General features: G+C 66.8%; 58 protein-coding genes (2 of these 58 cut by a window edge). 20 read left to right on the top strand and 38 right to left on the bottom strand.

All coding sequences use genetic code 11. The annotated features are described in order from the left end of the window. The 4 genes in view from AC1ZV1_RS01340 to AC1ZV1_RS01325 are tightly spaced (at most 46 nt apart) and all read left to right on the top strand, a layout consistent with a single transcriptional unit that may run on beyond the window. Nucleotides 1–1387, top strand: the 3' portion of a protein-coding gene (locus AC1ZV1_RS01340) for a TonB-dependent receptor family protein (RefSeq protein ID WP_484295196.1). 905 nt of this gene lie to the left of the window's left edge; the window shows 1387 of its 2292 coding nt (coding positions 906–2292); its start codon lies beyond the left edge, outside the window; it ends in the stop codon at nt 1385–1387. 46 nt (nt 1388–1433) lie between these two features. Further along, nucleotides 1434–3029, top strand: a complete 1596-nt coding sequence (locus AC1ZV1_RS01335) for a GMC family oxidoreductase (RefSeq protein WP_484295195.1) — start codon at nt 1434–1436, stop codon at nt 3027–3029. Nucleotides 3030–3039: 10 nt separating this feature from the next. After that, nucleotides 3040–4449 carry an aldehyde dehydrogenase family protein gene (locus AC1ZV1_RS01330; protein ID WP_484295194.1) on the top strand — a complete coding sequence of 470 codons (1410 nt, stop codon included), beginning with the start codon at nt 3040–3042 and terminating at the stop codon, nt 4447–4449. A 32-nt stretch (nt 4450–4481) separates the two neighbouring features. Next, nucleotides 4482–5681: an MFS transporter gene (locus AC1ZV1_RS01325; RefSeq protein WP_484295193.1), complete on the top strand. Its 1200-nt coding sequence runs from the start codon at nt 4482–4484 to the stop codon at nt 5679–5681. Nucleotides 5682–5775: 94 nt separating this feature from the next. Here AC1ZV1_RS01325 and AC1ZV1_RS01320 read toward each other — a convergent pair whose 3' ends face one another. Further along, nucleotides 5776–6507 (bottom strand): class II aldolase/adducin family protein, encoded by a 732-nt coding sequence (locus AC1ZV1_RS01320; RefSeq protein ID WP_484295192.1) that lies wholly within the window; start codon nt 6505–6507, stop codon nt 5776–5778. A 339-nt stretch (nt 6508–6846) separates the two neighbouring features. On the opposite strand from AC1ZV1_RS01320, the gene AC1ZV1_RS01315 reads away from it, so the two are divergent. The 7 genes from AC1ZV1_RS01315 to AC1ZV1_RS01285 all read left to right on the top strand — a co-directional run bounded on the left by AC1ZV1_RS01315 (nt 6847) and on the right by AC1ZV1_RS01285 (nt 13769). Next, complete coding sequence (locus AC1ZV1_RS01315; protein WP_484295191.1) at nt 6847–8001, top strand: LLM class flavin-dependent oxidoreductase; 1155 nt, start codon at nt 6847–6849, stop codon at nt 7999–8001. A gap of 17 nt (nt 8002–8018) precedes the next feature. Continuing rightward, nucleotides 8019–9074 (top strand): ABC transporter substrate-binding protein, encoded by a 1056-nt coding sequence (locus AC1ZV1_RS01310; RefSeq protein WP_448678671.1) that lies wholly within the window; start codon nt 8019–8021, stop codon nt 9072–9074. Between the two features lie 84 nt (nt 9075–9158). Continuing rightward, entirely contained in the window at nt 9159–10214 is a 1056-nt protein-coding gene (locus AC1ZV1_RS01305) for an ABC transporter substrate-binding protein (RefSeq protein WP_484295190.1), read from the top strand. Further along, on the top strand, nt 10201–11412 hold the full coding sequence (locus AC1ZV1_RS01300; RefSeq protein WP_484295189.1) for an MFS transporter: 1212 nt from the start codon (nt 10201–10203) through the stop codon (nt 11410–11412). The genes AC1ZV1_RS01305 and AC1ZV1_RS01300 overlap by 14 nt, the downstream gene beginning before the upstream one ends. Before the next feature lie 3 nt (nt 11413–11415). Continuing rightward, nucleotides 11416–12174 carry an ABC transporter permease gene (locus AC1ZV1_RS01295; protein ID WP_484295188.1) on the top strand — a complete coding sequence of 253 codons (759 nt, stop codon included), beginning with the start codon at nt 11416–11418 and terminating at the stop codon, nt 12172–12174. Continuing rightward, nucleotides 12171–12932 carry an ABC transporter permease gene (locus AC1ZV1_RS01290; RefSeq protein WP_484295187.1) on the top strand — a complete coding sequence of 254 codons (762 nt, stop codon included), beginning with the start codon at nt 12171–12173 and terminating at the stop codon, nt 12930–12932. Before AC1ZV1_RS01295 ends, AC1ZV1_RS01290 begins: the two co-directional genes overlap by 4 nt. Before the next feature lie 42 nt (nt 12933–12974). Next, complete coding sequence (locus AC1ZV1_RS01285) at nt 12975–13769, top strand: ABC transporter ATP-binding protein (protein ID WP_484297684.1); 795 nt, start codon at nt 12975–12977, stop codon at nt 13767–13769. Nucleotides 13770–14050: 281 nt separating this feature from the next. On the opposite strand, the gene AC1ZV1_RS01280 is transcribed toward AC1ZV1_RS01285, so the two are convergent. Further along, entirely contained in the window at nt 14051–15688 is a 1638-nt protein-coding gene (locus tag AC1ZV1_RS01280) for a SulP family inorganic anion transporter (RefSeq protein WP_484295186.1), read from the bottom strand. A 472-nt stretch (nt 15689–16160) separates the two neighbouring features. Here AC1ZV1_RS01280 and AC1ZV1_RS01275 point away from each other — a divergent pair, with 472 nt between their 5' ends. Next, nucleotides 16161–16532, top strand: coding sequence for an SMR family transporter (locus tag AC1ZV1_RS01275; protein ID WP_484295185.1), 372 nt, complete (start codon nt 16161–16163; stop codon nt 16530–16532). After that, a complete protein-coding gene (gene mdtI / locus AC1ZV1_RS01270; RefSeq protein WP_024766311.1) occupies nt 16526–16855 on the top strand; it encodes a multidrug/spermidine efflux SMR transporter subunit MdtI in 330 nt (109 codons plus the stop codon). Before AC1ZV1_RS01275 ends, mdtI begins: the two co-directional genes overlap by 7 nt. A 132-nt stretch (nt 16856–16987) precedes the next feature. Here mdtI and AC1ZV1_RS01265 read toward each other — a convergent pair whose 3' ends face one another. The 12 genes from AC1ZV1_RS01265 to flgB all read right to left on the bottom strand — a co-directional run bounded on the left by AC1ZV1_RS01265 (nt 16988) and on the right by flgB (nt 27545). Next, nucleotides 16988–18034 (bottom strand): hypothetical protein, encoded by a 1047-nt coding sequence (locus AC1ZV1_RS01265; protein WP_484295184.1) that lies wholly within the window; start codon nt 18032–18034, stop codon nt 16988–16990. Nucleotides 18035–18176: 142 nt separating this feature from the next. Continuing rightward, nucleotides 18177–19091, bottom strand: a complete 915-nt coding sequence (gene flgL, locus AC1ZV1_RS01260) for a flagellar hook-associated protein FlgL (RefSeq protein WP_484295183.1) — start codon at nt 19089–19091, stop codon at nt 18177–18179. A gap of 21 nt (nt 19092–19112) precedes the next feature. Continuing rightward, entirely contained in the window at nt 19113–20480 is a 1368-nt protein-coding gene (gene flgK, locus AC1ZV1_RS01255) for a flagellar hook-associated protein FlgK (protein ID WP_484295182.1), read from the bottom strand. Further along, the gene (locus AC1ZV1_RS01250; RefSeq protein ID WP_484295181.1) at nt 20477–21517 is read right to left on the bottom strand and encodes a transglycosylase SLT domain-containing protein; all 1041 of its coding nucleotides are present in this window, start codon (nt 21515–21517) and stop codon (nt 20477–20479) included. The genes flgK and AC1ZV1_RS01250 overlap by 4 nt, the downstream gene beginning before the upstream one ends. Next, the gene (locus AC1ZV1_RS01245; protein WP_484295180.1) at nt 21517–22620 is read right to left on the bottom strand and encodes a flagellar basal body P-ring protein FlgI; all 1104 of its coding nucleotides are present in this window, start codon (nt 22618–22620) and stop codon (nt 21517–21519) included. Before AC1ZV1_RS01245 ends, AC1ZV1_RS01250 begins: the two co-directional genes overlap by 1 nt. A gap of 15 nt (nt 22621–22635) precedes the next feature. Next, nucleotides 22636–23298, bottom strand: coding sequence for a flagellar basal body L-ring protein FlgH (flgH, locus tag AC1ZV1_RS01240; RefSeq protein ID WP_484297683.1), 663 nt, complete (start codon nt 23296–23298; stop codon nt 22636–22638). A gap of 2 nt (nt 23299–23300) precedes the next feature. Then, nucleotides 23301–24086: a flagellar basal-body rod protein FlgG gene (flgG, locus tag AC1ZV1_RS01235; protein WP_484295179.1), complete on the bottom strand. Its 786-nt coding sequence runs from the start codon at nt 24084–24086 to the stop codon at nt 23301–23303. 27 nt (nt 24087–24113) lie between these two features. Further along, nucleotides 24114–24842: a flagellar basal body rod protein FlgF gene (locus tag AC1ZV1_RS01230; protein WP_484295178.1), complete on the bottom strand. Its 729-nt coding sequence runs from the start codon at nt 24840–24842 to the stop codon at nt 24114–24116. A 9-nt stretch (nt 24843–24851) separates the two neighbouring features. Further along, nucleotides 24852–26039 carry a flagellar hook protein FlgE gene (flgE, locus tag AC1ZV1_RS01225; RefSeq protein WP_484295177.1) on the bottom strand — a complete coding sequence of 396 codons (1188 nt, stop codon included), beginning with the start codon at nt 26037–26039 and terminating at the stop codon, nt 24852–24854. Between the two features lie 36 nt (nt 26040–26075). Then, nucleotides 26076–26747 carry a flagellar hook capping FlgD N-terminal domain-containing protein gene (locus AC1ZV1_RS01220; protein ID WP_484295176.1) on the bottom strand — a complete coding sequence of 224 codons (672 nt, stop codon included), beginning with the start codon at nt 26745–26747 and terminating at the stop codon, nt 26076–26078. Continuing rightward, nucleotides 26747–27175, bottom strand: a complete 429-nt coding sequence (gene flgC, locus AC1ZV1_RS01215; protein ID WP_045213291.1) for a flagellar basal body rod protein FlgC — start codon at nt 27173–27175, stop codon at nt 26747–26749. Before flgC ends, AC1ZV1_RS01220 begins: the two co-directional genes overlap by 1 nt. A 4-nt stretch (nt 27176–27179) precedes the next feature. Then, the gene (gene flgB, locus AC1ZV1_RS01210) at nt 27180–27545 is read right to left on the bottom strand and encodes a flagellar basal body rod protein FlgB (protein ID WP_484295175.1); all 366 of its coding nucleotides are present in this window, start codon (nt 27543–27545) and stop codon (nt 27180–27182) included. An 86-nt stretch (nt 27546–27631) separates the two neighbouring features. On the opposite strand from flgB, the gene flgA reads away from it, so the two are divergent. Continuing rightward, the gene (gene flgA / locus AC1ZV1_RS01205; RefSeq protein ID WP_484295174.1) at nt 27632–28429 is read left to right on the top strand and encodes a flagellar basal body P-ring formation chaperone FlgA; all 798 of its coding nucleotides are present in this window, start codon (nt 27632–27634) and stop codon (nt 28427–28429) included. A 90-nt stretch (nt 28430–28519) separates the two neighbouring features. On the opposite strand, the gene AC1ZV1_RS01200 is transcribed toward flgA, so the two are convergent. From AC1ZV1_RS01200 to AC1ZV1_RS01170, 7 genes are all read right to left on the bottom strand, one after another. After that, entirely contained in the window at nt 28520–29545 is a 1026-nt protein-coding gene (locus AC1ZV1_RS01200; RefSeq protein WP_484295173.1) for an ATP-grasp domain-containing protein, read from the bottom strand. A 224-nt stretch (nt 29546–29769) separates the two neighbouring features. Continuing rightward, entirely contained in the window at nt 29770–30699 is a 930-nt protein-coding gene (locus tag AC1ZV1_RS01195; protein WP_484295172.1) for a phosphatidate cytidylyltransferase, read from the bottom strand. A 1-nt stretch (nt 30700) separates the two neighbouring features. Continuing rightward, nucleotides 30701–31330, bottom strand: coding sequence for a lysophospholipid acyltransferase family protein (locus AC1ZV1_RS01190; protein WP_484295171.1), 630 nt, complete (start codon nt 31328–31330; stop codon nt 30701–30703). Between the two features lie 14 nt (nt 31331–31344). Further along, nucleotides 31345–31791, bottom strand: coding sequence for a hypothetical protein (locus tag AC1ZV1_RS01185; RefSeq protein ID WP_484295170.1), 447 nt, complete (start codon nt 31789–31791; stop codon nt 31345–31347). Further along, nucleotides 31781–33121 (bottom strand): phosphatase PAP2/dual specificity phosphatase family protein, encoded by a 1341-nt coding sequence (locus AC1ZV1_RS01180; protein ID WP_484297682.1) that lies wholly within the window; start codon nt 33119–33121, stop codon nt 31781–31783. Before AC1ZV1_RS01180 ends, AC1ZV1_RS01185 begins: the two co-directional genes overlap by 11 nt. A gap of 8 nt (nt 33122–33129) precedes the next feature. Further along, complete coding sequence (locus AC1ZV1_RS01175; RefSeq protein ID WP_484295169.1) at nt 33130–34884, bottom strand: bifunctional alpha/beta hydrolase/class I SAM-dependent methyltransferase; 1755 nt, start codon at nt 34882–34884, stop codon at nt 33130–33132. A 64-nt stretch (nt 34885–34948) separates the two neighbouring features. Beyond that, the gene (locus AC1ZV1_RS01170) at nt 34949–35566 is read right to left on the bottom strand and encodes a CDP-alcohol phosphatidyltransferase family protein (RefSeq protein WP_484295168.1); all 618 of its coding nucleotides are present in this window, start codon (nt 35564–35566) and stop codon (nt 34949–34951) included. 305 nt (nt 35567–35871) lie between these two features. Here AC1ZV1_RS01170 and lafA point away from each other — a divergent pair, with 305 nt between their 5' ends. From lafA to AC1ZV1_RS01155, 3 genes are all read left to right on the top strand, one after another. Beyond that, a complete protein-coding gene (gene lafA / locus AC1ZV1_RS01165) occupies nt 35872–36711 on the top strand; it encodes a lateral flagellin LafA (RefSeq protein ID WP_484295167.1) in 840 nt (279 codons plus the stop codon). A 290-nt stretch (nt 36712–37001) separates the two neighbouring features. Further along, nucleotides 37002–37841 carry a winged helix-turn-helix domain-containing protein gene (locus AC1ZV1_RS01160; RefSeq protein ID WP_484295166.1) on the top strand — a complete coding sequence of 280 codons (840 nt, stop codon included), beginning with the start codon at nt 37002–37004 and terminating at the stop codon, nt 37839–37841. Beyond that, entirely contained in the window at nt 37829–38317 is a 489-nt protein-coding gene (locus AC1ZV1_RS01155; RefSeq protein ID WP_484295165.1) for a hypothetical protein, read from the top strand. The genes AC1ZV1_RS01160 and AC1ZV1_RS01155 overlap by 13 nt, the downstream gene beginning before the upstream one ends. 5 nt (nt 38318–38322) lie before the next feature. On the opposite strand, the gene AC1ZV1_RS01150 is transcribed toward AC1ZV1_RS01155, so the two are convergent. The 17 genes from AC1ZV1_RS01150 to AC1ZV1_RS01070 form a co-directional block, all read right to left on the bottom strand. After that, nucleotides 38323–39363 (bottom strand): OmpA family protein, encoded by a 1041-nt coding sequence (locus tag AC1ZV1_RS01150; protein WP_484295164.1) that lies wholly within the window; start codon nt 39361–39363, stop codon nt 38323–38325. Then, nucleotides 39360–40232 carry a flagellar motor stator protein MotA gene (gene motA / locus AC1ZV1_RS01145; RefSeq protein WP_484295163.1) on the bottom strand — a complete coding sequence of 291 codons (873 nt, stop codon included), beginning with the start codon at nt 40230–40232 and terminating at the stop codon, nt 39360–39362. The genes AC1ZV1_RS01150 and motA overlap by 4 nt, the downstream gene beginning before the upstream one ends. A gap of 13 nt (nt 40233–40245) precedes the next feature. Continuing rightward, nucleotides 40246–41007, bottom strand: coding sequence for a FliA/WhiG family RNA polymerase sigma factor (locus AC1ZV1_RS01140; RefSeq protein WP_484295162.1), 762 nt, complete (start codon nt 41005–41007; stop codon nt 40246–40248). 6 nt (nt 41008–41013) lie between these two features. Beyond that, nucleotides 41014–41493: a flagellar basal body-associated FliL family protein gene (locus AC1ZV1_RS01135; RefSeq protein ID WP_484295161.1), complete on the bottom strand. Its 480-nt coding sequence runs from the start codon at nt 41491–41493 to the stop codon at nt 41014–41016. Between the two features lie 44 nt (nt 41494–41537). Next, nucleotides 41538–42704 (bottom strand): flagellar hook-length control protein FliK, encoded by a 1167-nt coding sequence (locus tag AC1ZV1_RS01130; protein ID WP_484295160.1) that lies wholly within the window; start codon nt 42702–42704, stop codon nt 41538–41540. 3 nt (nt 42705–42707) lie between these two features. Continuing rightward, a complete protein-coding gene (locus AC1ZV1_RS01125) occupies nt 42708–43025 on the bottom strand; it encodes a hypothetical protein (RefSeq protein WP_484295159.1) in 318 nt (105 codons plus the stop codon). Further along, on the bottom strand, nt 43009–43407 hold the full coding sequence (gene fliS, locus AC1ZV1_RS01120; protein ID WP_484295158.1) for a flagellar export chaperone FliS: 399 nt from the start codon (nt 43405–43407) through the stop codon (nt 43009–43011). The genes AC1ZV1_RS01125 and fliS overlap by 17 nt, the downstream gene beginning before the upstream one ends. After that, nucleotides 43404–44753, bottom strand: a complete 1350-nt coding sequence (gene fliD, locus AC1ZV1_RS01115) for a flagellar filament capping protein FliD (protein ID WP_484295157.1) — start codon at nt 44751–44753, stop codon at nt 43404–43406. Before fliD ends, fliS begins: the two co-directional genes overlap by 4 nt. Nucleotides 44754–45070: 317 nt before the next feature. Then, nucleotides 45071–45511: a flagellar export chaperone FlgN gene (gene flgN, locus AC1ZV1_RS01110; protein ID WP_484295156.1), complete on the bottom strand. Its 441-nt coding sequence runs from the start codon at nt 45509–45511 to the stop codon at nt 45071–45073. Beyond that, nucleotides 45508–45792, bottom strand: a complete 285-nt coding sequence (gene flgM, locus AC1ZV1_RS01105; RefSeq protein WP_484295155.1) for a flagellar biosynthesis anti-sigma factor FlgM — start codon at nt 45790–45792, stop codon at nt 45508–45510. Before flgM ends, flgN begins: the two co-directional genes overlap by 4 nt. A gap of 72 nt (nt 45793–45864) precedes the next feature. Next, the gene (locus tag AC1ZV1_RS01100; protein ID WP_484295154.1) at nt 45865–46287 is read right to left on the bottom strand and encodes a flagellar FliJ family protein; all 423 of its coding nucleotides are present in this window, start codon (nt 46285–46287) and stop codon (nt 45865–45867) included. Then, nucleotides 46287–47618 carry a flagellar protein export ATPase FliI gene (gene fliI / locus AC1ZV1_RS01095; RefSeq protein WP_484295153.1) on the bottom strand — a complete coding sequence of 444 codons (1332 nt, stop codon included), beginning with the start codon at nt 47616–47618 and terminating at the stop codon, nt 46287–46289. Before fliI ends, AC1ZV1_RS01100 begins: the two co-directional genes overlap by 1 nt. Before the next feature lies 1 nt (nt 47619). Beyond that, nucleotides 47620–48318, bottom strand: a complete 699-nt coding sequence (fliH, locus tag AC1ZV1_RS01090; protein WP_484295152.1) for a flagellar assembly protein FliH — start codon at nt 48316–48318, stop codon at nt 47620–47622. A gap of 6 nt (nt 48319–48324) precedes the next feature. Then, nucleotides 48325–49365 carry a FliG C-terminal domain-containing protein gene (locus AC1ZV1_RS01085; RefSeq protein ID WP_484295151.1) on the bottom strand — a complete coding sequence of 347 codons (1041 nt, stop codon included), beginning with the start codon at nt 49363–49365 and terminating at the stop codon, nt 48325–48327. Next, complete coding sequence (gene fliF / locus AC1ZV1_RS01080; protein ID WP_484295150.1) at nt 49343–51052, bottom strand: flagellar basal-body MS-ring/collar protein FliF; 1710 nt, start codon at nt 51050–51052, stop codon at nt 49343–49345. The genes AC1ZV1_RS01085 and fliF overlap by 23 nt, the downstream gene beginning before the upstream one ends. A 9-nt stretch (nt 51053–51061) precedes the next feature. Beyond that, a complete protein-coding gene (gene fliE, locus AC1ZV1_RS01075; protein WP_484295149.1) occupies nt 51062–51397 on the bottom strand; it encodes a flagellar hook-basal body complex protein FliE in 336 nt (111 codons plus the stop codon). 23 nt (nt 51398–51420) lie between these two features. Then, a complete protein-coding gene (locus AC1ZV1_RS01070) occupies nt 51421–52800 on the bottom strand; it encodes a sigma 54-interacting transcriptional regulator (RefSeq protein WP_484297681.1) in 1380 nt (459 codons plus the stop codon). A gap of 474 nt (nt 52801–53274) precedes the next feature. On the opposite strand from AC1ZV1_RS01070, the gene AC1ZV1_RS01065 reads away from it, so the two are divergent. The 3 genes in view from AC1ZV1_RS01065 to fliP are tightly spaced (each overlapping or abutting the next) and all read left to right on the top strand, a layout consistent with a single transcriptional unit that may run on beyond the window. Continuing rightward, entirely contained in the window at nt 53275–54114 is an 840-nt protein-coding gene (locus AC1ZV1_RS01065) for a FliM/FliN family flagellar motor switch protein (RefSeq protein WP_484295148.1), read from the top strand. Then, nucleotides 54111–54482 (top strand): FliM/FliN family flagellar motor switch protein, encoded by a 372-nt coding sequence (locus AC1ZV1_RS01060; protein ID WP_484295147.1) that lies wholly within the window; start codon nt 54111–54113, stop codon nt 54480–54482. Before AC1ZV1_RS01065 ends, AC1ZV1_RS01060 begins: the two co-directional genes overlap by 4 nt. Beyond that, nucleotides 54482–54860, top strand: the start of a protein-coding gene (gene fliP / locus AC1ZV1_RS01055; protein WP_484295146.1) for a flagellar type III secretion system pore protein FliP. 389 nt of this gene lie beyond the right edge of the window; only the first 379 of its 768 coding nucleotides appear in the window; the start codon lies at nt 54482–54484; its stop codon lies beyond the right edge, outside the window. The genes AC1ZV1_RS01060 and fliP overlap by 1 nt, the downstream gene beginning before the upstream one ends.

Here is a 54860-nt window from a genome sequence, read left to right as displayed (position 1 = left end):
TGGCCCGAGCGCGGCGGCTTCGCGCGCCGACTTCAAGATCCAGACCTACGCGCTCAACGGGCTGTTCAACCTCTCCGACAGGGTCCAGCTGAAGGTCGATCCGTACTTCGTCCGCGTCACCGATGGCACCGCCGCGGTCGCCGTGGTGCCGGTCAACGAGAACAAGGTCAACGCGGACCTCAATGGCGACGGCGACACCATCGACCCGCTGGTGACCGGTGCGCTGAGCGTCTACCCGACGCAGTACCGCATCGGCTCGACCAACACGCTGGACGTCCTGGTCAACGACGATCACACCCTGCAACTGGGCCTGTGGACCGACTACACCCACGCACGCAATCAGTTCCCGGTCGTCGAGATCAAGGGCAACGGCAAACCCGCCGGCATCGACGGCAGCCACAAACTGCGCGACGGCAATGGCAACGCCATCTACTTCACCGACCAGCGCAACGAGATCACCACCCAGAAGCTCTGGCTGCAGGACACCTGGGACATCACCTCGCAGCTCGTCCTCACTGGCGGCCTGGCCTGGCAGCACACACAGAACAAGGGTGACGACCGCCTCACCGGCTACACCGGCAGCGCCGACTACTACCGTTTCCTGCCCAGCCTGAGCCTGAGCTACCAGCTCGATCCGCAACAGCAGCTCTACTACAACACCACCTCGAACATGCGCACCCCGGCGGTGGCCTCGGTCTACGGCCAGGCGGACGGCGGCGACAAGCAGAAGCCGGAAGTCACCTGGAACCAGGAGATCGGCTGGCGCTACAGCACCGATGACGTGCTGCTCAGCGCCGCGCTGTTCTACGACAAGTTCAAGGATCGCCAGGCAGCCTTCGAGGAAGTCTCCGGCGTCACTTCCTACTTCAATGCCGGCGACGTCACCACCAAGGGTCTGGAGCTGTCGCTCAACGGGCTGCTGCCGTCGAACTTCAACTACTTCGCCTCCTGGACCTACCTGCGCTCCACCCAGGACGACGACTACAGCGCCGGTGGCGCCAGCCTGGACACCAAGGGCAACCAGCTCTACGACACCCCGCGCAACCTGTTCAGCGCCGGCATCGGCTACGACAACCAGACCTTCTACGCCAACTTCCTCGGCCGCCACACCGGCAGCTTCTACGGCGACCTGGCCAACAACGAGAAGATCGGCGGCTACACCGTGTTCGACGCCAACCTGGGCTACCGCCTCAAGGACCTGGGCAGCGCGCTGAAGGAAACCACCCTGACGCTCAACCTCAACAACGTCTTCGACAAGCACTACCTGTCGGGCGTGAACTCGGGGACGGTCTCCGCCGACCCGGCCGATGGCGATTTCTACGGCGCGCCCAAGTACTTCAAGGGCGCCCCCCGCGCCCTGGTCGCCGGCATCTCCGTCGGTTTCTGATCACCCAGCGTGAGCCCGGCGCGGGAGCGTCGGGCCGGGAGGCACCATGACCACACCTCGCTACGACCACATCATCGTCGGCGGCGGCAGCGCCGGCAGCGTGCTCGCCAGCCGGCTGTCCGCCGAACCGCAACGCCGCGTCCTGCTCATCGAAGCCGGCCCGGATACCCCACCGCACGCCACACCGGCGGAAATCCTCGACGGCCACAATCCCTTCCGCCTGCGCCTGGAACTGCGCGACCGCTACTTCTGGCCGGACCTGAGCGTGCGCCACGGCGCGCAGCCCGAAGGTGTCGAGCGCCCCGAGCGCTACCTCGAACAGGCCCGTGTGCTCGGCGGCGGCTCCAGCGTCAACGTGCTGGTAGCCAACCGCGGGCTGCCGCGCGACTACGACCAGTGGGCGGCACGGGGAGCAGAAGGCTGGGGCTGGGACGACGTGCTGCCCTACTTCCGCAAGCTCGAGCGCGACACCGACTACGCCGGCCCGCTGCATGGCCACGACGGGCCGATCCCGATCAGCCGCATCTCCAGCCGCGACTGGACGCCCTTCACCCGCTCCGTGGTCTCGGCGCTGGATGCCGAAGGCCTGCGCGACATCGGCGACCAGAACGGCGTGTTCGAGGACGGCTACTTCGCCCCGGCCGTGAACCTGGAGCACGGCCAGCGCGTCTCCGCTGCCCGTGGCTACCTCGACGAACAGGTGCGCGCGCGTCCCAACCTGACACTGTGGACGGACAGCCAGGTGCTCGGCCTGCAGCGCGACGGCCAGCGCATCACCGGCGTCGACCTGCTGCGCAACGGCGCACGAATTTCCGTCCAGGCCGACGAAGTCATCCTCGCCGCCGGCGCCCTGCACTCCCCGGCTATCCTGCTGCGCAGCGGCATCGGACCGGCGAGCCAATTGCAGGACCTGGGCATCGAGGTGATCGCCGACCGTCCCGGTGTCGGCGGCAACCTGTGGGAACACAGCTCGCTGGGCACCTTCGCCACGCTGAGCGACCCGGCCCGATCCGACGCGATACTGGCGCGCCCCGGCACCTCGCACCAGTTGGGCATCCGCGTGTCGTCGAGCGTCGATCCGGAGACCCCATCGGACCTCTACCTGGCGGTCGGCGCGGACGCCGAGCGCGGTGTCGCCCACGCGCTGTTCTGGATCAACAAGCCCAGTTCCAGCGGCCGCCTGACCCTGCGCGACCGCGACCCGGCGAGCCCGCCCCAGGTCGACTTCAACCTGCTCTCCGACCCGCGCGACCTGCAACGCGCCCGCGTCGCACTGCGCACCATCCAGAGGCTGTTCAAGCACCCGGTGCTGGCGCGCTACGACCTCCAGCTGGCACTCACGCCCTTCGCTGTCACGCAGCCGGGTGGTCCGTCACTGGACGCGCTGCTCAATGACGACACCGCGCTGGAAGCCTATCTGCGCCAGAACATCGGCGGTGTGTGGCACCCCAGTGGCACCTGCCGCATCGGCGCTGCCGACGATCCGCACGCAGTGGTCGACAGCGCCGGCCGTGTCTACGGCGTCGGGGGCCTGCGGGTCGTCGACGCCTCGATCATCCCGGTGATCCCCACCGCCAACACCAACCTGCCGACCCTGATGCTCGCCGAGAAGATCGCCGACGCCATCCTGGCCGGCGCCTGAGGAGACCGCCATGTCCCGTCATGAACTGCTGATCGATGGCCGCCCACAGGCCGCCACGCACTACGACAAGGTCATCGACCCGGCCAACGAAGAGCTGGTCGGCGAGGCAGCCCGCGCCACCCCGGACCAGGTCGACCAGGCGGTGGAGGCTGCGCGCCGCGCCTTCCCGGCCTGGGCTGCTGATCTCGACGCCCGCCGCCAGCGCCTCGCCCGCGCAGCCGAGCGGGTGCGCGAGAACGCTCAGGCGCTGGCCGAACTCATCACCCGCGAACAGGGCCGTCCGTTGCGCTCGACCCTGGAAGAAGTGGCCGGCGTCGCCGCCACCTTCGAGCATCACGCCCACCTCGACCTGCCCGCGGACACCTCGCTGCGCGACGACGGCGAGCGCCTGGTGCGCATCACCCGCAAGCCCCTCGGCGTGGTTGCCGCGATCACGCCATGGAACGTCCCGCTGATCCTGCTGGTGCTGAAGATCGCGCCCGCCCTGCACGCCGGTAACACCGTGGTGGCCAAGCCCTCGGAACACACACCGCTGTCCACCCTGCTGCTGGCGCACCTGCTGGCCGACGTCTTCCCGGCCGGCGTGCTGAACGTGGTCGCCGGCGCCGGTGGGGTCGGCGAACACCTCGTGCGTCATCCCGGCGTGCGCCACGTGACCTTCACCGGCAGCGTCGCCACCGGCAAACGTCTGTACGCCCGTGCTGCGGACGACCTCAAGCGCCTGACCCTGGAGCTGGGCGGCAACGACGCGGCGCTGGTGCTGGACGACGCCGACCTCGACGCCATCGTCGAACCACTGTTCTGGGGCGCCTTCTGGAACAGTGGCCAGGTGTGCTTCGCCATCAAGCGTCTTTACGTGCATGAAAGCCGGTTCGAGCCGCTGCTCGCCGCCCTCGCGGAACGCGCGCAGCGCACCCGCCTCGGCCATGGCCTGGATCCACAGACCGAGCTCGGTCCGCTGACCAATGCGCAGCAACTGGAGCGGGTCATCGCCCTGGTGGAAGACGCCAAGGCGCACGGCGCGCGCCTCCACAGCGGTGGCGCACCAGCGGATGGCCCCGGCTACTTCTACCCGCCGACCCTGGTCAGCGGCATCGACGCAGGTGTCGCGCTGGTGGACGAGGAACAGTTCGGCCCGGTACTGCCGGTCATCCCGTTCCGCGACGTGGACGACGCCATCGCCCAGGCCAACGCCAGCTCGTACGGCCTCGGTGCCTCGGTCTGGACGCGCGACCTCGCACGCGGTGAAGCGATCGCCGCGCGGCTGGAGGCGGGGCTCGCCTGGGTCAACCAGCACGGTCATATCCAGCCCGGCGCACCCAAGGGCGGGCACAAGTGGAGCGGTCTCGGCTACGAGGGCGGCCAGCGCGGCTATGACGCCTTCAGCGAGCTCCAGGTCCTGAACATTTCGCGGCGCTGAGGCGCCGCTTCTCCCTTCAAGAGGAATTCCCGATGCGTGCCGGAAGCTGGCCCTCGATACTGCTCACCCTGGCCTTCGCCGTGATCATCGCGGCGTGCCACGGCAAGACCATCCTGCTGGTCGCCGACGTCGCCAACGCCTTCTCGGTCAGCCCCTCGCGGGCCAGCTGGGTGGTGTCGGCGGTGGCGGTGGTCGCCGCCCTCGCCTCGCCCCTGGTCACCTGGGTCGTGGCGCGGGTCGGTGAACGCCGCGCCATTGTCTTCGGCCTGTTGCTGGCGGCGGCGTGCAGCTACCTGGCCAGCCGCAGCGGCGATTTCACCACCCTCATCGCCCTGCGCGTGGTCGAAGGCGCCGGCTACATCAGCGTGGTGCTTGCCGCGCTGGCGCTGCTGGTGCACACCACCGAAGGCCGTCGACGCACCACGGCGCTGGCGTTCTGGTCGGTCGCCTCGCCGCTGGGCGGCGCCATCGCGATCTTCGCCGTGGCGCCCTACGTCGGCGGCCAGCACGGCGAATGGCGCACCGCGTTCAGCGGCCACGCGCTGGTCCTGTTGCTGCTCCTGCTGGCCACCCCGCTGCTGCCGGCGGCCAACCTCGCCAGCCGCAGCGAACGCCACTCCCTGCGCCAGACCCTGCGGCTCTACGCCGAACCCTCGGTGCTGCGCCTGGCGCTGGCCGTCGGCGCGCCGCTGACCGTCGCCCTGGGCCTGGTGACCATCACCCCGGACTACTTCATCCACAGCCTGGGCGTCGCACCCTCGACCATCGGCGTGATCTCCACCGTCGGCATCCTCTCCAGCGTGCTGGCCGGGCTGCTCGCCGGCTTCGTGCTCAACCTGCGTGTCCTGGGCCCGCTGGCGGTGGTCGGCGGTGCGCTGATCGGCGTGGTGCTGGAAGTCGTGGTGTTCATCCCCGGGATCGCACCGACCACGGCCATCGTGGCGAAGATCGTCCAGGGCTTCTTCGGCAGCTTCGTGGTCGCCTGGGTGTTCACCAGCATCCCGCGCATGAGCCGTGGCGGCGACGTGATGGGCGCCGGCGGCGTGGCCGAACAGGCGCTGTACCTGTCGATGTTCCTCGGCCCTGTGCTGCTGTTCCCGCTGTTCAGCCTGCCCTCGCGCCTGCCGTTCTTCGCCGTGCTGATCGTTGCCAGCCTGCTGCCGCTGTTCCTGCTGCCCCTGGGGCTGCGCTGGCGCGCGTCGACAGCGCAGGCAACGGTGGGCCAGGCCTGACCATGCTCCTGCGGGCCACGCCCGCGATCCACGGACAATGTCCGCGCCCACAAAAAAGCCCTCGCAAGAGGGCTTTTTCATGCCGGGCAGCAAGTCAGGCAGCGGCCTCCAGCAGCTTCTGGCCCTGCTCCCAGAGGCCGGTCATCTTCCACTGCTGCTCCAGCACGCCGGGGCCGAACTCCTGGGAGCCACCGAGGCTTTCGGCGAGGCCCTGGAAGTAGGCGCCTTCCTCGATCAGCAGGATCAACTTCGACGCCTTGATCAGGTCGTCGCCCCAGAAGGTCGCGCCGCCGTTGGCTTCGAGGATCGCCGGGGTGTGCGGGTTCTCGGCGAGCTTGTCGAGGATGAACAGCGGCTCGGGCTGGCGGCGGTCGATGTAGATCGGCAGCTCACGGGCCAGGGTCACGCGCTGCGAGGCAGCGTAGCGGATTGGCAGCACGCGGTGCGCACTGGCCCAGCCACCGAGGTAGGCGGTGTGCACATGGATCACCACGTTCACTTCCGGGCGCGCCTGGAAGATCGCCGCGTAGCGCTTGCCGTTGCCGCCCGCGCCACGGCCGCTGAGCGGAGTCGCACCCGCAATGGATTCGTCGAGGATCACCTCGCCCTCATAGGTGGAGATCACCGCGCGGATGTCCTGGTCGTCAGCCCAGGGGCTGGGCGCGTGGACGGCGATCACCTTGTCGCTGTCCGGTACGCGCACGTATGCCTGGTAGGTATTGGTCGCGGTGAGGGTACGGCTGTCCTTGAGCACACGGAAAGCCTTGGCGAAGTCGCGTCGGACCTGTTCGAGCTGGCTGGCGAGTTGCGGGTCGAGGGTGGACATGGAATGCCTCCTGGCAGTCGGGGATGGATGAACCGCGTGGCGGTGTTCCAGTGACTGAGCAGGACTTGTGCCACTCAAAAATATTCAACCAAATCAGCAAATTACGAATCACAAACGCAAGCATGAAGCCTGCAACGGCGCGAACACCGCCGAAATTGCTGCCCGCCCAGCATCCCTTGCTGCCGCACTGCTGCTGTACAGACAAACGCCCTGCTGCCAGAGCAGCACGCCAGTCTGAAAGCCGCGCCCCGCCTGGCCTGCGGTCTTTGGGCACAGCCCTTGCTGAAGACCTTGCACGAGCAGCATGACGCTGCCCCCGCAACGCAAAGGAGCAAGGCCATGAGCACCGAATTCTTCTGGCGACTGCCGCTGGGCAGCGACGGTCCCTATCTCGCCTCGGACAAGAACAATCGAGGCAGCCATATAGAGCGCCCCGGCAACATCGCCCCGGGCCGACTGCCCAACGGCGAGCCGGACGGCTTCACCTACATCGACTACATCGCCCAGGTCGCCAAGGCCGCCGAGATCGCCGGCTTCGAGGGCGCGCTGCTGCCCACCGGGCCGGAGCCGTGGATCGCCGCGGCCGCGCTGGCCCGCGAGACCCGCCGGATCAAGTTCCTCATCGCCTTCCAGGCCGCGTGGACCTTGCCGGCCTACGCTGCGCAGCAGGCGGCGATCCTCCAGCACCTGTCCCGCGACCGCCTGGAGTGGAACATCATCACCGGCGGCAACCCCGCCAGCCAGCGCGCCAACGGCGACTTCCTCGAACACGACAAGCGCTACCAGCGCACCGGCGAGTTCCTCGACATCATCGACGGCCTGTGGAAGAACGAGCAGTTCTCCTACCAGGGCGAGGTCTACCAACTGGAGAACGGGTCGCTGCCGATCGCGCTGCGCAACGTGCGCAAACCCGGCGTGTACTTCTCCGGCTTCTCCGACCCGGCGCTGGACGTCGCGGCGAAACACGCCGACGTCTACCTGAACTGGGCCGAGCCGATCGACAAGCTCAAGCCGCACCTGGAACGCGTGCGCGAGTTGGCCGACAAGCAGGGCCGCGAGATCCGCTTCGGCATCCGCATCGACCTGTTCGCCCGCGAGACCGAAGAGGCCGCCTGGAGCGAACTGCGCCGCCAGTACGAACGCATCGACGCGCGCACCAGCGCCTTCATCAAGAACTTCGCCACCGGCTCGGATTCCGTCGGCGCCGCGCGGCAGACCGCCTACCACCAGAACGTCGAGCGCTTCGACGACCTGATCCTCGGCCCCAACCTCTGGGCCGGCTTCGGCAAGGCCAAGCCAGGACCGACCATCGGCCTGGTGGGCAGCCACGAGAACGTCGCCGAACGCCTCGCCGAATACCGCGACGCCGGCTTCTCCACCTTCATCCTCGCCGGCAACCCGCACCTGGAAGAAGCCCTGCGCATCGGCCAGGAAGTCCTGCCGCTGGTGCAGGGCAAACGCGCCGACGTCCACGAACTCAAGGCCCGCGCCTGAGCCACAAGGAGCTGAACATGTCCCGTCCCCTCGATACCCTCTGGTACACCCGCTGCCCGGTGCCCACCGGGCTCGGCATCGCCGTGCAGAAAGGCTGGCTGGAAGAATCCCTCGCCGAGCAGGGCACGCAGATCAAGTCGCTGCGCGAGTCCGCCGACCAGGCGGTGCGCGAGTCGCACTTCGACCACACCCTGCAGAACTCGGTGCGCCACGGCGGCAACATCCCGGCCATCTGGGCGCGCGCCAGCGGCCGCGAAACCCGCGTGATCGGCTTGTCCTGGGCCGATGAGGCGCAGCTGATCCTGACCACCGAGCAGAGCGGCATCCGCACCGTGCGCGACCTCAAGGGCCGGCGTTTCGGCCTGCCGGACTGGAGCGGCGCGCAGATCGACTTCACCCGCGCCCAGGCCATCCGCGGCCTGGAAAACGCCCTGCGCCTGGAAGGCCTGGAAGTGCGCGACCTGGAACTGGTGGATTTCGGCCTGAAGGGCACCTTCAGCGATGAAGCGCCGGGCAATATCGTCGGCATCACCGGCCACGGCGGCAGCCGCCGTCGTAGCCAGAACCCGGAGCTGGTCGGCCTGCTGCGCGGCGAAGTGGACGCGATCTTCCTCAAGGGCGCCCACGCCGTGCAGCTGGCGCAGCAGTTCGGCCTGCACACGGTGATCGACACCGGCGCGCATCCTGAGCCGCTGATCCGCTCCAACAACGGCACCCCACGCACCCTGAGCGTCGACCTCAACCTGCTGGAGCAGCACCCCGACGCCGCCACCGCGATCCTCGCCTCGGTGCTGCGCGCCGAGGACTGGGCGCACCAGCACCCCGACGACACCCGCCGCTACCTGGCACGGGAAACCAACAGCAGCGAGTTCTGGGTCGCCACCGCCTATGGCGAGGATGCCCACCTGCGCCTGCGCACCAACCTCGACGAAGGCTCGATCCTGGCCCTGCAGGACTTCACCGACTTCCTGCAGCGCTGGAACTTCATTCCGGCACGTTTCGATGTGCGCGAGTGGATCGACCCGCGCCCGCTGGAAGCCCTGCGCAGCCGCCTGACACAGAAGACCGGCTGATCAACGTCACGAGGGCGATTCCCTCTGTTTCCGACCTGGGCCCCCGCGCGACGGCGCGGGGGCTTTCATCCCTGACGGACCCCCATGAGCACACCGCTGGAAACCCTCTGGTACACCCACAGCCCCGTTCCCACGGGCCTCGGCATCGCCGTCGAATCCGGGCGCCTGGCCCAGGCCTTCCGCCCGTTCGGCACCCGCATCCAGTCGCTGCGCGAGTCGTCCGAACGCGAGGTGCGCGAGGCGCACTTCGACCATCACCTGCCCTACTCCGTCCGCCACGGCGGCAACATCCCGGCCATCTGGGCCCACGCCAGCGGCGCGCGCACGCGGGTGGTCGGGCTGTCGTGGAGCGACGAGGTGCAGCTCATCGTCAGCGCGCCGGACAGCGGCGTGCGCAGCATCCGCGACCTGCGCCACCGGCGCTTCGGCCTGCCGAAGTGGGCCAACGTGCAGATCGACTTCACCCGCGCCCAGTCCCTGCGCGGCCTGGAAAACGCCCTGCGCCTGGAAGGCCTGGAGGTGCGCGATGTCGAGCTGGTGGACTACCCCTATGGCGGCACCTTCAGCGACGACCCGGTACGCCACGTGTTCGGCGCCCAGGTGGCGCTCAAGGGCAACCGCGTGGTGCAGCGCAACAACGAGCTGATCGGCCTGCTGCGCGGCGACATCGACGCGATCTTCCTCAAGGGCGCCCACGGCCTGCAGCTGGCCCATGAGTTCGGCCTGCACGTGGTCATGGACGTCGGTTCGCACCCCGAGCCGCTGGTGCGCGCGAACATCGGCACGCCGCGCACCCTGACGGTCGACCAGCAACTGCTGGACGAGCATTTCGAGGCTGCCGTGCTGGTGCTCGACACCGTGCTGCGCGCCGAGCAATGGGCCTGGGCGCATCCCGAAGAGACACGGCGCTTCCTCGCCCGCGAGCTGAACACCAGCGAGTTCTGGGTCGCCAGCGCCTATGGCGAGGATGCCCACCTGCGCCTGCAGACCAACCTGGCGGAGCGCTCGGTCAACGCCCTGCGCGACCTCACTGCCTTCCTCCAGCGCTGGGACTTCATCGCCCGCGATTTCTCCGTGGACGACTGGATCGACCCGCGTCCGCTGGACGCCCTGCTGGGGAAGATCGATGTCGCCATCTAGCCCGGCGCGGCCCGGCGCCTTCCTGTTCAACTTCATGCTGCTGGCGGCGTTCAGCGGCGCCACCATCGGCATGGCGAAGATCGTCACCACGCTCTATGCCATCAGTATCGGCGCCAACGCCATGCAGATCGGCATCATCTCGGCCATGGAGGCCCTGGGCATGGTGATCCTCACCCTGCCCGCCGGCTTCGTCATCGCCCGCTTCGGCGCGCGCCGGGTGTACTTCCTCGCCAGCCTCGGGCCTATGCTGCTGAACCTGGCCATCCCGCTGTTCGGCGGCTGGCTGTGGCTGGCCTTCGCCCGGCTGCTGATCGGCCTGTGCATCCCCTTCCGCATCGTTGCCATGAACAGCGCCTTCCTGCGCCAACTCAAACGCATCGGCAACGACAAGGCCGGCTGGTATCGCGGCTCGCTGACCTTAGGGATGGGCCTGCTCGGGCCGCTGCTGGGCAACTGGCTGAGCGGCGCGACGAGCTTCACCTGGGGGTTTGCCGCCATCGGCCTGTGCTTCGGCCTGATGGCCTTCTACAGCCTCGGTTTCTGGGAAGGCGAAGCGCCCAGCGAGGACGTACCGGTCGCCGCCGCCACCGGCGGGCTGCTGCAACAGGTCGGCGCCATGCTGGCCAACGTGGAGATCGCCGAGAGCTGCCTGGTCGAACTGCTCAGCGCCGCCACCAGCGCGCTGTTCGGCACCTTCATCCTGCTGCTGGCGATGGACGTCGCCGGGCTGTCGCAGGGCCAGGCGGTGAGCCTGGTGATGATCCAGGGCCTGGCCTCGGTGCTCGGCCTGTTCGGCTTCGGCTACCTGATCGAACGCAGCGGCCGGCGCCTGGCCTACATCGGCAGCCTCACGGCGGCGCTGGCCGCCCTGCTGCTGCTCGGCGTCGCCCGCGACTACTGGCTGCTGGCCCTGGGCGGCGTGCTGCTCAGCGCGGCGGCGGCGCTCATTCACCTGGTGAACATGGCCCAGCTGGGCGAGCACGCCATGGACAAGAGCAAGATTTCCGGACTGTTCAACCTCGCCTCCATGTCCGGCAGCTTTTCCGGCGCGCTGCTGGGCGGGGCGATCAGCCACTTCGTCGGGCTGGGCAACCTGTTCCTCTGCTGGATTCCCCTGGTGCTGCTGGCCGCGCTGTTCTGCTGGCACCGCAAGCTGCGCCGTCAGAGCGCCGGGCCGCTGCTCGGCCAGGAGGGCTGACGCATGATCCGCACACTGGACCGCCTGAGCTGGTTCGCCTCGCCCCTGCTCCTGCTGCTGGCCTGGTTCGTCGCCGCCCGTGCCGGCTGGTTCCCGCCGCAACTGCTGGTGCCGCCGGCGGAAGTCTGGGCCAGCTTCCAGGACCTCCTGGCCAGCGGCGAGCTGCGCGAGCACGTGGTCAACAGTCTGTCGCGCCTGGCCATCGGTTTCACCATCGGTGCGCTGGGCGGCCTGATCTTCGGCACCGCCATGGCCCTGTCGAAGACGGTGGAAGCCTACTGCTCGCCGCTGTTCCACACCCTGCGCCAGGTGCCGTCCATCGCGCTGATCCCGATGTTCATTCTGTTCTTCGGCGTGGAGGAAACCTTCAAGGTGCTGATCGTCACCAAGGCCGCCTTCTTCCCCGTGGCGCTGGCGGCGAGCGAGGGTGTGAAGGGCATTCCGCGCGGCTACTTCGAGGTCGCCAGCGTGTACCGCCTGCCGCTCTGGAGCCTGCTGCGCGACGTTGCCTTTCCCGCCGCCGCCCCGCCCATCGTCACCGGCCTGCGCATCAGCCTGAGCCGCGCCTGGATGGTGCTGGTGGCCGCCGAACTGCTCGCCGCCGACAGCGGCCTGGGGCAGATGATCGAACTGAGCCGGCAGATGCTGCGCATCGACATCGTGATGGTTGGCGTGGTGGTCACCGGGGCCATCGGCTTCATCCTCGATTTCGCCTTCCGCCTGCTGGAGAAGCGCCTGCTGCGCTGGAGACCGACACCATGATCCACGCTCTCAAGCGTCTTCGCGGACTGCTGCTGCCGGCGCTGCTGATCGCCGCCTGGCACTGGCAGTCGCAACAGGGCGCCAGCGCCGCGTATGCCTTCGTGCCGCTGGAGCGTATCGGCGCCGGCTTCGTCGAGCTGATCCGCACCGGCGAGCTGTGGCTGAGCGTCGCTGCCAGCCTGCAACGCACCTGCCTCGGCCTGCTGCTGGGCGTACTCGCCGGTTTTGCGCTGGGCGCCGGCATGGCGCTGTCACGGCCGCTGGAGCGGCTGTTCGCGCCGCTCTACCACACGATCCGCCAGGTACCGATCCTCGGCCTGATCCCGCTGATCGCCCTGTGGTTCGGCAGCGGCGAGCCGTCCAAGGTGCTGATCGTCAGCCTCGCCGCCTTCTACCCGATGACGCTGAACGCCTTCGAGGGCTTCCGTGATGTGGAGAAGCGCTACCGCGAGGTTGGCCGCCTGTATGCCTTCGGCCCCTGGCAACAGTTCCGCGAAGTACTGCTGCCCGGCGCGCTGCCCAGCCTGAGCAACGGCGTGCTGCACGCGCTGGCCTTCGCCTGGGTCAGCTCGGTGGGCTGCGAGCTGTTCCTTTCCACCGGCATGGGCCTGGGCAACCTGATGATGAACGCCGAGACCGGCTCGCGCATGGAGATCGTGGTGATCGGCGTGCTCAGCATCGGCCTGCTCGGCTACGCCATGAACCAGCTGTTCGCCCGCGCCGCGCGCCACCTGCTGCGCTGGCGCAACCTGCGCTAGCGCTTTTTCGAATTCGGCCTATCTGCCATGAGTGCCCAGACCATGAACGCGATCCTCGATCCCGCCCTCCTCCCGGCCCAGCAGGCGCAACCCGGCGCGCTGGCCATCCAGGGCCTGAGCAAGGCCTACTCCATCGACGGCCGCAGCCTGCCGGTGCTGGAGAACATCGACCTGGCGGTGCGCCCCGGCGAGTTCGTCAGCATCGTCGGCGCCAGCGGCTGCGGCAAATCCTCGCTGTTGCGGCTGATCGTCGGCCTGGAGAACGACTACACCGGGCGCATCCTGCTCGACGGCGAGACCGTGGCCGGCACCAGCCTGGAGCGCGGCATCGTGTTCCAGGACCACCGCCTGTTCCCCTGGAAGACCGTGCAGGAAAACGTCGCCCTGGCGTTGAAGAACCAGAAACTCAGCCGCGCCGAGAAGCGCGAACGGGTCGCCGATCATCTGGAACTGGTGGGCCTGACCGGCTTCGAGCAGGCCTACCCGCACCAGCTCTCCGGCGGCATGGCACAGCGCGCCGCCATCGCCCGCGCGTTGATCACCCGGCCCAAGGTACTGCTGCTGGACGAACCGTTCGGCGCCCTCGACGCGCTCACCCGCGTGCGCCTGCAACACGAGCTGCAGCGCATCTGGGTGCAGCAGCGCAGCACCATGATCATGGTCACCCACGACGTGGAAGAGGCGCTGTACCTGGGCGACCGGGTGATCGTCATGGACGCGCGGCCGGGGCGGATTCGCCACGAGGTGCGCGTGGACCTGCCGCATCCGCGGGAGCGTGGGCATGCGCTGCTCGCCAAGCTCAAGGAAGAACTGCTGGCGGAGCTGATGCAGGGTTGATGCGCCCTACGGAGCTGAGCTTTGGGTAGGAGCGAACTTCGTCCGCGATTGGCTGGCGGCGTGTTGCGAAGCTATCGCGGACGGAGTCCGCTTCTACGTCATCTATTAGTCCGCAGCGGGCGTTTGCCCTCTCCCTGACCCTGGCTGCGCGCCCCGCTCCGAAAGGAGAGGGGACACGGTCGGTGCAGGTTGAAACTGCATCGTCAGCCGGCACGAACAGCTCCCTCTCCCTTCAGGGAGAGGGCTGGGGAGAGGGTGCTCGCACACGCACCCAAGCTCGATCAGGAAGCGACACTCGCACTCAACGCCGAGGGGAAATCCGCGTGATACCCCGCCCCAATCTCCCCCAGCACCCCTGCCTTGCGCAGCTTGCCGAGCACCCGTGCATTGGCCTCGCACAAGCGCACTTCGATGCCGCGTCGCTGCAGTTGCTCGATCACTTCCTGCAGCGTCTGCAGCCCGGTGATGTCCATGAACGGCACGTGGCGCAGGCGGATGATCAGTACCTTCGGGTCGGTGTGGGTCTTGGCCAGGGCGCGCTCGAAGGTTTCCGCCGCACCGAAGAACAGCGGCCCCTCGATGCTGTAGACCAGCACACCGGGCGGTAGCTCGCCGAGGCCGCGGCCGCGCAGTTCCACGTCCAGTTCCGGGCCATCGTCGGCGTGCACTTCCACCGAGGACGCCATGCGCCGCAGGAAGTGCAGCATGGCGAGGATCACGCCGATGTTCACCGCGATCACCAGGTCGCTGAACACGGTGAGCAGGAAGGTCACCAGCAGGATGGCCACATCGGCGCGCGGCGCGCGCTTGAGCATGAACAGGAAGTGCCGCGCCTCGCTCATGTTCCAGGCGACCACGAAGAGGATCGCCGCCAGCGCGCAGAGCGGGATGTTCGAGGCCAGCGGCGCGAGGAACAGCAGGATCAGTACCAGGGTCGCCGCGTGGGTGATGCCGGCCAGCGGGCTGTTGCCGCCGTTGCGGATGTTGGTCGCGGTGCGCGCGATGGCCCCGGTGGCGGCAATGCCACCGAACAGCGGGGTGACCAGGTTGGCGATGCCCTGGCCGATCAGCTCCTGGTTGGAGTCGTGGCGGGTGCCGGCCATGCCGTCGGCAACCACCGCCGAGAGCAGCGATTCGATGGCGCCGAGCATGGCGATGGCGAAGGCCGGGCCGATCAGTTCCAGCACCCGCGGCAAGGTCACTTCCGGCAGGCTGAAGCTGGGCAGGCCCTGGGGAATGCCGCCGAAGGCACTGCCGATGGTGGCCACGCCGTCGAAATGGAACAGCGACTGGATGGCCGTCACCACCACCATCGCCACCAGCGGACCGGGCACCCGGCGCAGCGCAGCGATGCGTGGCGTGAACAGCACCAGCACGAGGCTCAGCAACGCCAGCAACGTCGTCGCCAGGTGCAGTTGCGGCAGCGCCTGGATCAGGTGCCAGAGTTTCTGGTGGAAGTGCTCGCCCGTCACGGCCGGCAGGCCGAAGAAGTCCTTCCACTGGCCAACCCAGATGATCACGCCGATCCCGGCGGTAAAGCCGACGATCACCGGCGCGGGGATGAAGCGGATGATGCTGCCCAGGCGGCTGACGCCCAGCAGCACGAGGATCGCACCGGCCATCAGCGTGGCGATCTGCAGGCCGTCCACGCCGTACTTGGCGGTAACCCCGGCGAGGATGACGATGAAAGCGCCGGTGGGCCCGGCGATCTGCACGCGGCTGCCGCCCAACAGCGAGACCAGCGCACCGGCGAAGATCGCCGTGTAGATGCCCTGCTCCGGCTTCACCCCACTGGCGATGGCGAAAGCCATGGCCAGCGGCAGGGCGACCACCCCGACGATGACCCCGGCCACCAGGTTGCGCGTCCAGTGTTCGCGGCCGAACAGTCCGGCCTTCCAGGCTTCTCGCAGGGCGATCATCGCAGTCTCCGACGGGATATCGATGCTGGATGCTAACAGGCCGAAGCGGAAAACGGGCTGGCGCAGATCATACCTGTGGCGTGCTGTCGCAGGGCGAACACACTGAACAGAATATTGCACAGAGCTGATGACACGCAGGGTCCGACAAGATTCACAGGCGCCTGTTCATGGGCATTCATGACTCAAATCAACGGGACCGATTTGCCAGCGAAGCGGAAAATTGGCACAATGTGTTCATTATGTTGAACATCAAGGCTCTACCTCTCCCCACTTCCCGCCTGGTGTCGCGCGAGCGTCACTGGACCGGCGACCTCTAGCTCCTCCCTTCGGCCGTCACCTGCTGGTGGCGCCAGGCGCGGCGAACGCTCAACGCTGATTGCCGCCCGAGTCGGCGCCGCCGAACCCGAACCGAAACCGCCGCAAGGATGCTCTTAGCGAGACTGCGCGCGGCTGCCCGTGGGAGGGCTTTACCATGCGTTCCTGGATCTATCTGCTAGCTGCCATCGGCTTCGAAGTCGTTGGCACCACCTCGATGAAATTCACCCATGCGCTGTTCCCGATCGCCGGGCTGCTGCTGATGTACGTGATGATCGGCCTGTCGTATTACTTCCTGTCGCTGGCCATCAAACGCGTGCCGGTCGGCGTGGCCTACGCCCTGTGGGAAGGCATCGGCATCGTGCTGATCACCCTGGTCAGCGCCTTCTTCCTCGGCGAGCACCTGAGCCTGGACAAGGCCCTGGGCCTGGCCGTGATGATCGCCGGCATCCTGCTGGTGAAATCCGGTACCCGCACCGGCCAGCGTGAAGACAGCCGCGCTCTGAATGGGGAGGCCGTGACATGCTGAACCATGACCTGATTCCGATGGCCTGGCTGGGCCTGGCCATCGTCCTGGAAGTGATCGCCAACCTGCTGCTCAAGTACTCCGACGGCTTCCGCAAGCGCCTGATCGGCGCGGCCTCGATCCTCTGCGTGCTGGGTGCGTTCACCGCGCTGGCGCAAGCGGTACGCGGCATCGAACTGTCGGTGGCCTACGCCATCTGGGGCGGCTTCGGCATCCTCGCCACCGTCGCCATGGGCTGGGCCCTGTTCGGCCAGCGCCTGGTGTGGCGCGGCTGGGTCGGCCTGGCGATGCTGGTGCTGGGCATGGGCCTGTTGAAGCTGGCGTGATCGGCGAAGGAAACGACAAAGGCGGAGCTGGGCTCCGCCTTTTTTATTGCCTGCAATCAGATGCCATGCCCGCGATCGGCGTCCGCAGGACGCCCTTCGATCTGGCGGTAGGGCAGCAAGACTGCGGACGCCTCAGGCCAGCAGACTGACGACCGCGAAGCGACTCAGGTTGGCCTGGGCCACCACCGTCTGCGCCGCCGCGCTGTAGTGCGTGGCGCTGCGCCCCATGCGGTCGAGCATGGACGCGGCGAAGGTATGTGCCCACTCGCGCTCGTCTTCGCTGGCGTGGCGGTCGAGGAAGTCGCGGATATCGTCCTGGCGATGGCGCAGTTGGTCGCGCAGCCCGCCGATGCGGTCCAGCGCCGAGACCACCGAGTCCAGCAACTGGCGCTGCTCGCGAAAGGCGTCGGTCGTGATCTCGGTGGGGAACGCCAGCAGACCGTCTTCCTGGCTGTTCAGCCGGGTGTTCCTGCCCTTGGCGAACAGCTTGCCCTCGCCCTGCACCGCCAGCTGGCCCTTGAGCTGCTGCCAGTCGGCCTCGGGAGCGGAAAACTTCAGCGCACCGTCGCTATCGAGCTCGGCGCGGATGCCGGCCTGGCCGAGTGTCGCGTTGAACCGGCGCAGCACCTGCTCGGTACTCATGCCATCGTCCAGCACGACCGCCGCCGGCTCGGCGAGCAGGCGACCCGCGCTGAACAGCAGGGTTTCCTTGCCCGAGCGCTGGATCGCGTCCACCGACTCCAGGCCTTCCAGGCTGAAGCGGCTGCGCACCGGCTCGTTCAGGCGAAGGCGGAAGTTGGCGTCGAGGCTGCCATCCGAGCGCTGGGCGCGCTGCTCCAGCAGTTCGTTGACCTGCCGGGTGGCCTGGCGCACGCCTTCACGGTCCTGGGACTGCGGCACGCTAAGCTCGCGGCTGAGGTTGAGCTTGAGGCCGCCAAGGCGGTCCTGCAGGTCGCCCAGGTAGCTGTCGGCCGACTGCATGGACGACAACTGCTGGTTCAGCTGCAGGTTGAAGCTGCCGCTCTTCTGCGCGCCACGCGCCATCTGCGCAGCGTTCTCGCCCTTCTCCTCGCCCTTGCGCAGGGCATTCTGCCGCTCGCCGGCGGCCGGCAGGATGACATCGCGGCGGGCGCTGGGATCGAAGACGGCAGCGGCCGGCAGTTGCTTGATGACCTTCATGGTGACCTCTGCACCGGCTGTGCTTGCGCCCGGCACGTGGGGCCGGGCGGAAGCGGGATAAAAAGTAGGGGAACCGGGCGGTGCACCGCCGATTGGCGTCCAGACCTCCTTGCGGTGCGGCCCGGCGCCCCTACGAAGAAACTTACAGGCGGCTGAACAGCGACAGGTCGTTGAGCTTCAGGTAGGTCTTCTGCGTGGCCTGCAGCGCCAGCTGGTAGGTGTTCAGGTCGATGCTCGCACCGGCGTAGTCCAGTTGCGACAGCTCGCCGTTGATCTTCTGGTTCACCAGCGAGACTTCCTCGTTGCTCGAGTTGAGCATGGTCAGGGTGTTCTGCCGGCCGCCCAGCTCGGTGATCGCGCCGAGCACGCCGTCGTGGCCGCTATCGAGGCTGTCGATGGTCGCGGCGATCTGCGCCTGCACCGCCGGGTCGGTGGTATCCAGGGCCGGGTCCTTGAGCATCTTCACGGTGGCGTGAAGCTGGTTGAGAAAGTCCATGCCGGTGCCGAACACACCGATGGCAGTGACGTTCTCCTCGACCTGCACACCATTGGCCACGGCGGCCTGGCGCGATTTGTCATTACCGGTGGAGACGTAGGTATCGGTCAGCGGCTCGTAGGTCACCGCGGCGGTGTCGCTCAGGGTGCCGGAGAACAGGTAACGGCCCTCCTCGTCCCGCACGTTGACGAAGCTGACGATGGTCTTCTCGATGCTCTCCAGCTCGCCGGCCATGGCGTTGAGGTCCTTGGGCGTGTTCGAACCGTTGGCCGCCCAGAGCAGCAGGTCGCGCACGTTGAGCATCGAATCCGAGGTGGCCTGCAGGTTGGCCTCCTGGGTGGAGAGGTTGCCCGAGACGTTGCTGATGTTGGTGCGGTACTGCGCCAGGCTCGCCTCCTCGCGCTGGATGCGCAGCATGCGCACGCTGGCGATGGGGTCGTCGGACGGCTGGAGGATGCGCTTGCCGGTGGACATCTGCTGCATCAACTTGCCCAGGGAGGCCGAGTTGCTGTTCATCGAGCCGCTCATCAGCGCGGTGATCTGTGCGTTGGTAATGCGCATGCTGCTTTCCTTGCGTGGCCCTTAGAAGGCCGCGAGCATCGAGTCGAACAGCTCCTTGGCGGTGCTGATGACTTTCATGTTGGCCTGGTAGGCCTGCTGGTAGGTGATCAGGTTGACCGCCTCTTCATCCAGGCTCACCGCGCTGACGCTGTCGCGCTGGGCCTGCGCCTGGGTGGCCACGGTGGTGGCGGTCTTCTGGTCGGCCTGGTTCTGCCGGCTGGCGCTGGCGACCTTGCCGAGCAGGCCGGCAAAGGCATCGTTGAGGGTCACCTGGCTACCGCCAACCGTGATGCTCTGGCCCTTGAGGTCCAGCAGCTCCAGCAGGTTCCTGTTGTTGCCGCTCTCGCCAGCGGTATCCGACAGGGCCAGCTCCTCGGGCTTGAGATCGTTCAGCGTGAGCATCGCCGTGGTGCTGCCGGCGTTATAGGTCAGCAGCGCCTGGCCGGCGTTGCCCTTGAGGTCGAAGCCGTTGGCCAGGGTATCGTTGACCATCTGCGCGAACTGCCCGGCCATTTCGTGCAGCGCGGTCTGGTTCGGCCGCAGGGTGTCGTATTCGGTGTCGTACAGCGCGCCGAGGGAACCGCCCATGCCGTCCTGGGACAGCGGGAAGCTGGTGCCGGCGAAGGTCAGGGCGATTTCCTGCTCGCCGCTGGCGCTACGGCTGATCGCCAGTTGGCCGGCGGAGTTGCCCGCCACCAGCGGCTGGCCGTTGGCCAGGGAAACCGTGAGGGAGCCATCGGCGACTTCGTTGACACGAATCGAGGCGTACTTGGACAGGTCCTGCACCAGGCTTTCGCGGTGGTCGCGCAGCGCGGTGGTGTCGCCACCGGAGGAACCGACTTCGACGATCTGCTTGTTCAGCGCGGCAAGGTTGGCGGTCAGGCCATTGATCTCGCCGACCATGGAGCCGCGCTGTTCCTGCAGGGCGCGCAGCTGGCTGTCGATATTGCCGGACAGGCCGTTGAAGCGCTGGGCGAGGTTCTTGGTCTCGTTGATGATCTGCTGGCGCAGCGCAACGGAGCCCGGCGTGGCGGTGGCTTCGCTGAGCGCGGCGAAGAAGTTGTCCAGGCCGACGCTGATGCTCGATCCGTCACCGCTCATCAGGCCTTCCAGCGCAGAGAGGTACTGCTGGCCACTGTCGTAGTAGCTCTGCTCGGTGGTGGCGCGCCACAGTTGCTGGTTCTGGAAGTCGTTGGCCATCCGGCGGATGCTGGTCACCACCACGCCGCCGCCGACGTTCAGGCCACCTTCACCGGCCAGCGAGGCGAGCACCGGGCTCAGCCGGCTGAAACCGGGGGTATTGGCGTTGGCGACGTTCTGGCCGGAGGTGGCCAGGGCGATCTGCGCCGCGCGCAGGCCGCTGTAGCCGATCTGGCTCAACATACTCAAGAGGCACTCTCCTTCGACTCTGGGCGGATCGGCTGGGCGAACGCCGCCGAGGCCGGTCGGGAAACAAATTCAGGCTGCTGTCCCTGATAGGCGACGGAATCGGCGTGGCGCTTAAATCCGTCCTGTGGCGCGTGCTTCAGGCCGCTCTCCGGCGACAGGCCGCTACCGGGGATACGCGCCGGCGCCTGGGCCTCACGCACGCGGCGCAGCACGCCGAGGGTGTAGTCGCGGGTTTCGTCGTAGGGAATGCTGCGTACCCAGTCGGCCATGCCGATCTTCCCCGTGCGCGGGTCGCCATTGTTCTTCAGCCACTCGTCCACCTTGCCCGGGCCGGCGTTGTAGGCCGCCAGGGCGAGCACGTGCTGGCCGTCGTAGCGGTCGAGCATCTTGCCCAGGTAGGCGCTGCCCAGCGCCTTGTTGTACGCGGGGTCACTGGTCAGGCGCTGCTCGTCGTAGGGCAGGCCAAGTTCGCCGGCGACTTCGCGGGCGGTGTCGGGCATCAGCTGCATCAGGCCGCGCGCGCCCTTGGGCGAGACGGCAGACGCATCACCGCCGGACTCCTGGCCAATCACGCTGTCCACAAGGGTACGGAAGCCCGCCGTGCCCTGCTGCCAGGCGTGGGCGAGGCGGTCGACGCCGCGCTGCCAGGTGTCCACCAGCGGGTTGCGGCTGGAGACCGAGGGGCGACGCAGTGCTTCGCCGCCATCGGAGAGTGCCGCCGGCTCGGCAGTATCGGTCGAGTCACCGGCGAGCTGGCGCACCAGCAGGTCGGCGATGCCGGTCTGCTTGCGCGACGCCAGGTGCTCGGCCAGCGCTTCGTCGTAGAAGTCGCGCATGGTGTCGAGATCGCGGCTGCGCATCGGGCTGCCGGCGGACAGCACGTCGCCGGCCTTGCGCATCTGCTTGAGGATCTGTTGCAGGAACATCGCCTCGAACTGTTCGGAGGCGACCTGCAGTTGCTCGCGGCGAACCTGCTCGGGCGATTCCCCGGGCTGGCCGGTGGGCACGATGGGGCGATTGAGGGACGTGATGCTCATCAGATGACGACCAGCTCTGCGTTCAGCGCGCCGGCCTGCTCCAGCGCCTGGAGGATGCTCATCACGTCGTCCGGCGTGGCGCCCAGGCTGTTCACCGTGTTGATGATGCTTTCCAGGCTGGTGCCCTCTGGCCACTTGAACATCGGTTTCTTGTCCTGGCTGACCGAGACGTCCGACTGCGGGGTGACCGCCGTGGTGCCGTTGGAGAAGGGCCCCGGCTGGCTGACCTGGGGATTCTCGCTGATGGTCACGGTGAGCGTGCCATGGGCCACGGCGGCGGCCTTCACGCGCACGCCCTGACCGACCACCACGGTGCCGGTGCGGCTGTTGAACACCACCTTGGGCCGGGTGCGGCCTTCCTGCACCTCCATGCCTTCGAGCATGGCCATGAAGCTGGTGCGCTGGGCCAGGCTGACCGGAGCGCGGACGGACACCTTGGTGCCGTCCAGGGCCGTCGCGGTGCCGGAGCCGAAGCGTTCGTTCACTGCGTTCATCACCTGGGTGGCGGTCTGGAAGCTCGGCTTGCGTACGTTGAGCATCACGTCCGGGCGCTGGGCGAAGTCGCTGGGGATCATCCGTTCGATGGTCGCGCCATTGGGAATCAGGCCGCTGTTGGCGCTGTTGATCGACACGCTGGAGCCGCTCTGCCCCTGGGCGTGCAGGCCGCCTACCACGAGGTTGCCCTGGGCGAGCGCATAGACCTCGCCGTCAACGCCCTGCAGCGGTGTCATCAGCAGCAGGCCACCACGCAGGCTCTTGGCGTCGCCCAGCGAGGACACGGTGACGTCGATGGTCTGCCCGGCGCTGTAGGACGGCGGCACGCTGGCGGTGACGCTCACCGCGGCGACGTTCTTGAGTTTCGGGTCGACGTTCGGCGGCAGGTTCACGCCGAACTGCTTGAGCATGTTGGCCACCGACTGGTTGGTGAATTTCACCTGGTTCTTGTCGCCGGTGCCGTCCAGGCCGACGACGAGGCCGTAGCCGATCAACTGGTTCTCGCGCACGCCTTCGATGTCGACGAGATCCAGCAGCGGGATGGCCAGCGCCTGCGCCTGCCAGAACAGGCAGGCGCTCGCCAGCAGGCGGGAAAGGGTTCTACGCATGGGGTGCTCGCCTGCTTACATCGGGAACAGCGGGTGGGTGAAGAAGCGCGTCAGCCAGCCGGCCGAGTTGCTGTCGTTGAGCACGCCGCGCCCGGCGTAGGAGATCTTGGCGTTGGCGACGTTCTGCGAGGACACCTGGTTGGAACGGTTGATGTCGTCGATGCGTACCAGCCCCGTGAGGCGGATGAACTCGTCGCCCTGGTTCAGGCGCAGGGACTTCTCGCCCTTCACCAGCAGCACGCCGCCGGGCAGCACCTTGTGCACGGTCACCGCGATGGAGCCGGAGAGGGTGTTCTGCTGCGAGCTTTTCGCCGAGCCGGTGAAGTCGCGGTTGGCCGTGGCGGAGCTTTCCAGGCCGCCGTAGTCCTTGGTCAGGATGGTCGGCACCGGCACGTCCAGGCTGGACTTCTTGCCGAAGCTGGTGCCCGCGCTCTTGCTCGACTGGGTGGACTCGCTGAGCACCACCGTGACGATGTCGCCGACGCCGATGGCGCGCTTGTCGCGAATCAGCGAGCCGCCGTAGCCGGAACGGTACAGGCCGCCGCTGGTGGTCGGCGGCAGGCTGTAGTCGAGCTCCGGCGGCTGGTAGACCGAGGAATCCTCGTCCGGCAGCATCTCGTCGAAGCTCTGGCAACCGGCGAGCAGCGCCAGGGCGAGCAGCAGGGCAAGGCGTGTCATCATCAGACCGTCTGGTTGAGGAACTGCTGCATGCCCGACGCGGCGTCGAGCACCTTGGCGTTGGCCTCGTAGGCGCGCTGGATGGCGATCATGTTCACCATGGCTTCCACGACCTGCACATTGGAGCCTTCCAGCACACCCTGCTTGAGATTGCCCAGGCCTTCTTCGCCCGGCGTGCCTTCCTGCGGCTCGCCGCTGGCGGCGGTTTCCTTGTAGAGGTTGCCGCCGATGGCTTCCAGGCCTGCCGGGTTGGTGAAGTTGACCAGGGTGATCTGGCCCAGCTCGGTGGGCAGGGTCTCGCCCGGCAGCACGGCGGTGACGATGCCGTCGCTGCCGACGGTGAAGCGGCTGGCGCCCGCGGGCACTTCGATGTTCGGCGTCAGCGGCAGGCCCTGGGCGTTGACCACGATGCCCTCGTTGTTGAGCTGCAGCTGGCCGTTCTCGGTGTAGTAGGTGTCGCCGTTGGGCGCTTCGACCTGGAAGAAACCGCTGCCGACGATGGCCAGGTCCATGGGCTGGCCGGTGGTCTGCATGCTGCCTTCGGTGAACACCTTCTGCGTGCCGACGACGCGCACGCCGCTGCCCAGCTGGATGCCCGAAGGCACGGTGTTGACCTGGTCAGCCTGGGCGCCGGGTTGCAGCTGCACCTGGTAGAACAGGTCCTCGAAGACCGCGCGGTCGCTCTTGAAGCCGACGGTGTTCACGTTGGCCAGGTTGTTGGCCACGGTGGACATCGCGGTGTCCTGGGCCGCCAGGCCGGTCTTGCTGACCCAAAGTGCCGAACTCATGTTGTGCTCCTGTCTGCGCGCCGCGCGTTAGCCGCCGCGGATCATGCGGTCACCGGCCTCGGCGAGATCCGAGGCGGCTTTCATCATCTTCACCTGGGCCTCGAACCGACGGTTCAGGCTCATGGTGCCCACCAGCTGGTCGATGGCCGAGACGTTGCTCTGCTCCAGGTGCCCGGAGACCAGTCGCACGTCTTCGCTGGCGGCGACGTTCTGGCCGTCCTTGCTCACCAGCAGGCCCTGGGCGTTCTTCACCAGGGAGGACGCCGGGGCGTCCACCAGCTTCAGGCGGTCGACGTCGGTCATCATGAAATCGCCGCGCGGCATCACCGAAATGGTGCCGTCGCTGCCGATGGCGATGGCGTCGTACTCGGGCAGGGTGATCGGACCGCCTTCACCGAGTACGGCGCGGCCGTTGATCATCAGCTGGCGGTCGGCGTCGATCGTGAGGTTGCCCTGGCGCGTATACGCCTCGCCGTTGCCGCTCTGCACGGCGAGCAGCCCGGCGCCCTGGATGGCGACGTCGAGGTCGCGCCCGGTCGCCATCAGGGTGCCGGCGGTCATGTCCACGCCGCTGCTCTCGATGCGCGCGAGGTGGCGGCTGTCATAGCCGGCGCCGCTCACGTCCACCGCGGTGGCGTGTTCCAGGTCGGCGCGGAAGCCAGGCGTGTTGACGTTGGCGAGGTTGTTCGCGCGCACGTCCAGGGCCGCCATGCTGCGGCTGGCGGCGGTCATTGCGGTATAGCCGAGGCGATCCATGACGAATCCTTAGATGGCCGAGAACAGGACCTGGGTGAGTTCCTTGTCGGTGGTCATCACCTTGGTGTTCGCCTGGTAGTTGCGCTGGCCTTCCATGAGGCCCACCAGTTGCTGGGTGATGTCGACGTTGGAGCCTTCCAGATTGCCGGCCGACAGCGAGCCGAACTGGCCGATGCCGGGCACGCCGATCAGCGGGGTGCCGGAGGCGGAAGTCTCGGTCCAGGCCGTACCGCTCTGGTTCTGCAGACCGCCGGTGTTGATGAAGTTCGCCAGGGCGACCTGGCCCTGCAGCATGCGCTGGCCGTTGCTGTAGTTGACGTAGACCTTGCCGTCGTTCTCCACCGCGATGCCGGTCTGCTCGCCAGCGGCGTAGCCGGTGGTGCGGTTGGTGGTGACGACGAAATCCGAGCCGTACTGGCTGGTGCCGGTGTAGTCGAGGGCGATGTTCATCGGGTCGACGCCCGGCAGGTTGAAGCTCACCGGCACGGAGGCGATCGGCGAGGACAGCGAGCCGTCCGGGGCGAAGGTCAGCGCCTGGGTGGCGCCAACGGCGTTGCCGTCTACCGCGTAATGGGCATCCCAGGTATTGGTGCCGGTCAGTACGAAGTACTGGGTCAGGGTGTGCTCCTTGCCCTGGGAGTCATAGATCTTGCTGGTGTAGGTGGAGTTGTAGGTCTCCACCTTCTGCGGGTCGAACGGCGAGACGGTCGGCACCTTCTCGTTGGAGTCGAGGTTGGCGACGAACTCCAGCTTGTCGGTGGCCTTGGCCGGCAGGTTGGCGGTCTTCACCTGCAGGTCGGAAACGGTCCCCACCAGCAGGTTGCCGGCGGCGTCGGTCGGGTAGCCCTGCAGGCGCTGGCCGGTAGCGTTGATCAGGTAGTTGGCGTTGTCCTGGCTGAACACGCCGGCGCGGGTGTACTGGGTATCACCGTTGCCGCTCTTGACCACGAAGAAACCGCCGCCGGAGATGGCGAGGTCCAGTGCGCGGTTGGTGGAGACCAGCGAACCGCCCTGGCTGATGCTCTGGGTGGTGCCGGTGACTTCCACGCCCATGCCCTTGCTGTCGGCATAGACGCTGCCGAACTCGGTGCGGGAGGACTTGAAGCCCACGGTGCCGGAGTTGGCGATGTTGTTGCTGATGGTGTCCAGCTGCTGGGTGACGGCGTTCAGGCCGGTCAGGGCGATGTTGAAGCTCATGGCGTTATCTCATCCTAAGAGGGGGGAAGCAGGCACTCAGGCAGCCTGGCCCTGACTGAATTCGACGATCTTGTAGAAGGGCACCGAACCTGCGCCCTCGACGTCCAGCACCGGACCGTCGGCGCTGACGCGGACGTTGTGCACCAGGCCGGAGACCTCGATGCCTGGCGTCTCGCCGCTCTCGGTCTTGACCGCCAGGCTGTATTTGCCAGGCTTCAGGCCCAGGGCCTGCGGGTCCACGGTGAAGGGCACGGCACCGGCTTCCTGCGGGCCGAGGGTGATGTCGGTGCGCACGCCGTTGGCATCGGTGAGCTGCAGCACGGTGGTGGCCGAGGCGTGTTCCAGGGTGATCTGCCCGCTGACCTTGGCGCCGTCCAGTTGCAGGCTGTCGGCGCTGACCTTCACTTCCTGGCCCACCAGGCCGGCGGCCGTGAGGGTCTGCAGGTTGTCCATCAGCACCAGGTTGTTCTGCTGCAGGGTGGTCATGTTCTGCATGCTCTTGACCTGCGCCATGGCCGAGTACTGGTTGATGAACTCGGTGCTGTCCACCGGCTTGGTGGGGTCCTGGTACTGCACCTGGGCGACGAGCAGGGTGATGAAGCTGTTCTCCATGTCGCTCAGCTCGCTGAGGTTGACCGCCTGCTTGGGCGTGTCCGACGAGATGCCGCTGGTGCTGTTGGAGCGGGTATCGTTGTTGACCGTACTCATCAGGCGTCTCCCAGCTTCAGCAGGCTGGATTGCATGCTCTTCACACGGTTGAGCACTTCCACGCCGGTCTCGAAGCTGCGGGTGGCGGACATCATGTCGGTCATTTCCTCGATCTCGTTGACGTCGGGGTAGTAGACGTAGCCGGTGGCGTCGGCCAGCGGGCTGCCTGGCTCGTAGCGGCGCTGGGGGGAGCGGCCGGAGGTCACCACATCGAGCACCTGCACGTGGGCACCGCCCATGCCGGCGCCGCGGGTGAGCTGGTCGTTCTCGTAGACGGCCGCGAACATCGGCTTGCGCGCCTGGTACACGGTGTCCGGGCTGTTGGCCGCGGAATCGGCGTTGGCCAGGTTGCTGGCCACGGTGTTCAGGCGCACGGTCTGCGCGTTCATCGACGAGCCCGCGATGCGGTAGATGGAATCGAATGCCATGGCGTCAACGTCCCTCGATGGCCTGCTTGAGGCCGCGGAATTTCATGGTCAGGAAGGTCAGGCTGGTCTGGAAGTCCATCGCGTTGCGCGAGAATTCCGCCTGCTCGGTGGACAGCTCCACGCTGTTGCCGTCCTGCGAAGGCTGGTTGGGGATGCGGTACTTCAGGTCCGGGCGCGCGGTGCTGGTGCTGGCCAGCAGCACGCTGGAGTTGTCCTGGCGCTGCATCTCGGCGGCGAAGTCGATGTCCCGCGCCTTGAAGCCGGGGGTGTCTTCGTTGGCCAGGTTGGATGCCAGGATTTCGCTGCGCTGCATGTGCAGCGAGAGGGCCCTCTCGTGGATACCCAGGGTCTCGTCAAACCGTATACTCATTCGCGCAACCCGCTCTCGTCATTCGGCCATCTTTCGGTGTGCGCAGCGACAGAGCACAAAGCATGCCCACCCCGGAATTTCGCTTCATGTCGTTGATCTACAAGGCTTTACGAGAAGACCCGAGGCGCGTGCGCAACGCGGCTTTTCCGCTTTCGACGCGCCGTACGACGGGAGGCGGAAAGACCCTTTCCGCCTGCTTCCTCTTCCTGCTTCCCGCCCTCGCCCACGCGCAGGACGCCCGCACGCAAGTCGATGCCGCCGCGAAGCAGCAGGTTGCCGCCGAACTGAAAAGCGCCGCGCAGAAAGCCGGCTGGAAAGGCATGACCTTCACGGTGACCAACAACCTGCCCAACAGCCTGGGCAAGCTCGCCGCCTGCCCTGGCGGGCTGCAGCTGCGCACGCTGGAGACGCCCGCCGCGGTCACCGCACGACGGCGCTTCGAAGCCGCCTGCGCGGGGCAATCCGGCTGGCCGGTGACCTTCATCAGCCAACCCACGGTGTACCTGCCGACCGTGGTCGCCAGCGGCGAGATCGAGCGCGGCCAGACCCTGGACGCGGCGCAGCTCAAGCTAGCGCCGATCGAGCTCGGCAAGAGCTCGCGGGGCTATTTCACCGACATCGCCGAGGTGGCCGGCAAGACGGCCCGCCGCCGCATCCGCGCCGACCAGCCGCTGACGCCGGCACTGCTCGATGGCGCGATGCTGGTTCGTCGCGGCCAGCAGGTGAAGATCGTCGCCAGCCAGGACGGCATCCAGGCCAGCGCTGTCGGCGAAGCCCTGGCCAACGGCAAGCAGGACGACGTGATCCGCGTGAAGAACCTGCGCAGCCAGAAGATCATCGAGGCGAAGGTGACGGCGTCAGGCGAGGTGAACAGCATCTTCTGACGCTGCTCACGCTCACTGCCGAACGCCACCCGCCGGAGCGCGCCATGCGCGACGCTGGGCATGGCCCATTCCAGCAGACCGAAGCTCCAGTCAGCCCAGCGGCTGCGAAGCGACATTGCCTCGAGAGCCGGGCAGCACGATGACGGGGGCGGGCGACTCAGCCGGCGCGGCGAATGTGGTCACCTCCACCAGCCGCCGCGCGTGGATGCTCGGTGCGGGCAGCAGCGGTTCATCCAGCGGCGCCTCGCGGAAGCAACGCAGGTGGTTGGCCACCATGTCGTAGCCGGACAGGTGGCTGAAAGCGATGCCACCGGAAAAGCGCGGGTTGACGTCCATCAGCAGCGCCTCGCCGTCCTGCACCAGGAACTCCATGTTGATGCAGCCGTTCACCCCCAGTACGCGGGCGACCTGTCCCGCCATCTCGACCAGCCCGGGGTCGGCCAGCATCCGTACCGTCAGCCCCGCACCATTGGGTGTGCGCACCAGTTCCTGGCGCGCCATCGCCGCCCATTCGCCGGTGCTCTGCTGGCGCACCACGTCGACCACGCAGACATCACCCGGCAGCAGCGGCTGCACGATGTAGCCGCGGTCGCAGAAGCGCTTGCGCACGTAGTGCAGGAAGTCCGCATCGCGCACCTGCATCAGCCCTTCGCAATTGCGCCCGTCGCGCGGCTTGGCAATCAGCGGCAGGTCCAACCCCGACACAGGCAGGTCCTCCAGGCGCCAGGTGGGGATGGTGCGAATCAGCGGATCATTGCGGAAGGCCTGGTGCACCAGCCACTTGTCGCGAGCGACGCGGATGGTCTCCAGCGGCTGCATGCACAGGGTGATGCCACGCTCGGCGAACACCTCGTGATGCAACGCGAAGGCATCGACCTCGGGGTCGATCAGCGGTAGCACGTGGGTGACGTGCTCGATCTCGCAGATGTTCAGGACACGCTCGACATACTCGGTAACATTTCGCGCTGCAGGAACCCGATGAAAGGCATCCAGCAGGGCCGAAGTCGTGCACCAGTCGTGGGGTTGGGTATTGGTCCCCACCACCCGTGCATCCCAGTGCTCGCGCAACGAGGAGATCACCGACTCGGCGGAGTACGAGCCAATGGCAGTGACCAAACAGGTGAAAGGAGAACCGCCCGACGAGCCGCTCAAGATGCGGCCCCGCGAGTGACGCGCGGAGAGAGAGTGTTCATGCTTCATGGCCCCGTGAAGATTCGACCGCGTACGTCCAGAACACTCCGTTGCCATACGACGTTCCGCCAGGTAACAGAGCAAGCGTAGCCGCGAACCGGCGCTCCGGGATGGCTACCCCGCAGCGCCAGGCCGATTTCCGACGGAAGTCAGGTCCACCAGTAACGGACAAAGTGGAAGAACACCGGCGCCGCGAAGCACACCGAGTCCAGGCGGTCGAGCATGCCGCCGTGGCCCTCGATCATGTGGCCCCAGTCCTTCACCCCGCGGTCGCGCTTGATCGCCGACATCACCAGCCCGCCGAAGAAGCCGAGGATGTTGATCATCAGGGCGATCAGCAGCGCCTGCCAGAAGGTGAAGGGCGTGATCCACCAGAGCGCGCCACCGATCAGCGTGGCCAGTGTCACCCCGCCGACGAAGCCTTCGAGCGTCTTGGACGGCGACAGGTTGGGCGCGATCTTGCGCTTGCCCATGAGCTTGCCGCAGACGTACTGCAACACGTCGGAGAGCTGCACGACGATCACCAGGAAGGCGATCAGCAGCAGGTTGCGTCCCTCGTAGCCGGCGATATCCAGGGTCAGGAGCGCCGGCACGAAGGAGATGCAGAACACCGCCAGCATCAACGCCCACTGCACCTTCGAGGCGCGCTCGAGGAAGTGCTTGGAGTCGCCGCCCAGCGAGGCGAGGATCGGCAGCAGCAGGAACACGTACACCGGGATGAAGATGGAGAACAGCCCGTACCAGCCGATGCCGATCAGCAGGTACTGCATCGGCAGCACGAAATAGAAGGCCGCCACCAGCGCCGGGTAATCGCTGCGGCGCGTCGGCATCAGGGTGAGGAATTCGCGCAGGGCATAAAAGGACACCCCGTAGAACAGCAGGATCACCGCCCAGTAGCCGAGCGCGAAGGCGCAGCCGATCACCGCGACCATCACCCACCAGGCATTGATCCGCGCATTGAGGTTGTCGATCACCGCATGCGGCCCAGGCGGGGCCTTCCAGCGCAGCACAGCGCCGACCAGCGATGCGAGGATGAGAATGGCGCCAATGCCACCAAAGAGCAGCCAGGTCTGGTTCATCTCAACGGCCCTCCTGTGCAGCCAGCGTCAGCAATGCCTCGCGGGCGCGTTCGAGGAAGACCTCCTTGGCTTCACCCTCCTCGACCACCAGGGGCGCACCGAAGCTCAGGGTGCACAGCAGCGGCAATGGCAGCGCACGCCCCTTGGGCATCACGCGGTTGAGGTTGTCCAGCCACACCGGCACCAGTTCTACCTGCGGATGGGCTTTCGACAGGTGATAGATACCGCTCTTGAAGGGCAGCAGACGCACTTCCTCGTCGAGGTTGCGGGTGCCTTCGGGGAAGAGGATCAGCGAGTCGCCGTCGGCCAGGGCGCGCTCCACCGGCTCCAGCGGGTTGCCACCCTCGGCGCCGCGCGTGCGGTCGATCAGTACGCCGTGGAACACCCGGTTGATGATGAAGCCACGCAAGCCTCCCTTTCCCCAGTAATCCATGCCCGCTACCGGTCGCGTACGCGCGCGCAGCGCCGGCGGCAACGAGGCCCAGAGCAGGACGAAATCGCCATGGCTGCTGTGGTTGGCGTAGTAGATGCGTTGCACCGGGGTCGGCGTCGTGCCGATCCACAGGCTGCGCAGACCGGTCACCGCGCGGGCGCCGGCGATGATGGCGTAGGCGAAGAGTCGTTCCAGCATTCCGGTTACGTTCCTCAGGATTGGAAGGTCAGGGTGATCAGGCACAGCAATGCGATAAGCCACTGCGCCGCACAGAGCTGCACCTGCCGGCGCAACAGCGCGAGCGCGCCACGGCTGCGCTCGCTCCAGGGTCGGCCGGACTGGTCGGCCGGCACACCGGCGTAGGTGGCCAGCGCCTCGTCCAGCTGCCGGGTCTTCTCCGGCAGGGTCTCTCCGGCATTGGCCATGGCCTCGAACAAGTCGGCGTCCAGCGCCACGCGCATGGCGTAGAACTTCTGTACCAGGCCGAGCAGCACCAGCAGCGCCATGCTCAGGCTGAACGCCAGCGTGGCGCTGGCCATCAGCACGCCATAGAACCCCAGCGCCAGCGCCAGTACCGTGAGCGCGGAGGACAGACCATTGAGACTGCTGCCGCGCCGCAGCAGGCTTGCGACCAGGATCAGGCCCGGATCAACCGACATGACTCACCTCCTGCGATAGGTTGGGCTGGCCGGCGATCTGCGCCAGCACGGCCAGTTGTTCTGCCTTGAGCACGACATGCGGCCGCGCCTGACGGATCAGTTCGACGGTCGACTCGACACTGTGGGTGCGACCGGACAGCAGCAGCCACGCCGCCAGCACCGTGGCGCTGCGCGAATAGCCGAGCGCACAGCAGACCAGCAGCGGACCGCCGGCGCGAAGCTGGTCGACCAGCTCGGCCCCGCGCCGGCACTGCTCGACGCTGGGGGTCACCAGGTCGAGCAACGGCAGGGATGCATAACGCTCGACACGGACCGGACAGGGCAGCTCTGCGCACAGGTCGAGCACGCCCAGATCCGGGTGTGCGGAGCGGTCGGTCTTCCCGGGCAGGCGTCCCAGCCAGAGGCCGGGCTGTACTTCATCCGGCTGTGGATGCCGACGGGTCCAGCTGCGCGAGTTGACCCACGCGCCCAGCCGATAAGGCGCCAACAGCCATGACACCGCCAGCGACTGCCTGCCGTCCGGGCCCTTCTGGAAACCCTCCGCTCCCAGCCCCAGGTAGCACAGCGCGACCAGCGCCAGAGACAGCGCGGGCCAGAGCAGCCAGAGCCAGGCTCCACTGCCGGACAGCGCCAGCCAGGTGCACACCGACGCGCCGACGCCATAGATCGCCGCCAGTCGCAGCCGGCGCGGATCACCGCTCAGCTGCCAGGCGGCGCAAGGCGACCGTGCGCTCCTGGGCCATAACCACAGGCACAGGAACCCCACCAGGGCGCCGGTCGGCACATCGATGAAATGGTGTTGCCAAGTGGTCAGCACCGACAGGCCGATGAGTGCGAACCAGCCGTGCATCAGCCAGCGCCAGGTGCCGCTGGCATAACGGCCGTACGCAGCCCAGAGAATCACCAGCAACGCGATGTGCAGCGATGGCGCCTGGTTGAACGGTTTGTCGAAGCCCATCAGCAGGTCGAACAGCAGGCCGAAGAAGCCGTCCAGCGGCGGCCGCTCGAAGCTGAAACGCAGCGGGAAGAGCAGGAAGCAGCTCACCGCGATGACTTGTGCACTGAGCAGGCGCAAGGCATGGCTGTCCAGCTCGCGGCGGTTGCGCGGCAGCAGGAAGGACAAGCCGTAGAGCAGGTCGATGGACCAGTACGGAATGATCGTCCAGGGCCACAGCGGCATGCCGCGCTCCCAGTCGAACACCAGCACACCGACCGACTCGCGCTGCGCCGCCACCCCATTGGCGAAGCCGTAACTCAGGAAGAAGAACGGCGCGAGGAACAGCAGCCAGATCACTGCTCGGCGCAGGACGCCGGGATCGCGCGCCGGCATCGCTGCCATCAACTGCGCTCCCGGCGGGCCAGGGAGACGGTGAAGATACCGTCCTCGTCGATGCGCTGGGCCAGCTTGCGGAAGCCGGCGGCGGCCACCAGCTGGTCCATCTCCCGCTGCGTGCGGCGGCGCATCACCCAGGCCTGCCCGGCGCGGTGGCTGGTCAGCGCACGAGCGATCAGTTCCAGCTGCGGATGCCAGGGCTGGCCGGTGTAGATCAGGTAGCCGCCTTCTTCCACGGCATCGCCCAGCCCCGCCAGCGAGCCGCTGACCAGGGCGTTGTCGGCGAACAACTCATAGAGACCGGAGACCACCGCCAGGCTCGGCTTCGGCTCCACGGCCGCGAGGTCCGCGCCATCGAAGGCGTCGCCCTGCACGAAGCGCGCACGCTCCTTCAGGCCGAGGCGCTCGATCAGCGCCGAGCCTTCGCGCACGTTGAGTTCGCTGTAGTCGCGCAGCAGCACGCTTTCGGGCAACGGTTCGACGCCCTGCAGCGCTTCAAGGATGTAGCGTCCGTGGCCGGCGGCGATATCGAGGATGCGCACGTCGCGGCCCTGCTCGCGCAGGCTGGCCATGGCCAGGCGCAGCAGCTCTTCGATGTGTACCTTGCGCTGGCGAATGCCCCGCCAGCCGGCAGACTCCAGGTAGGTGCGGTCGATCATCCGGCCCACCGGGCCTGCTCCCGCGGGCTGGTTGCGATAGACGTAATCCAGGGTGCTGCCGGAGTCGAAACCGGTCTGGAAGCCCAGGTTGATGCCGTCGGACAGCAGCCGACCGAGGCGCATGTTGGCGCGCGTGGCACGCCAGTAGAGGTCGCGGATCGACCAGGCCGGTAGCGGCGTGGACAGGGCTTCCGCCTCCGCGCAGGTGTAGCCGAAACGGTCGGCATCGCGCAGGTCCGGGCGCTCCGGCTCGTGCGCGAAGCATTCGAGGATGAAGCGCCGGGCGCGGGTCACCGCCTGATTGCGGTTCAGCTCGCCGAGGGTGTCGTGGAAGAAACCGGGTAGCACGTGGAGCTCCTTGCGCGCCGTGCCGAGGTTGTCGAAGAAGCGCTGCTGCGGCTTGCGGTGCACCACGAAATCGGAGCCGGAGATCAGCAGCTGGGTCGGCACCTGGATCGCCTGGGCGTCGGCCACCACGCGGTCAGCCGCGTCATACAGGCCCAGCAGCACGTTCACCGAGATGGCCTTGGTGATCAGCGGGTCGCTGTCGTAGGAGGCGATACGCTCGGGATCGTGGGAGAGGAATTTCGCCTTCACGTAGCTGTTGACGAAGAAATTGCCGCGCCACCAGCGGGCGAGCTTCAGCCCCGGCCGGGCGAAGGGGACATACAGCTTGACCTTGAACGCCGGCGAGGCAAGCACCAGGCTGCGGATCGACGGCGCGTAGTCGTGCACCCAGGTGGAGGCGACCACGGCACCGACACTCTGCGCCACCACCGCCATGTCGCTGACGGCGATGCCATGAGTGGCGGTGAGGTGCTCGATGAAGGTCTGCACGTCGCGCACGCTGGTGCCGAAGCTCGGGCTGTCACCGCGCGCACCGGGCGACTGGCCGTGGCCACGGGCGTCCCAGGCGAAGACGTCGAAGCCGGGCAGGTTCAGCTCGTCGGCCAGGTGACCGATGCGCCCGGAATGCTCGTGGCCCCGGTGGAACAGCACGATGGCGCGGCGTGGCGCGTCGGTCGTTGCCACCGGCCAATGGCGATAGAACAGCTCGACGCCGTCATGGGTAATGAAGTGGTGATTCGAAGACTCGCGCATAACTTCCTCTGTTCGATGGCTGATGGGACGCTCCGGTCCCTGTCGTGAAAGTTTCCTGCCCGGCTCAGCCGGGCTGCTGGCTCTGCTCAGCCAGCCCCTGGCGCACCCGGTTGACGATAGTCAGCACCAGCAGCAGCGCCAGCAGGCCCAGGACCGGGTCCAGCCAGGCCAGCGGCAGCAGCCCGCTCGCCACGCCGGCGCCCAACACGCCGAAGCACAGCGCACGGTCGCTCTTGCCCATGGGCCCGTCATACCGCCGCGAGGCGCCGACCATCACGCCGAGCACGCCGGTGTATTCGCTGATCACCGCCAGCAGGACCACCAGCACCACCAGCGCCGGCGTCACGCCCGGCAGCAGGGCGAACGGCAGGTACAGCGCGCTGTCGGCGATCACGTCGGTCAGTTCGTTGAGGTAGGCGCCCAGCTTCGACTGCTGGCCGAATTCGCGGGCGAGCATCCCGTCCATGGCGTTCAGCGCCATGCGCAGGAACATCCACAGCGGGATCAGCAGGAATACCCAGGCGTGGCTGGCAAGCAGCGCAACGGTGAGCGCGACCAGCAGGGACAGGCCGCAGGCTGCCAGCGTCACCTGGTTGGCAGTGACGCCACGCTCGTAAAGGCGGGTGACCTGCGGACGGAGCAGGTTCTGGAAACGGGACTTGAGCTGGTAGACGGAGGGCATGAGTTTCCTTTCTCAAGATTCGAAACGAACAGTTCGGTCGAACGATCCACGGCCTTGTGGACCCGGGGAGCTTAGCCGCACTCCGGCGCCAGGGCTGTCAGATATGTCTCAACAACATAGATGACCGATCCGTGGCAGCAGGACACATGACGCAAGCCGGCGATACCGGCCAGCGCATGCCGATCTCGCCGGAATCCCCGCGCCAAATTTTTTTCATCCGCCCTTAATCCTTCCCATCGAGCTGTCGCCTTACCCCTTCAGCAGGCACAACGCCGGCTTCATTCAGCTCATACAGGAAGTCCACCATGGCCTTGTCGATTCAAACCAACTACTCCTCCCTGATCACCCAGACCAGCCTGAGCAAGACCAACGGCCAGCTGGCTACTTCCCAGCAGCGCCTGGGCACCGGCCTGCGCATCAACTCCGCCGCCGACGACGCCGCCGGCCTGCAGATCGCTACCCGCCTGAATGCCCAGACCCGCGGCATGAACGTGGCCATGCGCAACACCAGCGACGCCGTTTCCATGCTGCAGACCGGCGAAGGCGCGTTCAGCGAAGCCACCGACATCCTGCAACGCATGAAGGACCTGGCCACCCAGTCCGCCAACGGCACCAACTCCGACAAGGACCTGGACGCCCTGAAGTCCGAGTTCGACGAGCTGGGCAAAGAGCTGACCAACATCGTTACCAACACCAAGTACGCTGGCGACAGCCTGTTCGGTACCGGTGGCAAGCTGGCAGCCGACATCAAGTTCCAGATCGGTTCCGACTCCGCAGAAGTGATGACCGTTGCCGCTGCCGACACCGACATCGCCGCCACCGTCACCGCCCTGGGCACCACCGTCCAGGCGCTGGACCCGAAAGCCGGCGCCGCCGCTGCCATCGACGGCCTGAACAGCGCCCTGGACCAGGTCGGCAAGACCCGCGCTGCCTTCGGTGCCGCGATCAACCGCCTGGGCCACACCTCCAACAACCTGGCCAACATGAAGGACAACACCGACATGGCCAAGGGCCGCATCATGGACGCCGATTTCGCCAGCGAAACCGCCAACATGACCAAGAGCTCCATGCTGATGCAGTCCGGCATCTCCATGCTCAAACAGGCTGGCCAGATGCCCAGCATGATCATGGGCCTGCTGGGCTGATGCCCGACCTGCGCGAGGCGCCCCGCCTCGCGCGCCGTGATTCGACATCGCCCCGCCCGTGCGGGGCGTTGTGCTGTCTGCGGGTACGCTGACAAGCGGCATGGCGACCCTCGGTCGCGGTGCAACCTCTCTGCGTCAGCGCTTTCAGGGCTTGTGTGAAAATTGCAAGCACGAGTGTGCAAAATTCAGAACTTGCACCCACATTTTTCTGACGTCAAAATAATGCCTCTGCCTCCATGGATAAATGGAGTTTCCCCGCGACCGTCAAGGGAGCGGCTCGCAAGGGCACGATGAACACACTCACTTCCACGCCAGCGGACAGTCGGCCGATCGCCTGCCTGACCCTCCGCACCGGGCGTTCCGATTGCGTCGCGCAATTCTACCCCGCGCTGTATCAACTCGACCTCGACCGTGACGGCCAGGTAGAGCGTATCGACCTGGGTTTTTCCGGAAGCCGGGTACTCGAGCGCCTGCTGCAGAGTCCGGGAGACGTGGTGGCGCGCGATGAACTGCTGACCCATGCGTGGTCCGACCGCGTCGTCGGCCAGGGCAGCCTCAACCAGCAGATCTACACCCTGCGCCAGGTGCTCGCGGACGAGAAGCAACGGCAGATCATCCAGACGCTGCCCCGTCGCGGTTACATGTTCAATCCGCAGTATCTGGTCAATCCGACCAGCGAGCCGGACGAGGACGTCGCCGATGCGACCCCGGAAGTCATTCCGCTGGAGCTCGTGCCCCCGGCTCGCATGCCGCTTCCGCCGAATCCAAGGCGCCTGAAATTCGCCGCCGCCAGCCTCTGCATCCTCGGCCTGCTGGTCCTCTCCGGCGCCTTCTACTACACCCAGGTACGCAGCCCGGTCCTCACTGCCGAACAGAACGTCGGCTCCCTGCAGATCACCTACGTCGAAGACAACGAACAGGACCTGCAGAGATTGATCAACACCACCCGCCCCCTGGCGCACCAACTGGCCGACCTGGCCACCCGCCCCATCGGCCTCATGCTGCACATGACCTCGGGCTTCTACGAACTGGTCTGCGTGCAACCCGAAGGCAACTCCAACTGGCTGCTGATTCACGAGAGCCAGGTCGCGCGGATTCCCCAGGAGCAGTTGCGCAAGTGCCTGAACTGAACCTACGCCGCCAGGCCGGCGTGGCCCGCCGCTGCCTGGTGATTTCGCTGTTCGGCGTCGTCTGCCTGGCGCTGGCACTGGGCATGCTGTGGAAGCACGCCCACAATACCTCGACCATCGATGGGCGTTACGCCTCGTCCGGTCAGGTGGTACTGGGCAACGGCAGGGTGCTGGAGATCGTCCAGACCACCATGTTCCACGACGGGCGCTTCTACTCGATGATCCAGCAGGACGCCAACATCCTCGAAGTCTCCGGTCTGGTCGGCAGCGACCTGGCCGGGCGCTACCAGTTGCAGGTGGAGGAAAACAGCATCAGCAACCTGCAGACCGACAGCGGCCTGGACAGCGAACTGATCTTCAACCTGCTCTACGGCCGCCAGCGCGGCGCCCGCATCACCCTCGAACCCCTGGGCGGCTGCCTCTATGGCGTGGAAACGCGCCAGGTATTCTGCCCGCGCCACCTGCGCAACCGCTGACCGGCTCACAGCTTCAGCGTCGGCTCTGCCGCCGCGGCGGGTGCCGCAGGCTCGGCCGTCGCTGACGCAGGCGCCGGCTGCGGCTGCGGCTGCGGCTGCGGCTGCGGCTCGATGAGCTTCGCGCCCGACGCCGAGTAGTGCACCTGTGCATAACTTTCGCCGAAGATTTCCCGGTACAGGCTCTCCGCACGCTGGGTCAGCAGCAGGATCTCGATGCGGCGGTTGGCGCCATTCTCCGGGTCCTCCGGGCGCAGCGGCATGACGTCGGCCTGGGCCGCCACCTGCAGCACATGTGCGGCGGGCAGTCCACTGTCGACCATCACGTTGCGCGCGCGCAGGGCGCGGTCGCCGGAGAGGTTCCAGTTGTTGTAGCCATCCGGCCGGCGGTACTGCACGGCATCGGTATGGCCACTGAGGATCAGCTTGTTCTGCACCTTGGCCAGCACGCCCGAGAGCGCGCCGAGCAGAGTCTGGAAGTGCGGATCGAGGGCGGCCTGGCCGCGGGCGAACATGAAGCGCTGCTGGTCATCCTTGATCAGGATGCGCAACCCCTGCGGGACCACGGTCACCTCGATGTTGGCCAGGGCGTCGACCTTGCCGGACACCTCGCGGATCAGCTGGGCCAGCTCGCGCAGGTCCTCGTTGCTGTCGTACTGGCGGCCCTCACCGTCCTGCTGCACGGCCGCGTCCTTCGCCTGCTCACCGGCCTTGCCCTGCTTGCCAGCGTCCAGCGCGAGCTGCGGAGCGGGCTTTTCCGGGGTCTTGACCGGCTGCGGCATGCCGTCCAGCTCGACAGGCGTTCGGCTGGCACCGTCGAACACGCCGGCGCCGCCATCCACCACCGGGTTGGCGTCCTGGTCGCCCACTGCCACCGGTTGCGGCTCGGTCTGCGGATGGACGATCCACAGCACCATGAACAGCGCCATCATCGCCAGGGTGAAGTCGGCGAAGGCGACTTTCCAGGCACCGCCATGCTCATCATCGTGGCCCTTCTTGCTGCGGCGCTTGATGATGACTTCGCTGTGCTTGTCGGCACGTTTCTTCATGCTGCGTCCCGCTCTTCCTCATAGCGGGTGACCCAGGTCTCCAGCTGTTTGAACGCCGGCTTGACGTCCTGCTCGATCAGCTTGCGACCGGCATCGACTGCCAGCAGCGTGGGTTTGCCGGCCACATGGGCAACCAGGGTGGTACGCACGCATTCCAGCGCCGACAGCTCGGTCTTCACGCGCTGCGACATGGCGTTGGACAGCGGGTCCATCAGGCAGTAGCAGACGAAGATGCCGAAGAAGGTACCCACCAGCGCGGCGGCCACGTGAGCACCGATCTCGGCCACCGAGCCACCGATGTTGCCCATGGTGATGATGATGCCGAGGATCGCCGCGAGAATGCCGAAGCCGGGCATCGCCTCACCGACCTTGTGCAGCGACTTGGACGGCTGCAGCAGCGCGTGCTCCATGGCGTCCAGCTCCTGCTCGAGGAAGCCCTCGAGTTCGTGGGCGCTGATCTTGCCCATGGCCATCAGGCGGAAGTTGTCGGCGATGAACGCCATCAGGTTCTTTTCCTGGAGGATCAGCGGGTAGCGGGCAAACAGGTCGCTCTGGTCCGGCTCTTCGATGTGCGCGTCGAGTACCTTCAGACCGCCGACGTCGACCATCTCCAGCAGCTCGTAGAGGAGCATCAGCAGCTGGCGCTGGAACTCTTCGCCACGGCGCTTGAAGACGAACACGCCCTTGATCTGCGAGCACATCTCCAGCAGCACTTCGCGCGGGTTGGCAACGACCAGGGTGCCCAGGCCCGCGCCAAGGATGATGACCATCTCCGCCGGCTGCCAGAGCGCGCGCATGTCGCCGTGGGCCATGGCGTAGCCGCCGAGCACGCAGGCGATGATGATCAGGGCGCCGATGATTTTCTGCATGGTTATGGGTTCTTCAGAGAGTGTCGGGGTCGTTGAGGAAACGGCTGCATTTGCCGATCGCCTGCTTCATCAGCTGGCAGATGCGCGCATCGGTCAGCTCCAGCACCAGGGCGATTTCCTTGAGGTTCAGCTCGTGCTGGTAATACAGGTTGAGGATCAGCCGCTCGCGCTCGTTGAGGCGCTCCAGGGCCTGGGCCAGCAGGCGCTCCTTGAGCACCCGATCCTCCAGCGCATCGCCACTGCCCTGCACGCCGTCATGGCCGCTCTGCAGCAACGCGTCGAAGCTCTCGATGGCTTCGGAGGACTCGGCGCGCAGGTAGTCCTGGTAACCCGCCTCGTCGAGGCCGGTGGCGGCGAGTACTTCCTCGTCGCTGGGTACCCGACCGAGCTGGCGGGCCAGCGCGCGGATGCTGTCGCGAACCTTGTGCGCCTGCTGGCGCACCTGGCGCGGTCGCCAGTCCTGGCGGCGCAACTCGTCGAGAATGGCGCCGCGGATCCGCAGTGCGGCGAAGCGACCGAATTGTTCATCCGGCTCGCCATAGCGGCGCAGGCCTTCGAGCAGGCCCATCAGGCCGATCTGCTCCATGTCCTCGCGATCCAGCACCTGGTTGGCCTGCAGCGACAGCTGGCTGACGATGCGCCGTACCAGGGGCAGGTACTGCATCATCCAGCGCTGCTCGGCCGCCGGCGACAGGCGCGCATGGCCGCCGTCGGGGCTGTCGTAGCCTCCGGCGCCAGGGGCATAGCCGAGTGCAGGGTCGCGAAGGGCGTGCATGGCGATCTACTGGACGATCATCTTGCTGAGCATCACGTGCTCGAACGGCACCACCACCTTGCGCGCGGCGAAGTCGTCGATCACCGCCTTTTCCAGGCGCGTCTGCACATCGCCGATGGGCATCGCGCGCAGCACCTCGAACTTCTCCGGGGTCAGGTTGGCGACCACCGAGCTGCGCACCATGGGCGCGACGCTTTCCAGCTTCTTGCGCTCCTGCTCGGCCTTGGCCTGCAGCACCAGGTCGATCACGAAGTAGTGTTCGCGGTCTTCGCCACGGGAGCTGACGATGATCTTCTCGACCGGGACGAAGAGGTACTCGGCACTCTCCTCTTCTTCCTTGGCATCGTCCTTGGCCCCGTCTTTCTCGGAGGTGGCGGCCGGAGCAAGGCTGGCGGCCTTGATCATCTTGTAGTTGACGAACACGCCACCGAGCACGACGGCGATATTCACGATGAGCATCAGTAGAACGAGACGCGGCGTGGACATGGGGGTTTCTCGAAAAATCCTGTGGAGTGCTGGCCGCAGGCGGCCTACACGGTAATCAGTACGTCGCTGTCGCCGCGCGCCGACGAGCGCTCGCCGGCCTGCGCGTCGCGCGGGTTGGCGGCGACCACGGCCTGCTCATCGGCGAAGCGCTGGCGGTTCTGCTGGCCCTGCTGGCCGGACTGCGAGTCGGAAGACACCTGCACGTTGACCTGCAGGAAGTTCTGCCCGACCAGCTCCTGGCGCAGGCGGTCGCTGGTGTTCTGCAGCATGCGCACCACGTCGCCATTGGACGCGGAGATCTGCACGTTGAGCTGGCCGGCCTCGTGGCGCACGAGGATTTCCATGGCACCCAGTTCCGGCGGATCGAGGCGGATCGTGGCGTTCTGCACACGCTGGCCGAGTTGCAACTCGACGTTGTCGCGCAGGGCGCTGACCATCTGCTCGCCCCAGCGCGCCTCGTTGTTGCCCTTGAGGTGCAGCGGCCTGTCGGCCAGGGGTGTTGCCGGCGCGGCGGAGGGCGCCGGCGCACTGCCGTCGACCGCGGGAGCACGCGCATCGAGCGCCGCTGCCGGGAGCGGTGGAGCAGCGCCTTCCGGAGCCTGTTCGGCAGCCGTCAGGTGTTGTTGCAGCAGGGCCTGCGCCTGGCTCTGGGTCACCTCACGAGGCGCCGGGGCGGTCGCCTTGGCGGGTTCCTCGGGCAATTCCGCGGGAGGCAGCAACCTGTCTTCGGGCTTGACCGCGGCCGGTGCCGGCTGCAGTTTCGAATCGACAGCCTGGGTCGCAAAACCGGCAACCTGGGCCGAGGTCTGCTCCGGTGGATTGTCCCGCGCCTGGACGATCAGACCCGCCTGGCTGAGCATGCCGGCGAGCCAGCTCTCGGCGCCGGAAGGCGACGCCTCCTCGGCCGGCCGGGCTTGCGCGTCACCGTCGCTGATATCGGCAGGCAGTACCTGAGGCAGCACCGGCATTCCCGCACCAGGCTGCTGTGCGGAATCCTCGACTTGCGCGGTATCGAACTGGGCGAGGAAGGACTGCACGGTGACCGTCCGCTCGCCGATCCCGGACGGCGCAGGCTGCTGCGTGCGCAGACTGGCGACACCGGCAGGTACAGCCGCGTCAGTGTCACGGCGCGAATCCTGCGGGCGCGCCTCGGCCACCGGGCGCGCGTCGCGGTCGGGGGTGGGCAGGGACTGGGTCGGCAGCTGAATCACGGTCTATCGACCCTCCTGGTACGTATCCACCTGCATGTATGCCGAGCGACCCTCGGCGTATTCCAGGTGCGAGAGCAGGAGGCGGCGCAGGCGCTCGCACTCCTCGGCGCAGGCCTGCGACGCCTGCTCGTGCAGGCGCTTCAGGTGCTTCTTGGCCAGCAGCACGTCGGCCGCCAGTCCGGTCTGCGATGACATCGCCACCAGTTGTGCGCGGATCGCCAGGTCGACCTGTCCCATGGCTTTCCAGTCCTTGCGCTGCAGCGCCCCGCCGAGCCGCTCGTACAGCTCCAGCAGGCGCTTGCGATCATCCACGTGCGGCACTCACGCCCTCCCAGCCTTCGCGCAGAATGCCCAGCAGACGCACCACTTCATCGATACCCGCGACATCCAGCGAGATGCTCACGTCGGAGAGCCGGTAGATGCAGTAGTCGTAGAGGCGCGCCAGGCCCTGCACGGTCTCCCCGCCGCTCTCGTAATCGAGCGCGCCGTTCAGGCCGTTGAGGATGTTCAGGCACTTCTCCAGGGAGCGGCCCTTCTGCTGGAAGCGCTTGTGCTCGATGTGGCCGCGGGCGCGGGCCAGCTCGTCGAGCAATCCGTCGAACAGCACCAGTACCAGCTCATAGGGCGAGGAGGCGGCGGTGCGCGACTCCAGGTCGACCATGCGGTAGCTGTCGTAGCTTTCGTTCATGCCGTAGCCGCTCATCCGAACATCCCGGCGGTCTGGTCCATGGACTGCATCGTCTGCATCATCGAGGTGTACTGCTTGAGGTAGCGTGCGTAGTAGGTGTCGTACTGCTTCTGCAGGTTGTCGTAGTCATCGTTGACCCGCTTCAGGCTGCTGTTGAGCGACTCCTTGCGGTTCTTCAGCACGCCGTTGACGCTGCTGGTGTAGAGCGACAGCGCCTTGTCGGTGCTGTCGAGCAGGTTGCCCTTGCCCATGAACAGCTTGTCCAGGCCTTCGGGGTCGGCAGCGATGGCCTTCTCGAAGCGTGTGGAGTCCAGGGTCAGCTTGCCGTTGCGGTCGGCGCTGATGCCGAAGCTGATCAGGTTGGCGCCACCGAAGGTGGTGCGCAGCATCTGGTTGAGGCTGTTCTCGATGGCCCGCACGCTGGAATCGCCGGCCAGCGCGCCACGGGAGTTGCCGTTCTGGTCGCCCGAGGCGGTGAGGCTGTCGATCTGGCTGGCCAGGGCGTTGAACGCGTCGATGAAGGTCTGCACCTTCTTCTTGGTTTCGCTCTGGTCCTGGGAAATGGTCATCGAGATCGGCTGCTCGCCGGACTTCTGCGCCTGGGTGAAGGTGACGCTGACGCCGTCGATGATGTTGTCGAAGGTGTTGCTGGCGTTGGTCAGCAGCATGCCGCTCTCGCCGCCCAGGCGGACGCGGGCGTCCTGCGCCTTGGACAACTCCTGCGGATTGCCGATGGCGGTCTCGAACGCGCTGTTGGTGCCGTCGGTGCCACTCAGCGACAGGCTGATGGCGTTCTCCGCGCCGGACTTCTCCGCGCCCAGCACCAAGGAGACCTGGCCGTTGCTGCGCACCAGGGTGGCTTTCACACCGGTGTTGTCCGTGGCCTTGTTGATCGCCGCAGCCAGCTCGTCCATGGAGTTGGCACCGTCGCCGTCGGTGTCGACCTTGCTCAGATCGATGTCGAAGGACTTGCCGTTCTGAGTGAGGGTCAGGGTGCCTTGCGTGTCGATGTCGCTGGTCTGCAGGCCGGAGAAGGACAACTGGTGGCTGGTGGCGAGCTGCTCGACGAAGAAGTCGTAGCGGCCGGCCACGGCGCTCTTGCCAACGGTCGCGGTGAGGTAGCCGTCCTTGCTCAGCTTGGCGCTGTTGACCAGCATGCTGGTGTTGCTGCCGGTGGTGCCCTGGAGCCCTTTCACCGCCGTGGAGAAGGTCTTGAGCGCGGTTTCCAGCGAGGTCACGGCAGTCAGCTGCGCCTGGTAGGAGGCCTTGTTGCGGTCAGCCTTGTTCAGCCCGCTCTGCACATCGTACGTCGCCAGCTGCTGGGCCATCTGTTTGACGTAATCGGAATCTATGGTCGCCATCTGAATCCACCTCTTTGGGTCGGAAGAGCAATTACGGTGCCAATGCTGGAAGTCCCGTCATACGGGGCTTTGCGGATTTTTCGGGGAGAAGTTTCACTTCCGCCCGGCGGGCTCTGGCGCGCAGCGGGAAGCGGCATTTCCGCCTGCTGACCACGCACCCTGATGCAGGGGAAAGGCGACCGTGGCGAGGGATTCGTTAAGGGGATTCGGCGGGGTGTTTCCGGGGGAGGCCCAGCGCAGGGCTACCCTCTCCCTAACCCTGGCTGGGGAGAGGGCCGATCCGAGCGCCGAAGTATCCCGTTGATTGCCCTCGCGGCTCAGTACAGCTGCCGCGAATACACCGGCTGTTCGCGCGGATCGCCCATCAGCTGGCTGAGGATGTCGTGATGCATCGCCAGCAGCTTGCCGTTGCGCTCGTTGAGGCGCTTGCACTGGGCGGTGAGCTGGCCCAGTTGCAGCCACTCCTGCTGGAGTTCCTCGCGGCGCGGCGGCGTGTAGTTGGACAGCAACGTGCGCATGCCGTCGGCGTCCATCGGCAAGTGGAAGGCCCGCAGTACGCGCGTGCGGCGCTGGGCGCGGCCGGCGACGCCGTCGAGCAGTGCCTGGATATCGGGGTTCAGCGCCTCGATCTGCGCGCTGTCCCGTGCCAGCAGGTGGCGATACAGCTCCTGCAGGCGGTCGCGCAGCGCCAGGCAATCGCGGCCATCCTGCTGGATGTCCTGCTCGATCACCTGCAGCAGCCGCGCACGCTGGGTCATGCGTCGCTGCCGCGATGGTAGGAGAGGATGCTGGTGGCGAGCACGCTGGTGTCGTTACCCAGCTCGCCATTCATCAGCGCGCGGCGGATCTCCGCGACGCGACTCTGGTCCACGTCGGGCATGGCACGCAGGGTTTCCTGCATTTCGTCCAGGCGCAGCGAATCGTTGACCGGCGCGACCGCGCTGGTCTCCGCCACCGGGGCCGCACGCTCGCTGCGCGTGCCCTTGGCGGACTCGCTGGCGGCCAGCGCGACGCTGGTCAGTTGCCGGGTGATTTCCATGATCGGTATCCGAAGTTTCCTGGGCTTTCCCTCAGAGGGCGACCGCCTCGACGGAAAACTTAAATGCGATGTTCACGCTCGTGCTCGCCACCAGGACTGCGCGGCGAGGCCATCCTGGATTTTCTGCTCCTGTTGCGCAAGCTGCAGCTGCCACTGGCCGACCTTGGCCTCGATCACCTGGGTGAGCACCTTCTCGCTGCGCATGGCCGCCATCAGCTCCGACTGGATGCGCGCCAGGGTCTGCTCGGCCACCTCCAGCTCGCGACGCTGCAACTGCAACATCTTGTGCAGGGTGGCCTTGTACTGCTGCTGGTTGTGCCGCTGCAAGGGCGTGCTGGTGGCCACGCTGAAACCGCAGAGACGGTCCAGCCCGGTGATGTTGTTGCGGTAGCGCTGGCAGAGAGTCTGCTGGTAGTTGACCCGTCCGAGCAGCTCGCGGACCTTGCCGCCGCGGACATCGGCCAGGCGCCCGAGCATGTCGATCTGCGCCTTCATCAGCGCCCCCCGACGATGCTTTGCAGGGTGGCGACGCTGTTGCCCAGCTCGGCGCCATCAGCCGTTTCCTGACGCAGGTAGCGCTCCAGCATCGGCGCCAGCTGCACCGCACGGTCGGTCTTCACGTCCATGCCCGGCGTGTAGCCGCCCAGCGGGATCAGCTCCTTGATGCGCTCATAGGTGCCGCTGAACTCCTTGAACTGCCGCGCCGCGGACAGATGCGCGGGGGCCGCGACCTGACTCATGCAGCGACTGACCGAGGCGCCGATGTCGATGGCCGGGTAATGCCCGACGTCCGCCAACCGGCGCGACAGGACGATGTGCCCGTCAAGGATCGCGCGGGCGCAATCGACGATCGGGTCCTGGTGATCGTCTCCCTCGGCCAGCACGGTGTAGATGGCGCTCAGGCTGCCGGTCGTGCCCTCGCCGTTGCCGGCGCTCTCCACCAGTTCCGGGAGCATGCCGAATACCGACGGCGGATAGCCCTTGGTGGCCGGCGGCTCGCCCAGGGCCAGGGCGATCTCGCGCTGGGCCATGGCGTAGCGGGTCAGCGAGTCCACCAGCAGCAGCACGTCCTTGCCCTGATCGCGGAAGTAGGCGGCGATGCTGTGGCACAACTCGGTGGCCTTGAGGCGCATCAGCGGCGATTCGTTGGCCGGCGCCACCACCACCACGGCCTTCTGCAAACCTTCCGGGCCGAGGGAGTGCAGGATGAATTCCTGAACCTCGCGGCCGCGCTCGCCGATCAGCCCGACCACCACGACATCGGCCTTGGTCTGCCGGGTGATCATGCCCAGCAGCACGCTCTTGCCCACGCCGCTGCCGGCGAACAGGCCGACGCGCTGGCCCTTGCCCAGGGTCAGCAGGCCGTTGATGGCACGCACGCCAACGTCCAGCGGCTCGGACACCGGGCGCCGGCGCAGCGGGTTCACGTTCGGCAATTCGGTGGGCAACGGATGGCGACCGGCGAGCTTGCCGAGACCGTCCAGCGGCTCGCCGAGGCCGTTGACCACGCGCCCCAGCCAGGAATGATCGATGTGCAGCACGGCTTCGTCCGGCGCCGGGAAGACCCGCGAGCCGGAGGTCAGGCCGACGGGCTTCTTGAAGGGCATGAGGTAAGTGATGTCACGGTTGAAGCCAACCACTTGCGCTTCCAGGCGCTCGCCGTCGGCGACTTCCACGTAGCAGCGCTGGCCGGTCATGCGCCGGCAGCCGAGGCTTTCCAGCAGCAGGCCGGAGACGCGCACCAGGCGACCGCTGACCCGCGCCAGCTGGACCGAGTCCAGCGAGCGCAGCGCTTCTTCGAGCTTGAAGCCGTCGCCCAGGGCCATGTCAGTCGTCGTCCTGCAGATGCGCGCTCAGGGCTTCCATGCAGCTGTCCAGGCGCTGCTGGCAACCAATGTCGGCTTCCGCCTGCGCGGTGACGACACGGCATTCGCCCAGCGCCAGGCGCTCGTCCGGCACCAGGCGCCACTTGGCGGCACGCTCGGGGTTCAGCTCGCGGATGCGTGCGCATTCTTCCGGGTTGAGCAGGATCTGCACGTCAACCGGCTCGCCCGGCATGGCGGCGAGGGCCTCCTCGGCCAGGGTCAGCAGCTGCGTCGGGTTGAGCGTGAGCTCGACGCGGATGACCTGCCTGGCGACCTTCTGCACCAGCTCCAGCAGCTCCTTCTGGCGGCTGCGCTGGAAGGCCTGGTGGTACTCGCCGAAGGCCTCGACGGCGGCCTGCAGCGGCGCGCAGGCCTCGTCGAACACCTGCCGGCCAGTGGCGCGGCCTTCCTCGCCGCCCTTGCGCAGGCCGTCCTGGCGACCGGCCTCGAAGCCGTCGCGCAGGCCGGCTTCACGGCCCTCAGCCACGCCGTCCTGATAGCCCCTCTCCAGGCCCTCCTGGAACCCTTCGGAAATGGCGCGCTGGCGCGCCGCCGGGTCGCTGTCCCAGCCATGCTGGTCGGCGCCGGCGGTAGCGCAGCGCGGCGGGAAGCGGTACGGGCGCCAGGCGCGGCTGTCGGCCTTGATGACTTTGATCGCCATGCGCGGTTACTCCACCGTCTGCTCGCGGAACAGTTGCACCTGCAGATCGCCCTCGGCGGCCAGCTCGCGCACCACGCCCATGATGTCCTTGCGCACCTGTTCCACGCGGCTCAGCGGCACCGGGCCCTGGCGGCGGTTGATGGACTCCATCTGCTGCGCCTGACGCTTGGGCATGGCGCCCTGGATGGCGCGCACCAGCTCGGGCTCGGCGCCCTTGAGGGCAACCACCCACTCGTCCAGCGGGATGACTTCCAGCAGGGTCTGCAGCACTTCCTGGTTCTGCCGGGAGAGGATGAAGAAGTCGTACATCTCGTCTTCGATCTTGCCGACCAGGTCGTCGTTGTGCGCGCGCAGCAGCTCGAACATCTGGTTACGGTCGCCCTTGAAGCGGTTCATGATGTCCGCCGCCTGCTTCACGCCGCGCACCTGCGAGCCCTGGGTGGAGAGCACGCGCAGGCTGCGGTCGATCAGCTGTTCCAGCTCGGCGATCACGTCACTGTTCACTTCGCTGAGGTTGGCGATGCGGAACAGCAGCTCGTCCTGGCGCTCGGGCGGCATCGCCTCGAGCACGTCCGTGGCCATGCCCGGCGGCAGGAAGGCGAGGAACACCGCCTGCATCTGCGCGTGCTCCTTGGCGATCAGCGCGGCGAACTGCTTGGGATCGATCCACTCCATGCGCGCCATCTTGGCGCGGATTTCCTCGCCGTAGATGCTGTCCAGCAGGTTGCGCGTGATGTCGCTGCCCAGCGCCTTGCCGAGCATGCCGGCGAGGTAGGAACGCGAGGCGCCCTTGATGCTGGATTGCAGCTTGTAGTCGTCGAAGAAGCGCCCGATCACGTCGGAAACGGTGTTCTGCTTGACGTTCGACAGCCGCGCCATCGCCTGGCTGATGCTGACGATCTCCTCGCGACTGAAGTTGCGCAGGATGCCCGCGGACGCATCGTCGCCCATGCTCAGCATGAGGATCGCCGCCTGTTCCAGGGAGCTCACGGCGCGCATCTGCGGGCCGCGCTTTTTCGTTTCTTCAGGCAGGCTCGTGTCGGTCATTGCGGCCAATCCAGTGCTTGATCACTTCCGAGACCCGTTCCGGGTCGTTCTTCGCCAGCATCTGCAGATGCTCGATCTGGTGCTCCAGGCCCGAGCCCGGCGCCGGCAGGCGGATTTCCGAGAGCGGGTTCAGCTCGCCGAGCACGTTGAGCCCGCCGACGCTTTCGCTGCCCAGTGCCAGACGCCGCTCGGCGTCCAGGGCCAGCGGGTACTCGGCGCTGCCTTCGGGCAGCTCGGTGGTGGCCGTTGGCTGCGCGCGCTGGGTGAGGCTGCGGACCGCCGGGCGTACGCCGAACAGCAGGAACAGCAGTGCGATCAGACCGAGCACGGTGTAGCGCACCAGCGACTGCAGGGCACTGCTTTCCCACCAGCTGGCGGAAGACTCTTCCACCGGCGTGGCGGCGAAGGGGAACACGCTGACGGTGATCAGGTCGCCGCGCTGGGCATTGAAGCCCACGGCGCTCTTGACCATGGACTCCAGGTCGGCACGGGCCTTGTCGGTCCAGCCACCTTCCGGCGCAGTGGAGGCGTTGATCACCACGGCGACGCTCTGCTGGCGCAGGGCAAAGGCCGGGTACTTGATGTGGGTGACGCGCTGGTCGAAGTCGTTCTGCCGGGTGGTTTCCTGGCGGGTCGAGGTCGCGGCCTTGTTGTCGGTGCTGGCGACCTTGCCGGTGCCCGGCGGATTGCCGCCTGCTGGGTTATTGCCCTGGGCGTTGTTCTGCCCTTGCTGCTGTTGCGGCGGCGGCTCCGGTGGACGGTTGCTCAGCGAGCCGGGCACGCCGAGGGCAAGCTGGTCCAGCGTGCTCTCGTTGCGCAGGGACTCGCTGCGCAGGCGCGGCGCCTCGCCGTAGGCCTGCTGGGTCTCTTCCTTCTGGCTGAAGTCGATGTCGGCGGACACGCTGATGCGGTAGTTGCCCAGACCGAGCACCGGGGCGAGCACTTCCTCGACGTTGCCCACGGCCTTGCGCTGGTACTCGTCCACCGCCTGCCAGTTCTGCGAGGGGCCGCCCACGCCATTGATGCCACGCGAGAGCAGCACACCGTTCTGGTCCACCACGCTGACGTCTTCGGGTTTCAACTGCGGCACGCTGCCCGCCACCAGGTTGACGATCGCGCCGACCTGCTCGGGACTCAGTCGCTGGCCGGGCGCCAGCTGCAGCAGCACCGAGGCCTTGGCGGGATCGCGCCGGCCGACCACGAAGGAGTTGCTGTCCTCGCGGGCGACGTGCACGCGCGCCTGCTCGATGCCTTTCAGGCCCATGATGGTTCGAGCCAGCTCGCCCTCCAGGCTGCGCTTCAGGCGAACGTCCTGGAGGAAGTGGCTGGTGCCCAGCGGCTCGTCCTTGTCGAACAGCTCGTAGCCGGCCGGCAGGGACACTTTCACGCCCTTGGCCGCCAGCAGCATGCGGGCGCGCGCCAGGTCTTCCTCGCGCACCAGCACCTGGCCGCTCTGCGGATGCAGGCGATAGTCGAAGGCCTCGGCGTCCAGTACCTGCATCACGTCGGCGGCCGGGTAGGCTTCACCGGCACCGTACAGCGGACGGTAGGCTCCCTGGTCGCGCCACAGGTAGAAGACCACGGCAGCGGCCAGCAGCGCGGCGCCCAGGGCGATGCCGAGCAGCCCCAGGCGCGGGTCGAGCTTGAGTTTGTCGAGCGGCAGGCGCCCTTTGAGATTCTGCAGCACTGTCAGTCCTTACAGCGGCATGCGGATGATGTCGTCGAAGGCGCCGGTGAGCTTGTTGCGCACCTGCAACAGCGCGGAGAACGACACGCTGGCCTTCTGGCTCTGGATCATGGCACCGACCAGGTCATCGCTCCGGCCGCTGTCCACCGCGGCCATGGCGGCACTGGACTTGTGCTGTTCGGCATCCACCGAGCGCAGCGCCTGCTCGAAGCTGGCGCCGATACCTTGCGCCGGCGCGTTGCCCGAAAGCTGCGCGGCAGGCCGTACGGCCGGGCCACTGGCGAGGTCGGCGTAACGGTTCATCCGGTCCAGCATGTCCTGCTGCACCTGCATGATCGAACTCATGGAAGTCTCCCCCGGAAAACGAATCAGAACTGCACCTGCACGCCCTGCTCACGCATCGCGTTGAGCCGGTAGCGCAGCGCGCGGGTGGTCATGCCCAGGCTCTCGGCGGCCTTGGTCTTGTGTCCGCCGAAGCGGCGGATGGTGTCGATGACGTGCTGGTACTCAGCGAGCTTGCCGCTGGCACGCAGCGCGGCGCGCCCGCCTTCGGCTGCCAGCGGGATCACCGCAGCAACCGTACCGGCAGGTGCATCCGGCGCAGCCAGGCCCAGGTCGCGGGGCTGGATGAACAGGCCGTTGCGCAGCACCAGGGCGCGCTGCAGGGTGTTCTCCAGCTCGCGCACGTTGCCCGGCCAGTCATGTTGCAGCAGCGCCCGGCCGGCGGATTCGGTGAGCAGATCGTGCTCGGCGTCCTGCGGGGCGTACTGGCGGATGAAGCGCCGCGCCAGCGGCAGCACGTCTTCCTTGCGCTCGCGCAGGGGCGAGATGTGCAGCGGCAGTACGTCGAGGCGGAACATCAGGTCGGCGCGGAAACGGCCTTCGCCGACCTCGGCCTGCAGGTCACGGTTGGTCGCGGCGATGATGCGCACGTCCAGTTCGATCTCGCGGCGCCCGCCCAGACGCTCCACGCGCTGTTCCTGCAGCACGCGCAGCAGCTTGGCCTGCAGGGCCAGCGGCAGTTCGCCGATCTCGTCCAGCAGCAGGGTGCCGCCGTTGGCCAGTTCGAACTTGCCCGGCTGGGCATTCACCGCGCCGGTGAAGGCGCCGCGCTCGTGGCCAAAGAGGATGGATTCGAGCATCGCCTCGGGGATCGCCGCGCAGTTCACGGCGATGAAGGGCGCGTCCGGGCTGGCGATGCCGTGGATGTAGCGGGCCAACAGCTCCTTGCCGGTGCCGGTCTCGCCGGTGATCAGGATCGGCGCGCGGGTCTGCGCGACCCGTTGCGCCATGGCCAACAGGCGGCGGCCGGCCTGGGAGCGCGAAACGAACAGCTCCTGGGCGGCGCTGGAGGCTTCCTGGCGGCGCAGCAGTGCGGCCAGTTGCCCGGCGCCGAAGGGCGACAGCAGGTAGTCGACGCAGCCGAGGTCGAGCAGCGTCGCGGCCTTGTCCTGCTCTTCATAACCGACGATGGGCACCACGTCGCGTTCGCGGCCATCGCTGAGCAGCGCACCGACCTGTGCATAGAGGTCGGGAGCGGGGAAGGCGCCGGCGAGGATGAACAACAAGGATGCATCGCTGCGTGCACGGGCCAGTTCGGCGAAGCCGGAGAAGCGCTCGACGCGGCAACCTTCGGCCAGCAGCGTCTGCAAAAGGAGGGCGTGAGCGGCGTCCGAGGACGGCCCGATGATCGCAACTTTTTTCTGCGCCGGCCGCTCTTCGAGCAGCGTTTCACATAATTGATCGATCGACTGGCTTAAACTGTTCACCGCAACTTTCCATTCGCTAGTGCGTTCGAAACCCCTGTCCTCGTTCAACGCCAGCGTCGGCCGAAACATTTTAACGGCGACTGCGGAACTTCTTCATGGACCGGGTATCTCACGGGTGGCATTGCAATAACTTCGTCATATTCGAAGTCACTGCAACCTGTAACTAACTCACCCACACTAACAAGTGCCAGCACTACGCCATAGCTTCCCGCCGATTAATTAAGATCAATAGAAAAAAAGTTCCGTCAAAAACATCATTTGATATCTATTGATTTAATCGGGCGACCTCAGATCGCTATCATTCCGCCATGTCAGCAGCCGTGACACCTCAGTCACAGGGCCCTGCGACATACAGAGCATGCCGCGAGCAACGATCAGCCGACCCCGGCGGTCACGACACCTCCCGTGTCCTTGGGCAGATGGCAGATCGAACCTGGAAGTACGACGCTGAGCATGACTGGCAAATCAAAAGTCCACCATGGCGTGCCCGCCGACAGTCTGATTCGACTGAAACCGCAGAAACTCGGCCGGCATTATCACAAGATTCCGCAGTACATCAAAGAGATCTCCGGTAAATACCCGCGGATCATCAGCGACTACTTTCTGCGGCATTATCGAATCAATCTCGAACTGGATAACCTGACCCTTCACGAGGAACTTCCCCGTGAACTGGAATGCCTCTTCGATTCCCCGCTGGGCAAGTTCGGTTTCGCCATGGACCGTGCCCTGCTCACCGAAGTCATCGAGTGCTATTACGGTGGGACCGTGGTCGCCAACCGCGACACGCCGCCGATCAGCAGCTCCGAGCAGCGCATGCTCGATCGCCTCGGCCTGGACGTGGTGGACCTGTTCGGCCGCGCCCTGCTGATGGGCGAATCGGTCGGCCGCCTGCAGCAGATCGATCCCACCTACGAAGAAGTGCAGTGGGAGTACATCGCCGAGTTCAGCTACGTCAGCCACCTGACTGGCGAGCGCTCCTCGCTCTATCTCTATCTGGACAACCCGCTGGCGGACGAACTGACCCGCCGCCTCGCCGGCCCGCCACCACCGCGCCTGACCGGCAACCCGGTGGAGCACATCAAGCACCTGCCCCTGCGCCTGGACTGCGTGGTCGCCGCCGCGCGCCTGCCGCTGTCGCAGGTCCTGGCCCTGGAACCGGGTGACGTGCTGACGATCCGCCCGCTGGAGCGCGTCGAAGTGCGGGTCAACCAGCAGAAGCTGTTCCGCGGCGCCATCTTCGAAGACGACGGCACCCTCTTCCTCTCCTCCCTGGAAAGCGTGAAAAACCCATGACCGGTTCTCTCTCCGACTCCGAGTTCGAGTCGCTGATCAACGACGGCGACCTGGGCCTCACCCAGGACGTCACCGACATCCCCGCCGAACCCGTGCGCGCGCCGCTGCCGCAGCAGGACCTGAGCTTCTTCGGCAAGATTCCGGTGAACGTCACCCTCGAAGTCGCCTCGGTGGAAATCTCGCTGAAAGAACTCATGGACGTGGACGCCAACAGCGTGATCATCCTCGACAAGCTCGCCGGCGAGCCGCTGGACGTGAAGGTCAACGGTGCGCTGTTCGCCAAGGCCGAGGTGGTCGTGATGAACGGCAACTACGGCCTGCGCGTGCTGGAACTGTGCGGCGCCAGCCTCGACGCCCTGACGGCGTGATGCAGCCGCGCTCCCTCGCCGGCCGCACGCTGGCCGCACTGGGCCTCGTCGCTGCCGGGCTCTGCCCGCTCTATGCGCAGGCGGCCGGCGGCGACGTCACGCTGTTCAACCTGCACGACACGGCGGATGGCCAAGCCTTCAGCGTCAAGCTGCAGATCCTCATCCTCATGACCCTGCTGGGCTTCCTCCCGGCAATGCTCATGCTGATGACCTGCTTCACCCGCTTCGTCATCGTGCTGGCGATCCTGCGCCAGGCCATCGGCCTGCAGCAGAGCCCGCCGAACAACGTGCTGGTGGGTATCGCGCTGATCATGACGCTGATGGTGATGCGGCCGGTCTGGCAGGACATCTACACCAACGCCTACCAGCCCTTCGAGA

This window comes from Pseudomonas sp. BB438 (genome assembly GCF_057180225.1).
Note: the sequence above shows the minus strand (reverse complement) of the source record. Positions and strands in the feature narration are given on the sequence as shown.

Bases quoted from the DNA above. Each gene is read 5' to 3' on its own strand.
- AC1ZV1_RS01335 (WP_484295195.1), top strand. From the start codon at position 1,434: ATGACCACACCTCGCTACGACCACATCATCGTCGGCGGCGGCAGCGCC.
- AC1ZV1_RS01330 (WP_484295194.1), top strand. From the start codon at position 3,040: ATGTCCCGTCATGAACTGCTGATCGATGGCCGCCCACAGGCCGCCACG.
- AC1ZV1_RS01325 (WP_484295193.1), top strand. From the start codon at position 4,482: ATGCGTGCCGGAAGCTGGCCCTCGATACTGCTCACCCTGGCCTTCGCC.
- AC1ZV1_RS01320 (WP_484295192.1), bottom strand. From the start codon at position 6,507: ATGTCCACCCTCGACCCGCAACTCGCCAGCCAGCTCGAACAGGTCCGA.
- AC1ZV1_RS01315 (WP_484295191.1), top strand. From the start codon at position 6,847: ATGAGCACCGAATTCTTCTGGCGACTGCCGCTGGGCAGCGACGGTCCC.
- AC1ZV1_RS01310 (WP_448678671.1), top strand. From the start codon at position 8,019: ATGTCCCGTCCCCTCGATACCCTCTGGTACACCCGCTGCCCGGTGCCC.
- AC1ZV1_RS01305 (WP_484295190.1), top strand. From the start codon at position 9,159: ATGAGCACACCGCTGGAAACCCTCTGGTACACCCACAGCCCCGTTCCC.
- AC1ZV1_RS01300 (WP_484295189.1), top strand. From the start codon at position 10,201: ATGTCGCCATCTAGCCCGGCGCGGCCCGGCGCCTTCCTGTTCAACTTC.
- AC1ZV1_RS01295 (WP_484295188.1), top strand. From the start codon at position 11,416: ATGATCCGCACACTGGACCGCCTGAGCTGGTTCGCCTCGCCCCTGCTC.
- AC1ZV1_RS01290 (WP_484295187.1), top strand. From the start codon at position 12,171: ATGATCCACGCTCTCAAGCGTCTTCGCGGACTGCTGCTGCCGGCGCTG.
- AC1ZV1_RS01285 (WP_484297684.1), top strand. From the start codon at position 12,975: ATGAACGCGATCCTCGATCCCGCCCTCCTCCCGGCCCAGCAGGCGCAA.
- AC1ZV1_RS01280 (WP_484295186.1), bottom strand. From the start codon at position 15,688: ATGATCGCCCTGCGAGAAGCCTGGAAGGCCGGACTGTTCGGCCGCGAA.
- AC1ZV1_RS01275 (WP_484295185.1), top strand. From the start codon at position 16,161: ATGCGTTCCTGGATCTATCTGCTAGCTGCCATCGGCTTCGAAGTCGTT.
- mdtI (WP_024766311.1), top strand. From the start codon at position 16,526: ATGCTGAACCATGACCTGATTCCGATGGCCTGGCTGGGCCTGGCCATC.
- AC1ZV1_RS01265 (WP_484295184.1), bottom strand. From the start codon at position 18,034: ATGAAGGTCATCAAGCAACTGCCGGCCGCTGCCGTCTTCGATCCCAGC.
- flgL (WP_484295183.1), bottom strand. From the start codon at position 19,091: ATGCGCATTACCAACGCACAGATCACCGCGCTGATGAGCGGCTCGATG.
- AC1ZV1_RS01250 (WP_484295181.1), bottom strand. From the start codon at position 21,517: ATGAGCATCACGTCCCTCAATCGCCCCATCGTGCCCACCGGCCAGCCC.
- AC1ZV1_RS01245 (WP_484295180.1), bottom strand. From the start codon at position 22,620: ATGCGTAGAACCCTTTCCCGCCTGCTGGCGAGCGCCTGCCTGTTCTGG.
- flgH (WP_484297683.1), bottom strand. From the start codon at position 23,298: ATGACACGCCTTGCCCTGCTGCTCGCCCTGGCGCTGCTCGCCGGTTGC.
- flgG (WP_484295179.1), bottom strand. From the start codon at position 24,086: ATGAGTTCGGCACTTTGGGTCAGCAAGACCGGCCTGGCGGCCCAGGAC.
- AC1ZV1_RS01230 (WP_484295178.1), bottom strand. From the start codon at position 24,842: ATGGATCGCCTCGGCTATACCGCAATGACCGCCGCCAGCCGCAGCATG.
- flgE (WP_484295177.1), bottom strand. From the start codon at position 26,039: ATGAGCTTCAACATCGCCCTGACCGGCCTGAACGCCGTCACCCAGCAG.
- AC1ZV1_RS01220 (WP_484295176.1), bottom strand. From the start codon at position 26,747: ATGAGTACGGTCAACAACGATACCCGCTCCAACAGCACCAGCGGCATC.
- flgC (WP_045213291.1), bottom strand. From the start codon at position 27,175: ATGGCATTCGATTCCATCTACCGCATCGCGGGCTCGTCGATGAACGCG.
- flgB (WP_484295175.1), bottom strand. From the start codon at position 27,545: ATGAGTATACGGTTTGACGAGACCCTGGGTATCCACGAGAGGGCCCTC.
- flgA (WP_484295174.1), top strand. From the start codon at position 27,632: ATGTCGTTGATCTACAAGGCTTTACGAGAAGACCCGAGGCGCGTGCGC.
- AC1ZV1_RS01195 (WP_484295172.1), bottom strand. From the start codon at position 30,699: ATGAACCAGACCTGGCTGCTCTTTGGTGGCATTGGCGCCATTCTCATC.
- AC1ZV1_RS01190 (WP_484295171.1), bottom strand. From the start codon at position 31,330: ATGCTGGAACGACTCTTCGCCTACGCCATCATCGCCGGCGCCCGCGCG.
- AC1ZV1_RS01185 (WP_484295170.1), bottom strand. From the start codon at position 31,791: ATGTCGGTTGATCCGGGCCTGATCCTGGTCGCAAGCCTGCTGCGGCGC.
- AC1ZV1_RS01180 (WP_484297682.1), bottom strand. From the start codon at position 33,121: ATGCCGGCGCGCGATCCCGGCGTCCTGCGCCGAGCAGTGATCTGGCTG.
- AC1ZV1_RS01175 (WP_484295169.1), bottom strand. From the start codon at position 34,884: ATGCGCGAGTCTTCGAATCACCACTTCATTACCCATGACGGCGTCGAG.
- AC1ZV1_RS01170 (WP_484295168.1), bottom strand. From the start codon at position 35,566: ATGCCCTCCGTCTACCAGCTCAAGTCCCGTTTCCAGAACCTGCTCCGT.
- lafA (WP_484295167.1), top strand. From the start codon at position 35,872: ATGGCCTTGTCGATTCAAACCAACTACTCCTCCCTGATCACCCAGACC.
- AC1ZV1_RS01160 (WP_484295166.1), top strand. From the start codon at position 37,002: ATGAACACACTCACTTCCACGCCAGCGGACAGTCGGCCGATCGCCTGC.
- AC1ZV1_RS01150 (WP_484295164.1), bottom strand. From the start codon at position 39,363: ATGAAGAAACGTGCCGACAAGCACAGCGAAGTCATCATCAAGCGCCGC.
- motA (WP_484295163.1), bottom strand. From the start codon at position 40,232: ATGCAGAAAATCATCGGCGCCCTGATCATCATCGCCTGCGTGCTCGGC.
- AC1ZV1_RS01140 (WP_484295162.1), bottom strand. From the start codon at position 41,007: ATGCACGCCCTTCGCGACCCTGCACTCGGCTATGCCCCTGGCGCCGGA.
- AC1ZV1_RS01135 (WP_484295161.1), bottom strand. From the start codon at position 41,493: ATGTCCACGCCGCGTCTCGTTCTACTGATGCTCATCGTGAATATCGCC.
- fliS (WP_484295158.1), bottom strand. From the start codon at position 43,407: ATGAGCGGCTACGGCATGAACGAAAGCTACGACAGCTACCGCATGGTC.
- fliD (WP_484295157.1), bottom strand. From the start codon at position 44,753: ATGGCGACCATAGATTCCGATTACGTCAAACAGATGGCCCAGCAGCTG.
- flgN (WP_484295156.1), bottom strand. From the start codon at position 45,511: ATGACCCAGCGTGCGCGGCTGCTGCAGGTGATCGAGCAGGACATCCAG.
- flgM (WP_484295155.1), bottom strand. From the start codon at position 45,792: ATGGAAATCACCCGGCAACTGACCAGCGTCGCGCTGGCCGCCAGCGAG.
- AC1ZV1_RS01100 (WP_484295154.1), bottom strand. From the start codon at position 46,287: ATGAAGGCGCAGATCGACATGCTCGGGCGCCTGGCCGATGTCCGCGGC.
- fliI (WP_484295153.1), bottom strand. From the start codon at position 47,618: ATGGCCCTGGGCGACGGCTTCAAGCTCGAAGAAGCGCTGCGCTCGCTG.
- fliH (WP_484295152.1), bottom strand. From the start codon at position 48,318: ATGGCGATCAAAGTCATCAAGGCCGACAGCCGCGCCTGGCGCCCGTAC.
- AC1ZV1_RS01085 (WP_484295151.1), bottom strand. From the start codon at position 49,365: ATGACCGACACGAGCCTGCCTGAAGAAACGAAAAAGCGCGGCCCGCAG.
- fliE (WP_484295149.1), bottom strand. From the start codon at position 51,397: ATGAGTTCGATCATGCAGGTGCAGCAGGACATGCTGGACCGGATGAAC.
- AC1ZV1_RS01065 (WP_484295148.1), top strand. From the start codon at position 53,275: ATGACTGGCAAATCAAAAGTCCACCATGGCGTGCCCGCCGACAGTCTG.
- AC1ZV1_RS01060 (WP_484295147.1), top strand. From the start codon at position 54,111: ATGACCGGTTCTCTCTCCGACTCCGAGTTCGAGTCGCTGATCAACGAC.